Raw genomic sequence first — 51,759 nt, forward strand, 5'->3', positions numbered from 1 at the left:
GCCGGCAAGCCGGCCTTTGCCCTGAGCCGGCAAGCCGGCCTTTGCCCTGATGGCCGATCGCAAAACCGGCCGCTATGTCGGTTCGGCCTTCATCAACTCCAGCCAGGCTATCCGCGAGCGGCTGTGGAAGCGTGTCCAGGAGCATGCCGGGCCTGCGCCCCAGGGGATGAAGCGGCCGGCGACGCAGTGGGTTAAGCCTGGCATCATCGGGCGCGTGAAGCACTTGCGTGGCGAAGAGGATCTGCGACACGCTTCATTGCAGGATTTTCGTGAGGAATGAGCAAGCGAGGGAGCGATTTTCTCTATCTTTGGATCTCGGACCATCTATCCGACGATCCGATCACTGACCATGTGCTGCTGATCATCGAAATGGCTGTGGATGCGAAACGGGCGGCTGAAGCACAAGGCATTTCCGCCCAAGAGATCGACGAGGAAATCGGCACGATCTACAAATTCATCATGCAGGGGCTGCGCTGACCACCGGGTGCCTTTTGGTCGGGCGAAGACAAACCCGGGGCGGGGCACCTCTATACTTCAGTTTTGGCTAAAATACGGAACGTCCAACGAATGTTACCGGAACCAAAGCGGAAACGTCAGACTTTCGCTGGCGGTACGCAAGACCTTAGTCTTGCTACCCACGGTTTAAGGGCTGAAGCTATTCGGAAGACATAGGGCCGCACTGCAAAGGATCAGTACCAGATCTCCACGGGTGGCTACCGCCTAGATGTGCTTGCAAAGCTTGTTCAAGCCGATGCGCATGCGTTGTCCGTCCGCGAAGGACCGGGCGTAAGCTTCTTCCTCAAACGTGCTGACCTGCGCTTTCCCGTTGATGACGACGCGTACGAACCACTCGCCCATATTCTCGACTACTTCGACGCCATCCGGTTCGGGATCTGTCTTTTTCGCGTCAGCCATGGCTTTCGTCCCAGAGGCGAAAGCACCTGATTTGGCTTCCAAGCGCCCGAGTGCCTTGAAAGGGCGAGCGACGCAGAGATTGTACGCTTCTAACAATTCTCTGGCGAGTCAAGACGAACGTGAGGCTTCCTAAAGCGGCTTGCCTGCGCGCATCATCGCCCGAGCGATGGCAAGCTGCGTTTCCGTCCTGGCGTTCTCCTTCTGGGTCATGTTGTCCGCCGCGATCAGCCGCCTAAGTGATCGCAGAGTTTCACCGCGCGACCAGCCGGCTTCCAGCATGCAATCGACGATGGCTTGAAACCCGGGCTCCATCGCCTCCTGGCAGTCGATGACTCGGTCTGGATAATCGTTCGCTTCTCTTGGTCGACTGATCATCTCACTCCCGCCAAATAGCTGTCGCCGTGTTCGCGATGTTCGAAACAGAGCCAGTGCGATGGTTGTCTCGGCTTGGCAAATCCGAACGGCGCGCGCTTCCCGCATCGTTCAAACTCGCAGACGTGATTTTCGATCCGCCCGCCTTGCCGCGGCGCCGCCGTCATTCCTTCGGCAAGCTTGATGGGTTCGTCGCTCATAGCGGATTGATCGGCCCGACTAGGGCAGGGTGGTCATTCGGTTGCTTGTTGACGACGGTCGAATTGACGTCGCGTCCGACACGGTTGAACTGCAACTGGCCGTCGATGTCGTGACTGAGGATGTCTTTCAGGTATTCCTTCGGCGTCGCCGGGTCGAGCCAGGCGTCGTAATAGGCCTGGTCGAGAATGACCGGCTGACGGTCGTGCAGGTTCTTCATCGGATCGCCGGCCGGCTCGGTGATGATGGTGCAACTCGTGATGTCGAGATTTGAGTTGTGGGCCCAAAGCCCGGCAAACGAAAAAGGAGCGTGGCCGGGGAGGTAGATGTGCCAAGGATCCTTCTTGCCGTCGGCCGGCGAGATCGTCCACTCAAAGAAGCCGTCAGCCGGGATCAAGCATCGTTTCGACTTGAAGGCATCCCGGAAGGCCGGCGCGGTGTCGATGCCTTCAATCCTGGCGTTGAACATGGCCGCCTTGGGCATTTCCTTTGCCCAGAACGGAACGAGCCACCATCGCCCCTCCCGCAGGCGGTGGTTCCCGTTCTCGCCGGCGGTGACGAAAGGAACATCCTGCGTCGGCGCGATGTTGTATCGCGGCTCGTCATTGCGGCCGATTTCCGCCGGCGCCGTGAGCCGGTAGAGTCGGTGGATTTCCGACCACGTCAGATATCGGGTGTAGCGGCCGCACATGACATTTCCTCGATCGACAGGCTTCCCGATCCTTCGGTGTGGTTATCCTGCCGACAGTGAACGAAATGAGAACAAAATAGTCAAGCGCCTCTTGACCGGACAGGAATATGTTCCTTATTCCTGATCTATCTGAGCAGGAAAAGGGCCATGGGAAAGCGCCAAAATGCGCCGATCGGCGAAGCTATGTCCGAATTGGAGTTGGCGGCGCAGGAAGCCATTGCTGCAGCCGGGGGCGACGCTGTGGTCGCTTTGCTGACCGCTCTAGCTAGGAACGCCGAACTTGAACGGGAACTCGCTTTGTCACGCGCGGCGGTCTCCAATGGCTTTTCTCGCGGCTGGCACAAGGCGCGCCCCTAGATGGTGGACACTGCCGAAGACAATTTCCGGATCGAGGTTTGGGATCGGGAGGAAAAGACGCATCTCGAAACCATCTGTCGAACGCCGGACGCGGTGGTGAGCCAAGCTGCCTGGCACGCCGCCATCCGGCGCCGGCCAGGCATGCTGCTGATCCACTACAACAGCCGCCACGTTATGGAGAAGATCGTTACCCCGGGCGAGGTGAAGGTTCCGCCGCAGACGATCATCGACGGCAGTATTCACGCCGGACTAGACGTCGCGCTGGGCGACTTGCGCAGCTGGCACACGCTGCGTGCGTGGTGCACGACTTGCTCGCATCATGCCGAGGTGAAGCCCGAAGGTCTGATCCGGCGCTACGGCAAGGAAGCTCTTTTCAGCACGGTTGAGCGCGCTCTTTTCTGCACGAGTTGCAAAAAGGGAGGACCGGTTCGGATGGAGATACATAGCATGCCGCGAAACTGAGGGTGATGGCCGAGCGCTTGCGACCCGAAGGCACCACCTCAGAAGACAAAATGCGTGCGCCTTGGTCCGGTTTTGACTGGTTGGCTCGGCAAAGGTTCCTGACCCGCTGGAATGTCCAGTATCGTTCTAGCTTTGCGCTTTGGAAACCATGGCTTTCAACTCATGGGAAACCCTGACTCACTTCGTGAGAGCGCGTGCCCCCGTTCCGCCGCAATGCGGCCTCACGGGACGATCGATAGGGATTTCAGACGTTTAAGGGAGACTTCACATGACCTTTCATAAAGCCATAGCCGCATTGCTGCTGACCGCCGCACTTGCCGGCTGCCAGTCGCAGACCGAAGGCCAGCAGCGGGCTACCACCGGCGCGCTCATCGGCGGCGCCGGTGGCGCACTCGTCGGCCAGGCGATCGGTGGCAACACCAAGAGCACGGTCATCGGCGCGGCCAGCGGCGCGCTGCTTGGCGCCGTCGTCGGTTCCGCCACTACGCCGCAGCGCCGCGGCGAAGAAATGTGCCGATACCAGGACCGCTACGGCCGCATCTACACGGCACCCTGCGACGACCGGTACTACAACGGCAATTATTGAGAGGCCGCTGGCTCCTTCTTTGCGAAGGCCCAGACCATTAGCGGGTATTCCTCGTCGTTGCTGAGGTCTCGCCAAAGACCGTAGGCGCGTACCGGGCCACCGATGTGAGCCCGGGCGCACGCCTTGTTGCCCCAGCCATGGACCTTCACGTTGGCTTCGGGGAAGCCGCCCTCGACCATCAGCTGCTTCAGGCCGGCGGGCGTCCACCTGTTGTAATCGTGCGGCCGGGCATGGACCCGGAACAGGAAGGGTGTCGCCACCATCGCCCAGCCGCCAGGCCGGGTCATGGCATGGATGTTCTGGGCCGCCGCCAGCGGCCGCCGCACGTGTTCCAGCACCTGGTCGGCGATGACGATCGAATATTGTTCTTCGGTGCGGTCCTTGCAGATGTCAAAGGCCGGGAAATCGACCGAGCGATAGTTGGGGCACATCGCCCGCCAATAGCGGTTCCAGCCCGGCGAGATCTCGATGACGTCAGAGGCCTTGCGGTTGCCGGCTTCCAGAAAGACGGTGAACGCCTCGATCTGGCGGATACGCAGCCAGTTTCGGGAATCATAGCCAAGCAGGCGTTTGGCCATCTGTTTGCCGCGGTTTTTCAGGGTGCCGGCAAGGCTTGTCGTCATCAGATCGACCTCCTCCAAAGCCCGCCGTGAAAACAGCCTAGCCTAGGCAAATGGGCAAAAGATGACAGGACAGCCTATCTCAGTACGAGCGCCAGGGTGTGATCGACCGCACACACAATCGGCACGAACAGCTTATTGAACCGTCATCTGTTTGCGCCATTCCCATGGCCGGTCGAACGCTCCAGCCCACAGGCCGCGCTTGGCGATCCTCGCGTCAGTCTCAGCCTTGGCATAGAAGCCAGCGCTGTATCTCGGCCAGTCGACCGCATAGCCCTTCCTGACCATCCATTCCCCGATATCGACGCCTCCTGCCGTGCAGACGGCCACCATGCGTCTGAACCGGTCGCGGTCGACCTCGATGCACGATATCGGGCGATGCGCCTCGAGGAAGTCGGCCAGGGCGAGAGACGCCCTTTGCCCGCAACGATATTTCTTGCCGGAGGCGTCAAGGCAGAGCTGCGCACTCTCAGGTGCGTCGATGCCGTTGAGGCGAATTCGCTGCCCGTGAATTTCGATTGTGTCTCCGTCAATGACGGAGGGAATGCCGACCAGCGGCGCAGCGGCCGCTGACAACGGAATCAAAGCTGCGGCAGTGGCGAGGAGGGCGGCGCGGGTGATCATGACCGTTTACAGTAGGCCGGGATTTCTTAATGTTTCGACGGGTCCGGTTTACAGCCGGAGAGGCCAGAAACCGCAGAACTGCGCGGTTGGCTTTGGGCCTTCTAAGCCGATGGTCACAGGTTCGAATCCTGTCGGGATCGCCAATAAATCGATGATTTTGCGAGGTTATTTCCTTCCTGTCAAAGGTATGTCGGTTCGCTTTCTGCCGCGCCGGCACGGTGCAGGCTCGCCGTAAGAAATGACCGGCGGGAACCTGACGCTTGCCAGCGCGTTTCGTCGCATGCTCAAGAAGATCGCCTTCGCCGCCGTGCTGTTCCAGGTTGCCGTTTTCTCGGCTCTGATAACGCAGACTGTTCTTTTCGCATCGACGGCGACCCAAGCCGCCGACGTACAGCGCAGCGAACCCGTTGCCGTCACCGACAAGGAATGCGCCGCCGCGAGGTGGCCGAACATTCCGGGTCGTTGTCTGGAGCGGGTTGAGGCGCGCAGCTCCACCGTGACCATGGTGCTGACGGCCGGACAATAGAGCAAAGCTGCGTGGGGCGACCCGGAATTATTTCGTGATCCGCCGAGGCTGGAACCTTAGCCCATATCAGGCGTTCGGGGCCTTGTATTCGCGGGGCCTCATAAAACGCAATGTGTGGGCCGGCGAACGGGCGGGGCAAAACAAGCGCGGGTTGGGGGAGGAGAAAACAAGGCCATGTCGAAACGTGAAATTGGAACGTCCCCTGCCTTGGGACGGCGTATCGCTCAACTCAGAGCCAGAATGCAGGATGCCGAAATTTCCGAGCATGAGATGAAGACCTTCCATAAGGTCGCTGCCATCATGGGGCCGGGCGACGGGTCGCTACAGCTGGATGCCGACGACCTGATCGCGGCATCCTTCGTTGTCGAAGCAAGTGGACCGGCGCCGAATCGTTGACGTTATAAATTCCCCGCATCGCGCGAAATTTAGTTAGCGGGCTTGCGTTCACCGCCGGAGCACGACTGTTCATTGGGCGAGCATGCTCCGGCTCCCTGATCTCGAATTGAAGGGAAAGTCTTATCAATTTGTTTGCGTTGGTGCGTCATAGTAGCGACGGCTAACGGAGTAGAATGGGATGAAGCTCGACCTGTCGCCGACCAGCTGGGGCAGGGTGATCGCTGTCACCGCCGCCGGCACGGCATTCTTCATCGCCGTGGCGTTTTTCGTCGATTCTTTCAATTTCCCCTATCTCTCGCCCGAGGCCGTCTGGCGCGCCCAAATGACGGACCTTATGCTGCCCCTGGTACTGGGCGGGTCGTTTCTGTTTTTTCTCATGTGGAAGATCCGCCAGCTGGCGATAGCTCAGCGCGACCTCAGCGTCATCGCCGCCACCGATAGCCTGACGGCGGTGCTGAATCGCGGCGCCTTCTCGATGCTGGTCGAGGCCTATCTCGAGGAGACCCGCAAGCAGGAACAGACCCGTTCCGGCGCGCTGCTGATCATCGACGCCGACCACTTCAAGTCTATCAACGACCGCCTCGGTCATGACTGTGGCGACCAGGCGCTCAAGTTGATCGCGCAGGCGATCAAGGGACAGTTGCGCGGCAGCGATATCGTCGGCCGCATCGGCGGCGAGGAGTTTGGCGTGTTTCTTCCCGGTGTCGACCCCTCGCAATCCTGGCTGGTTGCCGAAGGCATCCGCCGACGGATTCGTGAAATGGACTTTTCGCCCGGCGGCCGCGCCTGTCCGCTTTCCGTCAGCATCGGCGGCACCAGCTTCAGCGGGCCGACGACTTACGAGGCCATATTTTCCGCCGCTGACAGACGGCTCTATGCCGCCAAGTCGAATGGCCGCGATCAGGTGAGTTTCGACCCGGCGGAAGCCACCCTGGTGTCTCAGTCCAGCGTCGCCACGGTGCATTGACCGCAGCCTTGCTGCGCGTGAAGGCTGGGGTCGCCGCTTCCTTGACGCCGTCTTGCCGGTGTGCTTCCTCCGGCTAAGGTGATGTATTGGGCATCGCCAGAGACATTTCTGCTTTCTTGATCTCCTCGGTCTTCCGGGCCGCCGGCGCAGTCACGACCTGTTTCGGTGCCGGCAACGAGTGACGGGACGGCCCGGGCCAGGCAAGCGCGGCGATCATGATCCACTTGTTCAACGGCTTTCAGAACCCGTTTGGCGGCAGCGAGCGCGAAACCCTGGACCTATATCGGCTGTTGAGTGCCGACCAGCAGGTGCGTCTTTGGGCAACCTCTTCGCGCGTGTCCGGTGAACTGATGCGGCAATTTCCGATTCGTCGCGTCTCGCCGGCAAGGCGCGAGGTGCCGGACGGCGGCACCTATGTCTTCCTCGGTGCGCATTGGCGTAACAAGGTGTGGCCTTACCTGATCCGACGGCCACGCCGGCTGATCTATGTCTTCAACACCTTTCACCCGAAGATCATCGGGCTGACGACCGGCATGCCGCGCCTGCTGGGCTGGCCCGGCGCCGAATTGGTGCTGATCTCGGAATTCCAGAAGCGCATGCTGCAGGTCGAAGGCGTCGTGCATCCGTCGCCGATCGATATCGAGCGTTTTTCACCACGACCGGCAAGACCGGACGGTCCGTTCACGGTGGGACGGCTAAGCCGCGACACGGCCGACAAGCATCATGCCGACGATGTGGCGCTCTACGAGGCATTGCTGGCCGACGGCGTTGCGTTGCGGATCCAGGGCGGCATGCCGCTCAAGGGCAGGCTCGCGCCGCATCCGCAACTCGAACTCCTGCCGCAGGGCCAGTTTGCCGCCGAGCAGTTTTTGCCGACGCTCGACGTCTTCTACTATCGCACCGGCTCGCATGTGGAGACATTCGGCCGCGTGGTGTTCGAGGCGATGGCCTGCGGTTTACCCGTGGTATGCCATTCGCATGGCGGCTATGCCGACCATATCAACCATGGTGAAAACGGTTTTCTCTTCGAGACGACGCAGCAGGCGGCGCAAATCCTGGCCGAGCTCAAGGCCGATCCGGCGCTGCGGACTGACGTGGGCCACAAGGCGCGGCAGACCGTCCATCGACTGTTTTCGCCGCAGGCGTTGCAACAGCGGCTGGATTTCTATCGGCGTTAGCGGTACCGCCCGCGGCGACAGCTTGCCACTCCGTTTGTCATCAATCTCGACATCGCCAAAGTTGGCATGCAAAAGAATCACCGGGCGGACCGCATCGGCGCCACCAGATCGAGCGGGGCTTCTTACCAATGACATTGATGGGCGCGGCGGCACTGCTGATCCTGGTCCTGACCTATGCCGGCGTCGCCATCGGCCGCATCCCCGGCCTGCGTCTCGACCGGGCGGGCATCGCGCTGCTTGGCGGCGCCGCGATGATCGCCATTGGCGCGATCAGCATGGAGGACGCCTACCGCGCCATCAATTTCGACACGATCACGCTTCTGCTCGGCATGATGATCGTGGTGGCGCATCTGAAGGTCTCCGGCGCCTTTCGTGGCCTGGGCGCCATCGCCATCGAACACGCGCACGCGCCCTTCATGCTCCTGGTGATGGTGACGCTGCTGACCGGCGTGCTGTCGGCCTTCCTGGTCAACGACGCCATCTGCCTGGTCATGGCGCCGATCGTCGTGCACGTCACTCGCGTCATCAATCGCAACCCGATCCCCTATCTGATCGCCACCGCCACCGCGTCGAACTGCGGCAGCGTCGCCACCATCACCGGCAATCCGCAGAACATGGTTATCGGCGCGCTGTCGGGCATTTCCTATCCCGCTTTTTCGGCGGCGCTGGCGCCGGTCGCCCTGTTCGGCCTCATCGCGGTCATCGTCATCGTGCGCATTGTCTATCGCGCCGAATTCACCCGCACCGCCGAATTGGCGCCGCATATCTCGCGCGGCCGCATGCATCGCGGGCAGGTGCTGAAGGCCGTGATCGTCTGCATCGGGCTGGCCATCGCCTTCTTCGCCGGCGTCCCCGTTGCCAAGGCGGCATTGATCGGCGGCGCCATTCTCCTGCTCACCCGCGCCATCAAGCCCGACCGCATCTACCGTGAGATCGATGGCCCGCTGCTGTTCATGTTCGCCGGTCTGTTCGTGGTGGTCGCCGGCGCCGAAAGGACGTTGCTGACGCCGGATCTCATCGCCTCGGCCAAGAATCTCGGCCTCGACGATGTCTGGCGCCTGTCAGGCTTCACCGCGGTGCTCTCCAACATCATGAGCAATGTTCCGGCGGTGCTGGCGCTGCGACCGTTCATACCTGGGCTGGAAAACCCCGAGCGGGCATGGCTGGTGGTGGCGATGAGTTCAACGCTCGCCGGCAATTTCACGCTGCTCGGCTCGGTCGCCAACCTGATCGTCGCCGAGCAGTCCAAGGCTGCCGGCACCCCCTTGTCCTTCGGTGCCTTCTTCAAGGTCGGCCTGCCGCTGACGCTGGTCACGCTCGTCGCCGGCACGGCATGGCTGGCGCTGGGGTTCTAGCGGGAGTGGCAAAGCGGTGACGAATACGAATCAAGCCGAAAGCGGCGATCTGATCCGACGTGCGGTGGCCGCTTTCAATTCCGGCAATCACGGCCAGGCAATGCGGCTGTGCGAGTTAGGCCTGAAGCAACACCCGAACGATCCGGCGCTTTGCCATCTTCTGGCGGCGGTCCTGTTCGCCAGGGCGGATTTGTCGGGGGCTCGCACGCGCATCGAGACGAGTCTGGCTGCTCATGCGGATAATGTGCCCGCCTTGATTCTCGCATGCAGGATTGCCCGGGCCGACGGCCGGTTCGAAGCAGCGTTGCAACAGCTGGATCGCGCGGCAAAGCTGTCATCACAGGCGGAAATACTGATCGAGCGGGCACGCACCCTCGATCAGGCAGGCAATGCTTTGGCCGCGGGCGAATGGTGGACACTTGTCTTGCAACGGGATCCGAAATCCGAGGAGGCTACGGCGCGCCTCGGACGCCTTGCCTGGCAACGCGGTGCGTCTGTCGAGGCAGAGGGCTTCCTCGAACGCGCCGTCGCCGGCGGCGGGCATCCTTCTGCCTGGTTTGATCTCGGCTTGGTGCGTCAGGACATGCGCAAGTTCGGCGCCGCCGCCCAGGCCTATCGACGCGTGCTGGAAATGAGCCCCGATACCCCGGAGGCTGCCTTCAATCTGGGCGTCGTCTTGCAGGAAACTGGCGATCTCGATGGGGCGATGCTGGCGTATTCAACGGCCTATCGTCTGCGCCCATCCACGTTCGGCGTCATCGCCATGGCGCTTACATCGGCACCGAGTGGTCGGCTGTGGCTTGATGAGGAAGCACTGCGTCGCTCACTCGCCAGTGGAGCGCCCCCGCCGGGCGCGGAACCGCTTACGGTAGACACCAGGCGTTGACAGGACACTAGCGACCGTGCGCGCATAAGACGCCTGCCGTTCTTCGTCGAACACCTCGTATTCCAGCTGCGGCGCCGCCCGCGGAACCGCAAAGCACTGTGCGACCGGGGTTCCTTTCGCGAGCACACCGGAGAACCCAGGTTCCGTCCAGACCGCCGGGAAATTGATACCGCCATCGCTGAACCGGTCGGAATCCACCAAGCCGGTCACCAGCCTGAAAGGAAGATCCTCGCGATTGACTGGATGCGTCGCGAACAGCGACCAGCCGTCCTCGACCTCGATGGTCCAGAAGCTGTTGAATTTGAGGGCGGCTTGGCCGGGCGTAGCAAACGGGCTGCCAGCGAGCTGCCCCGGCGTGTGGAAGCTCAATGGAGCTCTGGGGTGGTTCTGCGTGACCGGTTCTGGAATTTGCCAGTCCCAAGAAAAGGTGCCCTTGTCGACGACGACGTCGCACGGCAGCAGGACCATGAAGCCATAGGTCATCGCATCGACAACGGGTGGGCATTGCTTGAGCGTGCGAATGTCTCGGCCGTGGATCGCCGAATAGGCGGTGGCGGGCATGGCGCGCAGCCATTCCGGCAGAGCGCCGCGCGCCGGGATCGGGCGCGGCAAATGCTCGATCAACATTGGATCACATCGAAAGATGATACGCATTACCGCCTCCCTGGCACGATACCATGCTTGCCGGCTGCGTTCCAAGCCACGGTTGGTCAGTCCTTGTTCTGCGATCTCGCCCGAACAAGCGTCGCCGCGGCGTGGCCGGCTGCCGCGATGTAATCGGGATTGCGGTGGACCAGCATGATCGAGAACGAGCCGTCTATCAAAAGCACGATCTCGCGTGCCACGGCCTGCGGCTCCTCGACGCCGTGGTCGGACAATGCGCCGGCCAGCCATGCCTCGAAATTCGACTTGTGGCGCGACCCCACCTTGACCGCCGGATGGCCGGGCATCGAAGCGAGTTCCGCGGCCGTGCGCAGAAAGCCGCATCCCTTCCATTTCGGGTGGCGCGCAACCCGCGCCAGATTGCTGAAGATCGCCTCGACCTTGCGGTCCGCGCCGCCTTCCGCGACATCGAACCAGCCGGCCATCTGCCGCAGATTGGGCTGGTCGCGCCCGTCGAGATAGGCGGCGATCAGGTCGTCCTTGCTCTTGAAGTGGTAGTAGAGCGTCCGCTTGGTGAGGCCTGCCTTTTCGGCGACGGCGTCGACGCTGACGCGACCGATTCCTTCGGCATAGAACAGTTTTGTGGCGGCATCGACGATGCGTTTGCGGGTCGGGATGATGGCTTCAGACATCAGGCATGTATACCGACTAGTGAATATACACGCAATCGAAAGCATGATCCCTTTCCGTGGTATCTGGAAAGGAAGAACAATGGCCGATCTTATCCTGAACGAGACCCGCGACGGGGTGAGCGTTCTCACCCTCAACCGCCCGGAAAAGCTCAACGCGCTGAATTATGCTCTGATCGATCGCCTGCTCGCGGTTCTCGACACGATAGAGACCGACAATGCGGTCCGCGCTGTCATCCTGACCGGGGCAGGGGAACGTGCCTTCTCCGCCGGCGGCGATATCAACGAATTCTCATCGAGTGTCGCCGCAGGCACGGATGTGGCGTTGCGCGACTTCGTCCTGCGCGGCCAGCGACTGACGGCAAGGCTCGAAGCCTTCCGCAAACCCATCATCGCCGCTGTCAACGGGATTGCCTTCGGCGGAGGCTGCGAGATCACCGAGGCTGTGCCGCTGGCCATCGCCAGCGACCGCGCCCTGTTCGCCAAGCCGGAGATCAACCTCGCAATGCCGCCGACCTTCGGCGGCACGCAGCGCCTGCCGCGGCTCGCCGGGCGCAAGCGCGCTCTGGAACTGCTTTTGACGGGCGCAACCTTTTCGGCTGAACGAGCGGCCGAACTCGGCCTCGTCAACAAGATTGTGCCGCATGCCGAGCTGATGCCGGCAGCGCACGATCTTGCCCGTCGCATCGTCACGCATTCGCCGGCAGCGCTCGCCGGCATTCTCACCGCGGTGGCCCGCGGCATCAACGTCAGCATCGCCGAAGGGCTGTTGATCGAGGCCGAGCAATTCGCCCGCATGGCCCCGACCGCCGATCTCAGGGAAGGCCTTGCCGCCTGGATCGAGCGGCGCAGGCCCAGCTACGACGGCTCCTGGACCCATATCACAAGGCCGGACGAGGCAAGGCGCGCCTCGCTGCGGCTCGACCAGGTTGCGGGGCAGGCCAAAGCGTCGAGATGAGGCGTCATGTCGAGGTGCAGCGTCGCTGCCTGACGGCCGTCACTTCGCCCTGACGATGAACCCCAACTGCCCCAGCATTTTCACCGCGCCGCTCGTGCCGCCCTCGAAGTCACCCGATGCCAGCCTCTTGCCGGTGGCGAATTCGTAGGCAGTGCCGAGGATCGCCTTAGGTGGATAGAGGCGGTTGTCTGCCACCAGCTCGTAGGTCGTGGTCGGGGCAAAGCCATGCTCGGCGAAGAAGCGCTCAGGCCCCAGCCGGTCATACTCTTCCATCGCCCGCATGACATGGGCGCGGGTCACGCTGTTCCAGGCAATCATGCCTCCTCCTCAGATCGATTTCACTTCGCCGCCATCCATGCGCAGCGTCGAGCCGGTCATCCAGCGCGCGGCGGGTGACACCAGGAAGGCCATCAGCTCGGCGATCTCTTCCGGCTCGCCGTAACGGGCAATGCCGGCTTCTCTCGGGAAGTTGGCCGTCGCCTCCTCGACGCTCACCTTGTGCAGCTGCGCCCAGTGTTCGAGATAGGAGCGCCGGCGGCCGGTCATCACCGGACCGGGCAACACACTGTTGACCTGCACGCCGTCGGCGATGCCGCGGTCGGAGAAGGCCTTGGCCAGCGCGACGATGGCCGCATTGATCGTGCCGACGGCGGCATAGGGCGCCTTGGGAAACAGTGCCGAATTGCCCGACATCAGCACCACGGCGCCCTTGGCGGCTTTCAGCGCCGGCCACGCCGCGACGGTAAGCCGGCGGGCGCCGTGCAGTTTCAGCGCCAGGCCGGCATCCCACTGCTCGTCGCACATGTCGAACAGGTCAATCTGCGGCACGGCACCGGCGATGTTGAGCAGCGCATCGATGCGGCCGAAGGCGGCGAGCGCCTGATCGACCACCGCCTTGGCGGCTTCGGGTCGGGCAAGATCGGCATCGATGACCAGCGTTTTCGCGCCCGCTACCCTCACGGCCTCGGCGGTTTCTTCGAGCTTTGAGCGGCTGCGCGCGACCAACACAAGGCCTGAGAAATCCCGCGCCAGCCGGATGGCGATGGCCTGGCCGATGCCCTGGCTGGCACCGGTGACGATGGCGACGGAATTCGACATGGCAAGTCTCCTCTTTTCAGGTCAATGCAGGAAATCGAGGATCGCTTTGGCGATCTCGCTGGCATGCGTTTCCAGTGCGAAATGGCCGGTGTCGAGCAAACGCACCACCGCGTCCGGCATGTCGCGCTTGAACGCTTCGGCGCCGGGCGGCAGGAAGAATGGATCGTTCTTGCCCCACACCGCCAGGAACGGTGGCTTGTGGGTGCGGAAATAGGCCTGGAAGGCGGGGTAAAGGGCGACATTGCTCTTGTAGTCGCCGAACAGGTCGAGCTGCACTTCCTCGGCGTCCGGCCGGCCGAAATAGAAGCTGTCGAGCGAATGACCGTCGGGCGAGATCAGATCCGCCGGCGCGCCATGCGTGTACTGCCAGGCGATCGCGTCCGGCTTGAAGGTAGGGCGCAACGCCTCGCGGTTGGCCGGCGACGGGTCGTGCCAATAGGCGCGGATGGGGTTCCAGCCATCGCTCAGGCCTTCCTCATAGGCGTTGCCGTTCTGCGAGATGATCGCGGCGATGCGCTCGGGGTGCTTCACCGCCAGCCGGAAGCCCGTCGGCGCGCCATAGTCGAACACGTAGAGCGCATAACGGTCGAAGCCGACCACTTCGGTGAAGCGGTCGATGATTTCGGCAATGTGGTCGAACGTATAGGCAAATGTTCTGCGCGCCGGCATGTCGGAGCGGCCGAATCCCGGCAGGTCGGGCGCTACGATATGGAAGCGGTCGGCAAGCAGCGGAATGAGGTCGCGGAACATGTGGCTCGAGCTCGGGAAGCCATGCAGCAGCAACAGTTTCGGTGCGCCTGGTGTGCCGGCTTCGCGATAGAAGATGTTGAAGCCGTCGACATCGGCATTGCGGTAGGCGGTCATGGTTCTCTCCATTGCTGTAACCGAAAAATCGGCATTGGGAAGGTTATCGCGATTGAGGGTGGGCAAGCCCCTTATGGGGCTCAGGTTCCCATCTCGCCGGCACGCGCTGGCTCCTTTTAGGTCGAGTTGATGAGTAACCTGATAAACACATATAGAACGGTTACGGGATATGAACGTAACTTGTCAATTGGCCTTGAAGGGGTTATCACTGATTTGTGTTCAGGGCGCTCGGCGGGACCGATGCGCGATTGGAGTTACGATGACCCCTGCTATCTTTGTCGGTGACGCGCTCGGCCTGGATTTCCTCAATTCGATCGCGACGCCGCTCGATACCCCTGTCGACTGGATCAAGGATGGCGAGGGGTTGCTGGATTGGGTCGAACAGGCGCGGCTGGCGCCGTCCGAAGCGCTTGGAGACATGCGCAAGCAAGCTCTCCCGGGCGAACTCGACAAGGTCGCCGACCAGGCACGCCGCCTAAGGGAATGGTTTCGCGGGTTCGTGCGCGAACATAAGGGGCGTCCGCTGGCCGCGCAGGATCTTGCGCAATTGGAGCCGCTCAACCGCCTGCTCGAGCGCGACGAGAGCTTTACCCGGATCGTCGTCCTAGCCGATAAGGACATGCCTGCGGGTAGCGAGGTTCCTTTTCAGCTTCAGATGGCCCGCAAATGGCGCTCGCCCGAGGCGCTTCTGCTGCCGATCGGCGAAGCGCTGGCGCGGTTCGTCTGCAGCGAGGATTTCTCACATGTGAAAGCCTGCGAGGGTCCGGCCTGCACGCTGCTGTTCGTCGACCACACCCGCGGCCATCGGCGCCGCTGGTGCAGCATGGCGCAGTGCGGCAACCGGGCAAAGCAGGCCGCGCATCGTCACCGCGTCAAGGCGCATCACGATTAGCAGCGACGGCTTCTGCAAAAATTGGACCGACGCCGTGAAGCTGGCGGCTCTGCGCCGCGAGCCCTCGATGGCATCACGGCGCCACGTTCACATGACCCTTCATGTTGGGGTGGAAGCGGCAGAAATAGTCGACCGTTCCCGCCGCCTTCAGTGTCAGGCTCGCCGATTTCTTCGGCGGGATCATCACCTCCCAGCCGCCCTTGACGGTGGCCGTATGGGCAAACACGTCCATGTTGACCCACTCGATCGTGTCGCCGACCTTCGCCTCGACGGTCGCCGGCGAAAAGACGAGCTTGTCGATGGTGACCTCTATGGTTGCGGCCGCCGCCGGCGCCGCCATAAGCGTCAGAGCGGCCACCCATGGCAGATGGATCAAGGCGCCCGCTTTCATTTCAGCATGCCGGCGACATGTTCGGCGTGCTGCTCATGCCCCTGGAAGACCTTGAGGCCGGTCTCGAGCAGGCTCTTCAATTCGGCATTGCTGGCCGAAGGGATGAGCAGTGTTTCGAGCGCGCCATTGACCTGCTTGTGATAGGCGACTTCATTCTCGATATAGGCCTTGTCGAAAGCCGCGCCCTTCAGCTTGGCGAGTTTGGCGCGTTCTTCTTCCGCCGCCTTGGTCAGCGCCTGGCTGGTGGCGTTGTCCTCGGGCTTCACCTTGAGCTTTTTGACCAGATCGAGCGCCTGCTTGTTCACCGCCTCATGGTCGCGCTCCATGTCCTTGGCGAAGGCGACGACCTCCTTGTTCTTCGATGTCTTGATCGCCTGCTTGGCCGCCTCGATGTCGAGGACGCCGGCTGTGTAGGCGATATGGGCGATCTGCGGGTCGGTCGGCTTGTCCGCGGCCTGCGCGAACGGAGCAGCGCTGACGAAAAGCAGGGCGGCAAGGGCGGCGGTATATCGGGTGAACATGGCATCCTCCTTCGCCCGGCCGCGAGGAAGCGCCGGGCTTACATTTCCAGTTGACGCCGATTGGATGCGCGGCCGGGAAAAACGTTCCCGCAAAATCGCGACGGGATCATTCCAAGCCCAGCTGCCCCATCACGGCCTTGGTCAACCGCTCGCAGCGGCGGCCGGCGAAGGGGAAGGCGTCGAGCAGGACCGGGCCGATCTCGTCGTCCAGCGCCTTGCGCAACAGGCTACGCGCCCGGTGCAGCCTTGTCTTGACGGTCTCCGGCCGCACGCCGAGCAGATCGGCGGTTTCCTCCATGCTCAGGCCCTCGATGACGCGGGCCACGAAGACCATGCGGTAGATGTCGGGAAGGCTGTCGGTTGCCCGTTCGACAAGTGCGAGAATCTGCCGCTGCGCCATCGTCCGCTCCGGGTCGTCGCTGGGGTTGAGGGGAAAGCGGATGATTTGCGCTTCCGGATTTTCGGGCATCGCCACGGTGCGGCGCCTCTTGCGCAGGCGGCCGAGCGCTTCGTTGATGACGATGCGCGACAGCCAGGTGGCGAGCGAGGAGTCGCCGCGAAATGTCGCCAGATTGGCGAAGGCGCGGACATAGGCCTCCTGGACGACGTCCTCGGCTTCGGCGTCGTTGCGCAGTATTCCGCGCGCGATGCGGTAGAGCCGCTGGTTGTATGTCTTGATGATCGTGCGGAAGGCGCCCGCGTCGCGCGCCAGGGCTCGCTGTACAAGCATCAAGTCGCCGGAAAGAGCCTCGGCCACCCCGGGCATTTTGACGGGTATTGCGAGCTTGCTCATCGCGACCGGATCTCCCCGAGCAGACGCTTGACTGCACGTTGGACGCGCCCGCCGAAAAAAGGTTCCCGAATTTCGGCAACCTGGCTCCGCTATTTTAAGCCGCCGCCAATCCTTTGTCTGCGGCCTGCACGCGCGCTGCCGCCGCCAGAAGGTCGGTCTGGGTGATCAGGCCGAGAATGCGCCGCTCACCGTCGACGATGACCACGGCGTGGCTGCGGCCGTCGGTCAATAAGGGAAGCAGGCTCATCGCCGGTGTCTCGGGCGAAGCCGTGCCGGCCTTCGACATCACGCCCTTCACCGTATCGGTCGCCTTCGTCAGCTCCCGCAGGCCGACGGCGCCAACCAGCCTTGCATCCGCGCCGACCACCGGCAAGGTGCGGATGTTGTGATCGAGCAGTTGCTGGCGCGCCTCGTCGGCGGTGGCCTGCTCGGGCACCGAAACCACGTCGCGCGACATGATGTCCTGGCAAAGCAGCGTCCGGTGTGAGCGCACCATGGCCTGCAGCTCGACTTGCCTCAGGAGCCGTTCGAGGTCGTTGCGGTCGATGTCGAAGGTTTCGTCGAGCGTGGTCAGCGCCGCGTCGATATCCTCGGGCTGGAAGCCGACGCGCTGCTGCGCCGGCGGATCGGCCGTTCCGTGGCTGTTGGCTGCGGGGGCGGCGACATGCGGGTAGTTGCGCCGCGCCAGCCTGTGGAAAAGCAGGCCGAGCGTGACCAGGATGATCGAATTCAGGGCCACCGGCACGAACGGAAACAGGAAGCCGGCGCTGACTACGGCCGGCCCGCCGAGCACCGCCGTCAGCGCCGCCGCGCCGCCCGGCGGATGCAGGCAGCGCGTGAACGACATGGCCGCGATGGCGAGCGCCACGGCGAGGCCCGAGGCCATGACCGGATCATGGATGAAATGCGCTACCGTCACGCCCACCAGCGCCGATATGGAATTGCCGCCGATGATCGACCAGGGCTGCGCCAACGGGCTCGCGGGCACGGCGAAGAGAAGGACGGCCGAGGCGCCCATCGGCGCCACCAGCAGGGCCACATGCGGGCCGCCGCCCATTGCCAGCCCGCTGATCACGCCGGTCAGCGCGATGCCGATCGTGGCGCCGATACAGGCCAGCAGCCGCTCGCGCAGCGTCGCGCCGGCAAGGATGGGGACAAAAAGACGAAAGGCCATGGCAGGGTTGTGACCAAATGGGATTGGACGAGGGTACCAGTGCAGCACGCAATGCGGCAGAACCCGCGGATTTGAAAGTCAAACAAATCCCGAAAGCAGCGGCCCGGGAGAATAGTATTGCGCGACGCGCAGCAATGGGATGCCGCGAGCGGCTCGCGCTTTGTCATCAGCGCCAAGGCCTTGCGGCTGTCTGCTGATTCTGCCCGGCAGTCAGTCCGTGCGCGCCGGTTAGGCCGTCGCTGCGGCCAGACCGCGCAAAATGTCGGCTTTCAGGTCGTCTACATCCTCGAGACCGATCTGCAGGCGGATCAACGGGCCTTCATAAGGGCCTTTTGCAACGACGCGGTCGCCAAGCCAGACCGGCACCGCAAGGCTCTCATAGCCGCCCCAGGAATAGCCGAGGCCGAATATCCTGAGCGCGTCGAGGAAAGCGTGCTGCTCCCTCTGGCCGCCGCCGGCGAGCACGATGGAAAAGATGCCGCTCGAACCGCAAAAGTCGCGCTTCCACAGATCGTGGTCCCGGTGGCTGGGAAGGGCAGGGTGGAGCACGCGCGCCACGCCCTTCTGGCCTTCGAGCCACGACGCGATGGCCAGCGCGCTGCGCTGGTGATGCTCAAGGCGCACGCCCATGGTGCGCAGACCGCGCAGCACCTGGTAGACATCGTCGGGTCCCGCGCAGCAGCCGAGCGTGCAGAAGCTCTCGTAGATCCGCTCCCAGTGGCTCTCATTGGCCGAGACCGTGCCCAGCAGCACGTCGGAATGGCCGGCCGGATACTTCGTCGCCGCGTGGATAGAGATGTCGACGCCGTGGTCGAGCGGCCGGAAATAGAGCGGCGTCGCCCAGGTGTTGTCCATCATCACGATAGCGCCGGCCGCGTGCGCCGCCTTGGCGATCGCCGGGATGTCCTGCACCTCGAACGTGTTGGAGGCTGGCGATTCCGTGAACACCACCTTGGTGTTGGGCTTGATCAAGGCGGCGATGCCAGCGCCGATACGAGGATCATAATACTCCACCTCGACGCCGAGCCGCTTCAGCATCGTGTCGGCGAAATTACGGGTCGGATGGTAGACGCTGTCGACAATCAGCAGGTGATCGCCGGCCGATACGAAGGCGAGCAGCGGAATGGTCACCGCCGCAAGGCCCGACGGCACCACGATCGTGCCGGCGGATCCCTCCAGCGCGTCGATGGCCTGGGCAAGGGCGTCCGTCGTCGGCGTGCCGCGCGTGCCGTAGGTGTATTTCTGGCTGCGGCCAGCCATTGCGGCGGCGTTGCGGAACAGCACGGTCGAGGCGTGCACGACAGGCGGATTGACGAAGCCGAAATAGTCGTGCGGGTTGTTGCCCGAATGGGCCAACCGCGTGTTGATGCCCATTTTGCCGGAACCCTGCTCGTTGCCGTCCTTAGCCATTCTTCGTCTTCGCCTTGTTTGACAAGGCGCTAGCCATAGTGCGGCGTCGTGGACCGCGCAACAGCCCAGCCTTCGCCAAGGATAGACTTCGAATATGCCAATTCTCCGGCTGAACGGCATTGTGGCGAGGCCCTGAAACGGGCCGGCCAAGGGGCGGCAATGATTGTCGGCGGAGCCGATCGTGCCCCGGTCAACCTATTGTAGGCGGCTATGAAACATATATAATAGATTTCTAATATTAATCGCCGGATTGCCTCGATCAGATGCTGCCGGACGGTTTTTGGCCGGTTACCTCCTGATCCCCCGGTCCGGGTATCGCGTTCACAGAGCGCGGCAAGGGGAGGAATGCCATGGCCAAAGTCAAATGGACAATGAAGGCGCGCGAATTCGTCAACTGCAATTGCGCCTATGGCTGCCCATGCCAGTTCAACGCCATGCCCACACACGGCTTCTGTCAGGCGGTTACCGGCATCGAAATCGAGAGCGGGCATCACGGAGCCACCAAACTTGATGGATTGCGGCTCGTCGGGATTTTCCGCTGGCCGGGCGCCATCCATCAGGGCGGCGGCGAAGCAGCGGTGGTTGTCGACGAGAGGGCGAGCGAGGCCCAACGTGAAGCGCTGCTTCGCATACTCGGCGGACAGGACACCGAACCAGGCGCGACTATATTCGAGGTCTTCTCGACCACGCTGGAGAAATTCCATGACCCGATCTTTGCCCCGATCGACTTCGAGGTCGACGTCGACGCGCGAACCGGACGCCTGCATGTCGAGGGCGTAGCCGACGGTCATGGCGAGCCGATCAAGAATCCGGTCACCGGCGCCGAGCATCGGGCACGCATCGACCTGCCGCACGGCTCCGAATACGCAATGGCCGAGATCGGGCGCGGCTGGACCAAGGCGACAGGCCCGATCAAGTTCGAGGTGGCCGATACGCACAGTCATTTTGCCAATCTGCATCTCACGCAGAGCGGCGTCGTCCATTGAGCTGATCCAATGGGCGACACGGCCTTAGAGGCGGTGCTGCGGCGCGACCGCACGGTCGTGATGACCGCGATCGTCGTGATTGCGGTGCTCGCCTGGGCCTATGTGCTGTGGCTCGCCATCGACATGGCCATGCCCACATCCCCGATGCCGGCTGGAGCGAGCGGCGATATGGCCGCAATGGACATGTCGAATATCGACATGGGTGGCATGGATATGGGCGCCGCCGTGGCGCCCGGTTTCCGGGCCTGGGCACCCGCCGATTTCGCCTTCATCTTCACCATGTGGGCGGTGATGATGGTCGGCATGATGACGCCTTCGGTCGCGCCGCTGCTGCTGCTCTATGCCGGCATCGGCCGCAAGGCGCAGGCGGATGGCCGCCCCATCGCTTCGACCGGATGGTTTTTTACCGGCTATCTCACCGTCTGGATCGTCTTCAGCATCGCCGCGACCGTCGCGCAATGGCTGCTCGGCCGCCTGGCCCTGCTCGACCCCTCGATGGCGACCGACAGCACGATCCTCGGCGGCCTCGTCCTGATCGCCGCCGGCCTCTATCAATGGACGCCGATCAAGGGCGTCTGCTTGCGCCAATGTCAGGGGCCGATCGGGTTCCTGATGAGCCATGGCGGGTTCCGTTCCGCGCCGGTCGGCGCGATTCGGCTAGGTGTCGACCACGGCCTCTATTGTCTGGGCTGCTGCTGGGTTCTGATGGCCCTGCTGTTCGTCGGCGGCGTCATGAACATCCTGTGGATTGCCGGTATCGCCATCCTCGTTCTCCTGGAAAAGATGGCTACGAGCGGGCCGTTGATCTCGCGCATTTCGGGCGCGCTGATGGTGGCCGCCGGCGTGTGGTTGATGTCTCGCGCACTTTGACGGCGCAGAAACGATGACAGTCTTCGGACTTGCCAATTCATCCGGTATCCAGATCAGGGACGCCAAGCTCGTGCCAGTTATGGATTTCGCCGCTGACCCGCATTTGCGATGAATGCGCTTTGCCGACTTTATTAGCGCCGTGACTAAATTGCGGCTGCGTTTGTCTGCAATTCGGGCATTTCAGGCAATCGATTTTCAAAGACGTTCGGATTCGGTCATTTCCCTTGACCTCACAGGAATTATCGCCTTCGATGCTGTTCGTGAATGGGAGGCGGCGCGTCGCTTACGATGCGGGATTCCGGGAATGGGCTGGAATGGGAGCTGCGTTCACACGGGAAAAAAGATCAGGTTTTGCCTGAAAACAGAAAAGGGTCTGTGGGTCATGAAACATATTGCTATCGGCATCCTTGGCGCCGCTACGCTCGGGTTTATGGGGTCGGCCGCGTCGGCGACGACGCTCGACACCGTCAAGGCGAAGGGCTTCATCCAATGCGGTGTCTCGACGGGTCTGGCCGGTTTCTCGGCGCCCGACGACAAGGGTGACTGGCAGGGCATCGACGCGGATTTCTGCCGCGCTGTCGCGGCCGCCGTCTTCGGTGACGGCACCAAGGTCAAGTTCACCCCTCTCAGCGCCAAGGAACGCTTCACCGCGCTGCAGTCCGGCGAGGTCGACATCCTGTCGCGCAACACCACCTGGACCATCAATCGCGACACGGCGCTTGGCCTGAATTTTATCGGCACGACCTACTATGACGGCCAGGGCTTCATGATCAACGCCAAGAAGCTGCCTGGCGTCAATTCGGCGCTCCAGCTCTCGGGCGCGGCCGTGTGCGTGCAGAGCGGCACCACCACCGAGCTCAACCTCGCCGACTACTTCAAGGCGAACAAGATGGAGTACAATCCGGTCGTCTTCGAGAAGCTCGAAGAGGTCAACGCCGCCTATGACGCCGGCCGCTGCGATGTCTACACCACGGACCAGTCGGGCCTTTACGGTATCCGCCTGACGCTGGGCTCGCCGGCCGATCACGTCGTGCTGCCCGAGATCATCTCCAAGGAGCCGCTCGGACCGGCGGTGCGCCAAGGCGACGACCAGTGGTACCACATCGTCAAGTGGACGTATTTCGCGCTGCTTGACGCCGAGGAACTCGGCATCACAAAGGCCAATGTCGATGAAATGAAGAACTCGGCCAGCCCGGAGATCAAGCGCGTTCTCGGCCAGGAAGCCGACACCAAGATCGGCACCGATCTCGGCGTCTCCAATGACTGGGTCGTCAATATCGTCAAGGCCGTCGGCAATTACGGCGAAATGTTCGATCGCAATGTCGGCTCGGGCAGCCCGCTCAAGATCGCGCGCGGCATCAATGCGCTGTGGACCAAGGGCGGCCTGCAATACGCTCCGCCGATCCGCTGACCGAAATGTGATCCGGAAGGCAGATATCTGCCTTCCGGTTTCTCTTTTCAGGGGACGGGCACATGGCATCGCAGGAAGTTCTTCGCGAGGAGTCCAGCAGGGCTTCCTTCATCAATGACCCGAAGATACGCAGTCTCTTCTTCCAGACGCTGGTCGTCATCGTCCTGTTCGGCTCCGTCTGGTGGATCGTGCAGAACGTCATCGACAATCTGCAGCGCCTGCACATCGCTTCCGGCTTCGGTTTTCTGAGGGGCAGAGCCGGGTTCGACATTTCGGATACGCCGATCGCCTATACGTCGGACTCGACTTATGGCCGCGCCATCGTCGTCGGCCTGATCAACACCATCATCGTCGCCGTGGCCGGCATCATCACCGCCACAATCATCGGCTTCGTCATCGGCATCGGCCGCCTGTCGCAGAACTGGCTGATCCAGAAGATCTGCACGGTCTATGTCGAGATCTTCCGCAACATCCCGCCGCTGCTGGTCATCTTCTTCTGGTATTCCGGCGTGCTTGCCGTGCTGCCGGCGCCGCGTGACAGCTATCATCTGCCCTTCGGCTCCTTCCTCAACCAGCGCGGCTTCTACTTTCCCCGCGCAGTCTGGGGCGAGGGCTCCTGGCTGATCTTCGTCGCCCTCCTTGTCGGCATCGCCATGGCCTGGTTCGTCGCCCGCACGGCGCGTCAGCGGCAGATGGCGACCGGCCAGCAATTTCCGGTGTTCTGGACCTCGGTGGCACTGATCGTCGGCCTGCCGGTGCTCGCCTATGTGCTGAGCGGCTTTCCGCTCAGCTTTGATCTTCCCAAACAATCGACCTTCAATCTGACCGGCGGCTTTCAGGTGAAGCCGGAGTTCCTGTCGCTCTATCTGGCGCTGTCCTGCTACACGGCCGCCTTCATCGCCGAAATCGTGCGCGCCGGCATCAGGGGCGTCAGCAAGGGCCAGACCGAGGCGGCCGCGGCACTTGGGCTGCGGTCCGGGTCGATCTTGCGGCTGGTTGTGGTGCCGCAGGCCATGCGTATCGTCATCCCGCCGCTGACCAGCCAGTATCTCAACCTGACCAAGAACTCCTCGCTGGCGATCGCCATCGGCTATCCCGACCTGACGGCGACCGCCGGCACGGTGTTGAACCAGACCGGACAGGCGGTCGAAGGCGTGCTGATCATGATGATCGCCTATCTCATACTCAGCCTGGTGACCTCCGCAGTCATGAACGTGGTCAACGCCAGAATGGCGCTGGTGGAGAGGTAGAGCCATGCAGGAACACGATATGTCCTGGGTGCGCACCGAAATGGCCTTGGCGCAGCCTGCACCGGCCAGCGTCAGCGGCCCCGGCGCCTGGGTGCGCAGGAACCTGATCGGTTCGGTTGGCGACACCATCCTCACGATCCTCGGCATCGTCATCGTCGCCTGGGTTCTGCCGCAAATCATCAACTGGGCGTTCATCAACGCCGTGTGGACAGGGCCGGACCGCACCGTCTGCGCGACCGTCGCGCAAGGCGGCATTCAGCCGGATGGCTGGAGCGGCGCCTGCTGGGCCTTCGTCAATGCCAAGTTCGGCCAGTTCATGTTCGGAACCTATCCGGTCGAGGAGCGCTGGCGGCCGATCCTGGTCGCCATCCTGTTCACCGCGCTGCTGGTGCCGATGCTGATCCCGCGTGTGCCGCGCAAGGGATTGAACGCCATCCTGCTGTTCCTGGTACTGCCGATCGTCTCGTTCTTCCTGCTGGTCGGCGGCGTATTCGGCCTGCCGCATGTCGAAACCTCGCGCTGGGGCGGGCTGCTGATCACACTGAGCCTTTCCTTCGTCGGCATCGCGGTGTCGCTGCCGCTGGGAACCGTGCTGGCGCTCGGCCGGCGCTCCAAGATGCCCATCGTCAAGATGTTGTGCGTGGTCTTCATCGAAGCCGTGCGCGGCATCCCGCTGATTACCGTTCTGTTCTTCGTCAGCGTCATGCTGCCGCTGTTCCTGCCGGCCGGCGTCACCTTCGACAAATATTTGCGGGCGCTGATTGGCGTGTCGCTGTTTGCCGCCGCCTACATGGCCGAAGTGGTGCGCGGCGGGCTGCAGGCTATTCCGAAAGGCCAGTATGAGGGGGCCGATTCGCTCGGCCTCGGTTACTGGCAGAAGATGGGACTGATCGTGCTGCCGCAGGCGCTGAAGCTTGTCATTCCCGGCATCGTCAACACCTTCATCGGCATGTTCAAGGACACCAGCCTGGTCCTCATCATCTCGATGTTCGACCTGCTCGGTATCGTGAAGCAGAATTTTTCCGACGCCAACTGGGCAACGGCTCAGACCGCCAAATCCGGTCTCGTCTTCGCCGCCTTTGTCTTTTGGCTGTTCTGCTTCGGCATGTCGCGCTATTCAATGTACACCGAACGCCGGCTCGACACCGGCCACAAACGCTAACAAAAGAATAAGGGGACCCGTCATGGCCACCGAAAACGCCGTCAGCGCGGAAGAGATCAAGGTCAACGCCGCCAAGATGCACATCTCGACCACCGATGTCGCCATCGACATCATCGCCATGCACAAATGGTATGGCGAGTTCCATGTGCTGAAGGACATCAACCTCAAAGTGATGCGCGGCGAACGCATCGTCATCTGCGGCCCGTCGGGCTCCGGCAAATCGACGATGATCCGCTGCATCAACCGGCTGGAAGAGCATCAGAAGGGCAAGATCATCGTCGATGGCAAGGAGTTGACCAACGATCTGAAAAAGATCGACGAGGTGCGCCGCGAGGTCGGCATGGTGTTCCAGCACTTCAACCTGTTCCCGCATCTGACCATCCTAGAGAACTGCACGCTTGCGCCGATCTGGGTGCGCAAGACACCGAAGAAACAGGCCGAGGAAATCGCCATGCATTTCCTCAAGCGCGTGAAAATCCCCGAGCAGGCCAACAAATATCCCGGCCAGCTATCTGGCGGCCAGCAGCAGCGCGTGGCCATCGCGCGTTCGCTGTGCATGAACCCTCGCATCATGCTGTTCGATGAGCCGACCTCGGCGCTCGACCCGGAAATGATCAAGGAAGTGCTGGAGACCATGGTTGGTCTGGCCGAGGAAGGCATGACCATGCTGTGCGTCACCCACGAAATGGGCTTTGCGCGAAAAGTCGCCAACCGGGTGATCTTCATGGATCAGGGCCAGATCGTCGAGCAGAACACGCCGGCCGAGTTCTTCGACCACCCACGCCACGAGCGCACGAAATTGTTCCTCAGCCAGATCCTGCACTGAGCGGGTCCAAACCGAGCGCAAGAGCCCGGCCGCAACGCGGCCGGGCTCTTTGCTTGTGGATCGGGTGATGCGATTGGCGGCGGGGGCGTCATCGATGAGAAAAGTCCTGCGTTTCCTCTCCATGGTGCTGGCCGCGATCGTGCTTGCGGCGACCCTCGGCACGCTGGTGCCGCGCCCGCTCTGGCCGGCGGCGTCGGCGGGCGAGGGCACGCGGCATATACTGGTGCTGGAGAACCCGATCCATACCGATATCGCCATTCCAGTGGACGACGCCGTACGCAAGCGCTTCCACTTCCTGGTGGACGCCGGGCTGCCGTCAGATGCGCCCGAGGTGCGCTACATCGTCTTCGGCTGGGGCGGCCGCGCCTTCTATCTGGAAACACCGACGTGGTCCGAGCTCAAGGCCGTTCCGGTGATGAAGGCGCTGACCCTCGACGCCTCGGTCATGCATGTCGATGTCGCCGGCGCTATCGTCGAACCGCATCCCGATGTCGCCGGCTTCGACATTGGTGATGATCAGTTCACGGCCTTGCTTGATTTTATCGCAGCCAGTTTTCAGCAGGGGCCTGGCGGCCCGATCGTCATCGAGAATGCGGCCTACTCCAGCTTCGACCGCTTCTACGAGGCGAACGGTCATTTCAACGCACTGGTCGGCTGCAACACTTGGACCGCCGCCGCGTTGCGCACCGCCGGCCTGCGGACCGGCTGGTGGAACCCGTTGCCGGTGTCGCTGGGATGGTCGTTGCGGCTGTATAATTAGCTAATCGGCTTTACGGTCCTGCTTCATCACATATTCGCGCAATGCCTTATTGATCGCGCTTTGATAACCGCGACCATCGGGCGCGCGCCCCTTGAACCATGCGACTAGATCAGAGTCGACGTCCTACCGCCTGACGACCCTCTGCTCCTCCCAGCCATAAAGCCAGTCGAGGTCGGCGGCGAGCTTCTCCGCCGGCCATGCCGCCAGCACCACATTGCGGGCCAGTGCCACCGGACCTCGGGCGTGCCAGGCAAGCCGGTTGAGCGCACCGCGCTTGAGGACCCTCTCCACGCGCGGCCGCCGCAGATTTTCCCAGATGGTGAGGCTCTGTCGCGGATCGGCGGGAAAGTCGGTGACCAGAGTGGCGAGCGTCGCTGCATCCTCGATCGCCATTGCCGCGCCCTGTGCAGCGAACGGCGTCATCGCATGCGCGGCATCGCCGATCAGCGCGATGCCGGCTGGCATTGTCCAGGGCTGCTTCTGCTCCACGGTATGCAGCGGCCAGGTCAGCCACGGGCCGGCCTGCTCCACCAGCTTCACGAGTCCTGGCGCGGTGCCGCGCATGGCGGCGGCGAGGATGCCGGGATCGGCACGGCCGGACCACCCCTCGGCGATGCGCTCGCCTTTGGTGAACGCGACGAGATTGAAGGCGTCGCCCTTGCTGACGGGATAGGCGACCATATGGAAACCCGGATGCAGGAAAGTCGTGACGCAATCGGCCGCGCCGATCGCGGCAAAGGCTTGCCCGGCGCCGCTGTCGGCCGCGACGGTGGTGCGCCAGGCCAGCTCTCCCGAAAAACGGCTTCTTGGCGATGCCATCCTTTTTGCATCGACAAGCCCGCGTACCGACGACCAGACGCCATCGGCGCCGACCAGCAAGGAGCCCTGTTCCTCTGCCGTCTTGCCGCCGATCTCGACGGTCGCCGTCACACCACGGCTGCCAGTCGCAATTTTTTCGACGCGCGCCCCGAGCGTGAGATGGATATCAGGCATCTCTGCCGCACACGCCATCAGCGCACTCTGCAGATCTGCCCGGTGCGCGACGAGATAGGGAGCGCCCCAGCGGCTTTCACCCGATTGTCCTAACGGCACACGCGCCAATTGGCGTAACGTCCTGGCATCCTTGAGCATCACGGCCTCCGGCCGCACCGCCGCCGGCAGCAGCCGGTCGAGCACGCCGAGGTCACGCAGGATGCGTGTCGCGTTGGGAGAAAGCTGGAGGCCGGCGCCTACGGCTTCCAGGCGCGGCGCTTGCTCGAACACCTGCACGGGATAGCCGCGTCTGGCAAAAGCAAGTGCCGCGGTCAGCCCGGCGACGCCCGCTCCGGCGATGACGATTTGCCGGGAGCGCTGGTCGTCCATCAGGTCCGTCGGGAAAGAATCAAGCGGCCTGGTCGATGTAGAGGCAGCCTGCCGGCAGCGTTTCCGTTGCCTTCAGCTTCGGCGAGTAGCGATAGAGCGTCGAGCAATAGGGGCAGACTTTTTCATTGTCGTCGCCCATGTCGAGAAACACATGCGGGTGGTCGAAAGGCGGATTGGCGCCCGTGCACATGAATTCCTTGACCCCGATGTCGATCGCCGGATGGCCGGCATCGTTCTGGAAATGGGGAATGGAACCGCCTGCCATCGTCGTCTCCTTAACGCAGTCTCGCATGCATCTGGATCATAACAGGTCTCTTTGCAAGATCGATGAAATGAAACTGTCGCAAAAGCCTGTCAGAGGATAAGTTGAGCCGGTTAAGCGTGTGACCGCGGATGCCAAGCGATTCCGCGACTGATAACGCTTTACGAAGGCATGTTAGAGCGTTCATCGCCATCTGGCGGCGCTCCAAGGGAACGGTTGTGGGCAGGGACAATGAACGAACTGAAGCCGGTGCAGAGCGAATTCGTCAATGTCGAGGTGGCCAGTTCAGAGGGCGGCAACCCGGATCGCTTCGTCAACCGTGAGTTTTCCTGGCTGCAATTCAATCGTCGCGTTCTCGAGGAATCGCTGAACACCCACCATCCGCTGCTGGAGCGCGTTCGCTTCCTGTCGATCTCGGCGGCCAATCTCGACGAATTCTTCATGGTGCGCGTTGCCGGCCTCGCCGGCCAGGTGCGCGAAGGAATCACGCTGAAAAGCCCCGACGGCCGCACCCCCGAACAGCAGCTCGAACAGCTGCTGCGCGAGGTCGAGCGGCTGCAGGAAGATCAGCAGAAGAGCCTTTCGGCTCTGACGGTGCTGCTCAACAAGGAAGGCATCGAGAGCATTACGCGCGATGCGCTGACCAAGGACGAGAAGGTCTGGCTGGAAGAGCATTTCCAGGACCAGGTGTTTCCGGTGCTGACCCCGCTGTCGATCGACCCGGCGCATCCGTTCCCGTTCATTCCCAACCTCGGCTTCTCGATGGCGCTGCAGCTGCGCCACCGCAAGAATGGCGAGGAGATGAGCGCGCTTCTGCGCCTGCCGGTGGCGCTGAAGCGCTTCATCCGGCTTCCCGATCGCAAGCACCATGTTCGCTTCATCCCGCTGGAGGAGGCGGTCGGTCTCTATATCGGTAAGCTGTTCCCCGGCTACGAGGTCAAGGGCTCCGGCACATTCCGTATCATCCGCGACAGCGATATTGAGGTCGAGGAAGAGTCGGAAGATCTGGTGCGCCTGTTCGAGACGGCGCTTAAGCGGCGGCGCCGTGGCTCGGTGATCCGCATCGAGTTCGACAGGCTGATGCCTGGGGAATTGCGCGATTTCGTGGCCGGCGAGCTCGGCGTCTCGTCGAGCCGCATCAGCGTCTTGACCGGTCCGCTGGCGCTCAGCCAGATCTCCGAGATCGTCGCTGTTCCCCGCGACGACCTGAAATTCACGCCCTACAATCCCCGCTTTCCCGAACGCATCCGCGAGCATGGCGGTGACTGTTTTGCCGCCATCCGCGAGAAGGACATCATCGTCCACCACCCCTACGAATCCTTCGACGTCGTCGTGCAGTTCCTGCGCCAGGCCATGGCCGATCCCGAAGTGGTGGCGATCAAGCAGACCCTTTACCGAACCTCCAACGACAGCCCGATCGTGCGCGCGCTGGTCGACGCGGCCGAAGCCGGCAAGTCGGTGACCGCGTTGGTCGAGCTAAAGGCGCGCTTCGACGAGGAAGCCAACATCCGCTGGGCGCGCGACCTCGAGCGCGCAGGCGTGCAGGTCGTGTTCGGATTCCTCGAATTGAAGACCCACGCGAAAATGTCGCTGGTGGTGCGGCGCGAGGACGGCAAGCTGCGCAACTACGTGCATCTGGGCACCGGCAACTACCATCCGGTCACCGCGCGTATCTACACCGACCTGTCCTTCTTCACCACCGATCCGACGATCGCCCGCGACGTTGCCCAGCTGTTCAATTTCATCACCGGCTATGCCGAGCCGACCGCCGAAATGCGGCTGGCTATCTCGCCATTCACGCTGCGCAACCGCATCCTGCACCACATTTCCGACGAAGTCGCCCATGCGCTGGAGGGAAAGCCGGCGCGCATCTGGATGAAGATGAACGCGCTGGTCGACCCGATCATCATCGACGCGCTCTATGATGCCAGCCGCGCCGGGGTTGAGATCGACCTCGTCGTGCGCGGCATATGCTGCCTGCGGCCGCAGGTGCCGGGCCTGTCGGAAAACATCAGGGTCAAGTCGATCGTCGGCCGCTTCCTCGAACACAGCCGCATCTATTGTTTTGGCAATGGCTATGGCCTGCCCTCAGACGAGGCGATCGTCTATATCTCCTCCGCCGACCTGATGCCGCGCAATCTCGACCGTCGCGTCGAGACCATGGTGCCGATCACCAATCCAACTGTGCATGAACAGGTTTTGGGCCAGATCATGCTGGGCAATATCATGGACAATCAGCAAAGTTTCGACGTATTGGCTGATGGAACCTCCCGGCGCGTGGTGCTTGAGGAGGGCGAGGAACCGTTCAACGCGCAGGAATATTTCATGACCAATCCGAGCCTGTCGGGACGGGGTGACGCGCTGAAGTCGCACGCGCCCAAGCGCATTGCGCAGTTCAAGCGCCGCAAGAAGAACGCTGCAGCGTCCACCTGATGCTGTCTGATTCCCAGGGCCGGCTGCAGGACCGCCGACCGCTATCCATCATCGACATCGGGTCGAATTCGATCCGCCTCGTCGTCTATGAGGGGCTGGCGCGCTCGCCGACCATGCTGTTCAACGAAAAGATGCTCGCCGGTCTTGGCCGTGGCATCGTTTCGACCGGAAAACTCGACCCCGAGGCGGTGACCCGCTCGATGGAAGAGTTCCGCCGCTTTCGCGCGCTGTCCGATCAGGCGGGCGCCGAGCATATGTATGTCTTGGCCACGGCAGCCGCGCGCGAGGCGATCAACGGTCCCGATTTCATCCATCGCGCCGAAGAGGTCCTCAAGACCGAGATCCGCGTGATCAGCGGCCGCCAGGAAGCCTACTATTCGGCGCTCGGCGTCATCTCCGGCTTCCACCCGGCCAATGGCATCGCCGGCGATCTGGGCGGCGGCAGTCTCGAACTGGTCGACGTCAATGGCGAGGCGATCGGCGACGGCATAACGCTGCCGCTCGGCGGCCTGCGCCTGCAGGACATGGCGAAGAACTCGCTTGCCCAGGCACAGAAGATCGCGCGCGACGAACTGGCGCGCGCGAAGCTGTTGAAAGGCGGGCAGGGCCGGCCCTTCTACGCCGTCGGCGGCACCTGGCGAAACCTCGCCCGCCTGCACATGGAGATGACCAACTACCCGCTTGGCGTCATGCACCACTACGAGATGTCGGCCGACAGCGCGACGAATTTTCTCAAGCAGGTGGCCAAGGCCGAGATCGAGAAGGTCAAGGGGATCGAGGGCGTCTCGAAGAACCGCCGCTCGCTGCTGCCCTATGGCGCCATCGTGCTGCAGGAGATCATGGCGGCGATGCAGCCGTCGAAGATCATCGTCTCGGCGCTCGGCGTGCGCGAAGGCTTCCTCTATTCGCTGCTCGACGAGGCCGAGCAGAAGGCCGATCCGTTGATCTCGGCGTCCGAGGAACTCGCCCGTTTGCGCTCGCGCTCGTTCACCCATGCGCATGAATTGGTCGACTGGACGGCCAAATCCTTCGCGGCCTTCGGCATCGACGAGACCGAGGACGAGGCGCGCTACCGCCACGCTGCCGCATTGCTGGCCGACATCGGCTGGCGCGCGCACCCGGAATATCGCGGCAGGCAATCGCTCAACATCATAGCGCACGCCTCTTTCTTCGGCGTCGACCATCCCGGCCGCGCCTTCCTGGCTTTGGCCAACGCCTATCGTCACGACGGCATCTTCAACGAATCCATCGCACCTGAAATCAAGGCGCTGGCTACGCCGCGCTATCTCGAGCGGGCTCGCGTGCTGGCGGCGATGATGCGGGTGGTCTACCTGCTGACGGCCTCGATGCCCGGCATCATGCCTAGGCTGAAATGGGAGCAGCGCGCCAACGGCGTGCTGGCGCTGGTGTTGCCGGCATCGCTCTCCGATCTCTATGGCGAGCGACCGGCCGGCCGCCTGGCGCAACTGGCGCGGATCAGCAACCGCAGGCTCGTGCTGGCGGTCGAGGGCGGACCGAGCGTGTCGGTCAAATAGGGCGCTCTTGCTGACTGAGGCTCAGGTTACGTCCGCACCGATAGCGAAACCGCGCCCGTCCGCCGACCAGCCGCCGGCGCCGGCCATGGCCAGCGCCAGGAAGCCGCCTGATATCGCAATGTCCTTCATCAGCATCTGCTGGTGCAGGAAGGCGAGCATCGCATCGCCGGCCCCTTGGCCGTGATGGCCGATGAAGCCGGCAACGACGCAGAAGGCCGCCAAAAGCAGCGCCACGATCCGTGTCTGAAACCCGATGAGGATCAGCAAGCCGGCGATCAGCTCGAACAGGCCCATGCCCCAGGCGGCGAGCGTCGGCAGCGGCAGGCCTAGGCCGGCGAAATAATCGGATGTGCCGGCAATGTTGGCGAGCGCCTGGAAGCCGGATGGTACGAACAGCACGGCAAACAGCAGTCGCGAAACCAGAAGCAAAGCATCGCGGGTCATGGCCACCTCCCTTGCCGGCGCCCTCTGGGCTCGAGCCGGCTGCCCGAAGTCTACGCCTGTGAGGCCTCCGCCGAAACCGGACCGGCTATTCCAGACAACGAAAAAGCGGCGCGGAAAATTCCGCGCCGCTTTGTCGAGGCTTGGGAGGGAAGGTTCAGCCGCGCTTGGCGTCGATCGAATAGGCGCCGGCGCCCGATGAGGCCAGCAGCAGGAAGCCGCCGGTGATGGCGAGGTTCTTGAGGAACTGGATCATCTGCATCTGGTCGGCCCAGCCGGTATGGGCGACCAGCCCGGTGGCGACGGTGAAGATCGCGAGCACCCAGGCAGCGACACGGGTCTGGAAACCGACGAGGATGGCGAGGCCGCCGAGCAGTTCAATCAGGCCAACGACCACAGCCGTTGCGGTCGGAGCGGGCAGGCCGAGGCCGCCAAAGTAGGCAGCGGTGCCGGAAATGGCGGTGAGCTTGCCGAAACCGGAAAGCAGGAAAATGACCGCGAGCAGGATGCGGCCAAGCAGGATGGTGACAGAGCTGTTGGACGCGGTGCCGGCGCCTGCGGCGGAAGTGTTGATGGACATGGTGTCTCTCCGAATGGGTTGAATGACCCTGAGATAGACGATGCCGACTGTTCACCAAAGCCGCTGATGCGGCGACACATTGTTCACAGGTTATCCGTTTCCGCGAACGGCGAAAAAGCGCGAAATTCGTATCGGGTGATGCGGGGGCGGGAGTAAATTCTCCCGCAGAAAAGCACCTTACCCCGGATGCGTCATGTCCTCCGGGCGCACCAGCCGGTCATAATCGGCCTCGCTGACCAGCCCCGTGGCCAGCGCTTCCTCCCGCAGCGTGGTGCCGTTCTTATGCGCCGTCTTGGCGATCTTGGCGGCGTTGTCGTAGCCGATGGTAGGCGCCAGCGCCGTCACCAGCATCAGCGAGCGGTTCAGTGATTCACGTATATTGTCCTCCCGCGCGACGATGCCGACGACGCAATTGTCGGTGAAGGAGACCGATGCATCGGCAAGCAACTGCACCGACTGCAGGAAGTTGTAGGCCATCAGCGGATTGTAGACATTGAGCTCGAAATGGCCCTGGCTGCCGGCGAAGGTCAGCGCCGCATTGTTGCCGAACACCTGTACGCAGACCTGCGTCATTGCCTCGCACTGGGTCGGATTGACCTTGCCCGGCATGATCGAGGAGCCGGGTTCGTTTTCCGGCAGCGACAATTCGCCGAGGCCCGAGCGCGGGCCTGAACCGAGGAAGCGGATGTCGTTGGCGATCTTGAAGAGTGCTGCAGCCGCCGCGTTGATGGCGCCGTGCGAGAACACCATGGAATCATGTGCCGCGAGCGCCTCGAACTTGTTCGGCGCGGTGACGAAAGCGATGCCCGTGATGGCGGCGATGCGATCGGCCACCTTTTCAGCAAAACCGACTGGCGCGTTAAGGCCGGTGCCGACGGCGGTGCCGCCTTGCGCCAGTTCCTGCAGGCCGGGCAGCGTCATTTCGATGCGCTTGATCGAGGAGGCGACCTGCGCCGCATAGCCGGAAAATTCCTGGCCCAGCGTCAGCGGCGTAGCATCCTGCGTATGGGTGCGGCCGATCTTGATGATGTGATTGAAGGCCCGGGCCTTGGCGTCCAGCGCCTTGTGCAGATGATGCAGCGCCGGGATGAGATGATGGACGACCTGCTCTGCGCAGGCGATATGCATGGCCGTCGGATAGGTGTCGTTCGACGACTGGCTCATATTGACGTGGTCGTTTGGGTGCACCGGCTTCTTCGAGCCCATCGCCCCGCCCAGCATCTCGATCGCCCGGTTGGAGATCACCTCATTGGCGTTCATGTTGGACTGCGTGCCCGAGCCGGTCTGCCAGACCACCAGCGGGAAATGATCATTGAGCTTGCCGTCGATCACTTCCTGGGCGGCGTCGACGATCGCCTTGCCGACGACCGGATCGAGCCGCTTCATCTCCATGTTCACTTCGGCCGCGGCGCGCTTGACCACTCCCAGCGCACGCACGATCGAAGCCGGCTGCTTTTCCCAGCCGATCTTGAAATTACCCAGGGAACGCTGCGCCTGGGCGCCCCAATAACGGTCGGCGGCAACCTCGATGGGGCCGAACGTATCGGTTTCGGTTCTGGTCTTTGCAGCGGTCACGGGTCTCTCCTTGTCGAAGTCGGCAACGGCGTATCGCGTTGCACAAATGGCTTCAAGCGGAGATTGCGCGCGAGACGGATGCAAATCGGTTGAAGGAACGCCTCCGCCTTCTCCCGTAAGGAAAGAGTGCGGAGGCGCGCGTCGGCTTGCCGAGGTGAATGTCCTGAACGACCAATCAGGCCAGCGCATGATGCCGAAAAGTGTGAAGCGGTTTTCGGATGGCATCCGCCTCTATCTCTTTGAGTTAGAGGCAGATTCAGATTTCAGGTCGATTCGACCTGAAATCATCCTGCTCTAGCGGCGGACCAACAACGTCGATGCCATTCTTTGCGCAGAGCTGCACCAGTGCCGCGATGAGTTCCGGCGTCGGTTCCATTTGCGGCGGCAACTCCGGCTGTTTGGCGGGGCGGCCCGCCTGACGCAGAAGCGTTTCGAAATCCGCACCGCGTGTGATGGTCAGGGTGTTCGCCCCTTCGCGCGACTCAACCCGGTAGGTGTGCGGCAGGCCTTTCGGTGCAATGACGGTTTCGCCGGCGTCCGCGATGCGTTCGCGGCCGTCGATCTGAAAGCGCAATCTTCCGTCCAGGATGTAAAACACTTCGTCTTCCCGACGATGCACATGCAGCGGCGGAGAGTCGCCGTAAGGCATGCGATGCTCGACGACGCAGATGCCGTCTTCTCCTGCGGTCGATGAGACGTGGATCGCGACAAGCGTGTTGTTGAACCAGAGGAGTTCCTTGCCTGTGATGGTCCCGGGGGTCATTGTCATGGCTGTCTGATCCTTCTGTTGCCTGTGCCGACTGGGCTGTGCCGACGACGACCTAACCAAAGACATGCCGGCAACGGAAATCGAATGATCGTATGGGGCGAATTGATCTGATGAATTTGAACGCGCTCGACCTCAATCTCGTCAAGGTGTTCGACGCACTCCTGCGGGAAAGAAGCGTCACGCGTGCCGGCGAGCAGATCGGCCTCAGCCAGCCAGCCGTCAGCGCTGCGCTCAATCGCTTGCGGTATATCCTCAACGACCAGTTGTTCGTGCGACGCGGCAATGAAATGATGCCGACGCCGCGCGCCGAGAGCCTTGCGGAGCCGTTGCGCGCGGCACTTCGCGAAATCGAACGTGTCTTCCAGTCGTCAAGAAACTTCGAACCGGCGGAACTCGACCGAACCTTCACGCTCATGGGGGCAGACTTCTTCTCCATGCTGCTGATGCCGTTTCTGGCGGCACGCATCGCTGTGATAGCGCCTCGCGTGTCGTTCCGCTTTCTGGACAGTGCTCGCGGCGACGTTTCGCGGCTGCTTCAGGACGATGAAATCGACGCAGCGCTCGAGCGTCCGCTGGAGGTCTCCGACTGGGTCTCAAGCACGCCCCTGTTCCATTCACCATTCGCTGTCATCGCCGCGGACGACAACGCTGCGATCAGGCAGGCGGGGATCGCGGAAGGCGAGCCTCTGCCGATCGAGCTTTTCTGCGAGTTGCCGCACGTCCTTCGCTCTATCGATGGCTCGATGTCGGGCTCCACCGACGAGGCGCTTCGCAAGATCGGGCGAACGCGTCGTGTAAGCCTGGCACTGCCGCACTTTCAGGCTGTCGCATTGGCAGTGGCAAACGGAAACTACCTCGCCGCGGTTCCTAGGCAGTTCGCGGTTTGGGCCGCGAAGACTTTGCCCCTCGTCATCTTTGAACCGCCACTTCCCATTGCTGTTCCTGAAGTCAGGATGTACTGGCACGCGCGCCACGACGACGAGCCGCCTCATCGCTGGGTTCGCAACCAGATCCTGGAGGCGATAGAGGCTCTTGGATTTCTGGAAAGCGTCGCCACTGAAATTGTCGGCGCCTAGCGGCCGGGTAGCTCACCCCGCCGTGTACCCGCCGTCGATCGCGAAAATGCCACCGCTCGTCCAGGCAGCCTCGTCGCTGGCGAGATAAACCGCCATGCCGGCGAGGTCGTCCGGGCGGCCGATGCGGCCCAGCGGATTAGCTGCGTTCTCCGGCTGCCGATGCTCGGATGGGACAAGTACGGCCAGCTGGCAGCCAGGGCAGGTCTACGCGCCGACGGTCGCAGGCTGGTGCATGGCCAGGCGCGCGGCGACGAAATCCTTGACCTGGCGGATCGCCTGTTCGCGCGAGACGCTGCCTGGTTCCAGGCCGAGCCGCAGCCAAAGCCCGTCGATCAGCGCGGTGACGCCAAGCGCGATTTCGTCGGCTTCGCCGGGCAAGGCAAGGCCGTGCAGGCCGGACAACAAGTTCGAACGCATACGCGCGTGCAGCACCTTCTGGATACGCGCCAGCTTCTCGTCGCGCGGCACCTCGGCGCACAGCGAAAGCCAGGCATGGCAAAGAGGCGGCAGGAACAGATGTTCCTCGAAATTGCCGTCGATCACCGCATCGAGCCGCTCCATCGGCGTGCGCGCCTGGCGAAGCCGGGCGACCACGGCGTCGCGTAGCACGGCGTTGGCCTCCCGCATCGCATGCTCGAACAATTCCTGCTTGTTGCGGAAATAGTGCAGCACGATGCCCTTGGAGGCGCCGGCATGGGCGGCCACCTTTTCCAGGGTAGCACCCGCAATGCCTTCGCGCTCCAGCACCGCGAAGGCGGCCTGCCGCAACTCCTTGCGGCGTATGTCGCTGAGACGCTTGAGTTTCACGGCTTCCATCCAGGCATTGCGAATCCACGTTGACATTTTCGTCCGTGCAGATCAAGAATTGACCGGCGGGACAATAAAAAGACCAATTGGTCAAAATCACTGATGACGAGGAGAATCTAAATGGTCCGCATGCTTGCAAATGGCGTCTGTATTGCAGCCCTGACGCTGGGTGTTCATGCGGCTCAGGCAGCCGAGGCCGAGCAGTGCAGGGCGGTCCGCATGGCCGAACCGGGCTGGAACGATCTTGCCTTCACCACCGGCGTCGCCAACGTCCTGCTCGATGCGCTCGGCTACCAGCCGCAAAGCTCGGTGCTCGGCATCAACGTCATCTACGAAGGCATGAAGAACAACGATCTGGACCTGTTCCTCGGCTACTGGGATCCGGCCATGGTCACCTATTACGAGCCCTACAAGAAGGATGGCTCGGTCGAGAATGTCCGCGTCAATCTCGAGGGCGCAAAATACACCTTCGCCGTTCCGACCTATGTCTGGGATGCCGGTGTCAAGGACTTCGCCGACCTGCACAAATTCGCCGACAAGTTCGGCAAGAAGATGTACGGCATCGAGCCCGGTTCCAACCAGTTGATGATGGACGCCATCGCCGATCCATCGCTCGGTCTCGATGGCTGGCACGTGGTCGAGTCGAGCGAGGCCGGAATGCTTTCCGAGGTCGGCTATGAGATCAAGGAAAAGCAGTTCATCGTCTTCCAGGGCTGGGCCCCGCATCCGATGAACACCATGTATGATTTCAAATATCTGACCGGCGGCGACAAGTTCTTCGGCCCGAATTTCGGCGCCGCGACGGTGACGACGCAGGTGCGCAAGGGCTATCTGCAGCAATGCCCCAATGTCGCGCAGTTCCTCAAAAACCTCGCCTTCGACATCGATTTCGAGAATGTCGGCATGGGTTACCTCATCAATGACGGCATGAAGCCGGAGGACGGGGCGCTGAAGGCGATCACGGCGAACAAGGGCCGCCTCGACGCCTGGCTCGCCGGCGTCACCACCTTCGACGGCAAGCCCGGCCTTGCCGCGGTCAAGGAGAAGCTCGGCCTGTGACATCGGTCACGCTGGAAGCGGCCCCGGATGCCTGGGCGGAGCAGGACGCCTGGGCCGATCGCAAGCAATTCATCAATCCAGCCGGCCTGGAGATCGCCTATGTCGAGATCTCGGGCGCCGAGCCGGCGCTGGTTCTGGTGCACGGCTTCACCGACACCAGCCGCAGCTTTTCGCTCCTGGCGCCGCATCTGGCCGGCCGCCGGCTGATCATGCTCGATCTACGCGGCCATGGCGCGTCGTCGCCGGGCAAGGGCTTCGGCATCGCCGACTTCGCCGATGACATTGCGGCCCTGATCCGGCATTTGCAACTCGATCAGTCTGTTGTCGTCGGCCATTCGTTGGGCGCCATGGTGGCCATCGCTTTGGCTGCGCGGTACAAGGAACTCATCGGCGGACTGGTGGTCATGGCCGGCACGTTGAAGCCCGATTTCGCATCGGATCATCCCCTGGTCGCGGGTGTGCAGGCCCTGCGCGACCCGATATCGCCGACCGACCCGTTCTATGACTGGTGGCATGCCTGCCGGCCCGGCGTGCCCCAGGCGTTTCTCGCCGGCCTGGCGAAAGACGCATCGGCCATGCCCGCGGCGCGCTGGCGCGCCATCCTGGAGGAGATTTGCCGCGCCGACCTGACCAGTGCGGCGCAGGGAGTGCGAACCCCAACGCTGATAATCGCCGGCGGGTGCGACCCGCTGTTCGGTGAGGCGCACCAGCAGGCGCTGTCGCGTTGCTTGGCGGGGGCACGCCTCTTGCGTGCCGAGGCATGTGGCCACAACCCGCATTGGGAGGACCCGGCCTTTGTCGCTCGGGCCATCATCGAGGCATTCGAAGCCTAGAGCAGTTCACCGTTTCGCGGAAACGGCGGACTGCTCTAAATCTTCGTTTTGACGCAATTCCGGACGGAAAACCGTTCACACTTTTCCTGGAATTGCTCTAACGCCCGACCAGGGATCGCGACGTGGGCGACAGCCGCAAGGTCTCGATTGGTTTGGCCAGATCAAGATGAGCGGTTTGCCAGAAGGCCTGCCATGCCGGCGCGGCGGCGAGGGCGGCTTCCTGGCTTGCATGCGCCTCGGTGCCGTCGAACCGGGCGATGGAAAGGAAGACGTTTTCGCTGGCCCGCACCGGCAGCCGCGGAAAACTGTTTTGAGCATGTTCCGTGACAAAGGCGGCGAGCAGGCGTACGCCGTGCGCCTTCATCATGGGTGCCGCCTCCACCGCGAAGCGACTGGCGAATTCGGTCTCTGCTTCCGATCGCAAATGATGAATCCGGATGACAACAATACCGCCCAAACGGTTCTCATTGCTGGAGTTTTCCTGCTCGGCAGAAGCCGGCCGCTGAAGCCTTGACAGGTCGAAGCCTGCGCCCGGCCATGCCGGCTTCAGCAACAGCACATCGTCGGAATCGATCATCGTCGCATTGGCCGCGTCGCGGTGCGCTGTCCAGACCCGGCCGTCGTAGAAGGCGGCCAGCGCCTCCTTGCGGACATCCATGCTGTCGAAGCCGCGCAGCCAGACGAACATGTCCGGACGGTCCAGATCGCTGAACTGGCCGATGACAGTCATTCCAGTCGCCTCCTGGCTCTCGATGAATTCCCGGTCAAAGAGGGCAATCAGCGTTTCGCGCTGCCCTGGGTTCAAGGTGTACTGCCTCAACTCGACGACGGGTGAGGCAAGCATTGCGGCCTGCGGAGCGGCGTTCCGGGGCAGGTTCATCGGCAGTCTCCAAAAACAGGGTGATCATCCTGTTTATAAACAAACCGGTTGTCCTGTTTTGTCAACTTGCTATTGTCGCGCAATGTCAGCAGAGATGACCAATCGACCAGGCCCAAGGCCAAGAAACCGCGTCAACGACCCCGAAGGTATGCGCCGGAAAGTGCTCGATGTGGCCGAGGCCGCGCTTCAGGCGCGCGGCTATCACGCGTCCAGCCTCGGCGACCTGATGGCGGCGGCTAAGGTCAGCGGCGGCGCGCTGCATCATCACTTCCCGACCAAGAAGGCGCTGGCGATGGCGGTGATCGAAGAGCGCGTGGCGGCAGCGGTCGAGGCGACATGGATCGCGCCGGTAAAGACGGCAGCTTCGGCGCGCGAAGGGGTGCGGGCCGTGTTCGAGGCTGTCGCGGCGGAACTCGAGCAGCAGGGTTTCGTGCGCGGCTGCCCGCTCAACAATCTGGCGCATGAACTGTCGCTCGCCGATCCGGATTTCCGCGCTGCCCTTGCCGGCATCTTCGCGGCCTGGCGCCAGGCGATCGCCGACAAGATCAAAGCCGACCAGCAGGAGGGCAGGGAGCAAGGCATCGATCCCCAGCATTTTGCGGCACTTGCCGTCGCCAGCTATTCCGGCGCCATGTCAATGGCCAAGACGGCGCAGGACGCAGGCCCATTGCGCGACTGTCTGGCGGCACTCGGCCAAGCCTGAGCCGCAGCTACGCGCGCTTGACGATGGCGTTCGAGGGCGGGCCAACCGACCCGCGCTCGAAGATCGATGTTGGCAGAATGAGCCTTTCCGCAGGGCGCGGATCTCCCTTCAACCGCCGGATGAGTAATTCCGCGACACTCTTGCCAAGCGCGTAGACGGGCTGGTCGATGACGGTAATGGGTGGCGTTGTCACGCTCGTCCAGTCCGCATCATGGAAGGTGATCAGCGAAATGTCCTCGGGAACCCGCAAGCCGCGTTGGCGGATCACCTTGAATATCTCCAGCGCTATGACGCTGTCGGATGCAAGGATTGCCGTCGGCCGATCTGCGCCGGACAGCACCGCGTCGGCCACCCTGCGCGTTTCGGCGGGGCTTGTTGCACCAAGCCGAACATAGCGTTCTGGCCGATCGATCCCGGCATCCCGGCACACTGTGAGGAACCCGTCGATGCGCTCGCGAACCGACGAGGTGTAGATCTGTCCGAGATCGCGGTACTCATGCCCTTCGGCGTCGACGGCGGTCACATAGGCGATGTTGCGGTGTCCGGCATCCACAAGAATGCGGGTCGCCCGCATGGCGATGCCGCGATCGTCGACCGTGACTGTATCGACGTCCAGATCGGGCAGCGCCCTGTCAAGCAGGGCAAGCGGCCGGCCTGAACGATGGATGTCGCGCAGGTGCGAGATGTCACGCGATTCCGATGGCGTGACGATCAGCCCGTCGACGCGCTTGCCGATCAACAGCCGCACGGCTGCCTTCTCAACGTCGATTCTCTCGCCGGAATTGGCCAGAATGACGTTGAACCCGGCTGCCCTTGCCGCATCGCTGATGCCGCGCACCGCGAGGCTGAAGAACGGGTTCTCGATGTCGCCGACAACCACCCCGATGATGCCGGACCGGCCGGTCGTCATGCTGCGAGCCAACTCGTTCGGACGGTAGTCCAGCGCCTTGGCCGCGGCCATGACGTCCGCGCGGATCGTATCGCTGACGACGCCGTATCCGCCGAGCACGCGCGCGGCTGTCGCTTTCGATACGTTTGCCGCCCGGGCGACATCGCTGACCGTTATCGACGGGGTCTTGGGCGCGGTTCTTTTCATCGGATGAACGACTACAAGAGTTGTTGACGGAAGGTCAATCTGGCGATAACGATTATCAAAGAGACCGGTCTCAATCAATAAGAGACCGGTCTCTTTGAAGAAAATTGCGAGCCGGTAGGCGTAACGGGACATCCTGCACATGCAGCGGTCGCGGTGGCGGGCGATGTCAAGCGCGGGCTCGACATAAATACCAACAAGAACAGACCTTCAGAGTGGAGAGAAGACATGAGCAGGACAGGAATTCTTAAGTCGTTGATGTCACCGATCCGGATCGGTGTGGTGGCTCTTTTGGCCATGGGCATCGGCGCCGGATTGGCTTCGGGAGCCGCCGCGGATGACAATCCCTATGGTCTTATTGATGCGAAAGTCATTTCCGTTGGGACGATGGGCGATGCCAAACCCTACGCTTTCACCCAGGCGGATGGCACGTTCACCGGCTTCGACATCGAATTGTTCCGCAACGTCGCCAGCCGCCTTGGATTCAAGCCGGACCAGGTGATCTTCACCGGTCAGGAATTCTCGGCGCTGATGCCTTCGGTTGCGAACGGACGCTTCGACGTCGCGGTCGCGGCGATCGGCACGACGGAAGCGCGCAAGAAGACCGTCGATTTTTCAGACGGGTATCTTGCGGGCTATCTTTCTGTGCTTACCTCGGACAAGGCGATCACGTCGGCCGACGGGCTCAAGGGCAAGCGCCTCGGCGTCGTGCAGGGGACGCTCCAGGAAATCTACGCGGCGAAGAACTTTGTCGGAACCGATCTTGTCAAATTCCCCGACAACAACTCCGCCGTTTCAGCACTCAACAATGGAACCGTCGACGCGCATTTCCTCGATTATGAGGCCGCCAAGCAGTATGGCGAGCGCTATCCCGGCCTGAAGATCGCAATCAACATCCCGTCCTTCGATGCCCCGGCCGGCTTCGTGGTGCGCAAGGGCAATGACAAGTTCCGTGGCGCCTTGAACACCGCCCTTCACGCGGCCATGCAGGACGGAACCTGGAAGACGCTCTACGAGAAGTGGTTCCCCGGTTCGCCGATGCCTGACCAGTATCTCCCCAAGAAGTAACCGCACCCGGCCGCCGGCACAAAAGTCGGCGGCCGGACCTTACGCCGCCGTGCTTGATGGCGGACGATGCGGACAGCGCAAACGAAAGGCGGGCGAATGGACTGGCTTGAAAACTTGCGGCGCAGTTTCCTCGACTGGCAGGCCATGGCGGACGTGCTGCCCAGCATGATCACCATCGGATTGAAGAACACCTTGATCCTTGCGGCCGCGTCCACGGTGCTGGGTGTCATTCTTGGCATGATCCTGGCAGTCATGGGCATCTCGCAATCGCGTTGGCTGCGCATTCCCGCCCGGGTCTACACGGATATTTTCCGTGGCCTTCCGGCGATCGTCACGATTCTGCTGATAGGCCAGGGCTTTGCCCGCATCGGCCGTGAAATCTTTGGCCCTTCGCCCTATCCGCTTGGCATTCTCGCCCTCAGCCTGATCGCCGGCGCCTATATCGGCGAAATCTTCCGCTCGGGCATCCAGAGCGTCGAGCGCGGGCAGATGGAGGCCTGCCGGGCGCTCAGCATGAGCTACGGCCAAGGCATGCGCCTGATCGTGATACCGCAAGGCATCCGCCGCGTCTTGCCGGCCCTGGTCAACCAGTTCATCGGCAACGTCAAGGATTCGAGCCTTGTCTACTTTCTCGGTCTGCTCGCGTCGGAGCGCGAGATTTTCCGCGTCGGTCAGGACCAGGCGGTGGTCACCGGAAACCTCTCTCCATTGCTTCTGGCCGGTGTTTTCTATCTCGTCATCACCGTGCCGCTGACCCATGTGGTCAATTACATCGACAATTCGCTGCGCGTCGGAAAGCAAAAGGCCGGCCTCGTCACCAGCGGCCTCGCCGAAGTGAGCGAACTGGAGAGCGCCATCAGCCGCCCGCGCTCCGAGGCCGGCCCTGAAGGCAACGCTGCGCTTCCCCGCTTCAAGGGCGGCAGTCTCACCATCACCGGTCTCGACATGGCCTATGGCAATCTCGATGTCCTCAAGGGGGTCAGCCTGAAGGTCAAACCGGGGACGGTCACCTGTGTCATCGGCCCCTCAGGGTCGGGCAAGTCGACCCTGCTGCGCTGCCTCAATCGCCTGGTCGAACCCAAAGGCGGGGACGTGCTGCTTGACGGCGCGAGCATACTGGCAATGAAGCCTGAAAAACTGCGCCGGCGTGTCGGCATGGTTTTCCAGCATTTCAATCTGTTTCCCGATCACACGGCCTTGGAAAACGTCATGCTGTCGCTGACCAAGATCAAGGGCATTCCGGTGCAGGAGGCCGAGCGCATCGCCGAGGCGCGCCTGGCTGATGTTGGCCTTGCCGCCCGCAAACACCATCGTCCCGGCGGTCTTTCCGGCGGACAGCAGCAGCGTGTGGCAATCGCCCGTGCGCTGGCAATGGACCCGGAGGTCATCCTGTTTGACGAGGTGACGAGCGCTCTCGATCCCGAACTGGTGAAGGGCGTTCTCAACCTGATGGCGGACCTCGGCCGGCGCGGCATGACAATGGTCGTGGTGACGCATGAAATGGGCTTTGCCCGCAAAGTCGCTGATCAGGTCGCCTTCATGGATGAAGGCCGCGTCATCGAGGTCGGCACGCCTGCCGCGATCTTTGACACGCCGAAAAGTACGCGTCTGAAGCACTTCCTTGCCGAAGTGCTTTGATCGCGCATGAGCCCCGAGACGGCTCCAATCCAACCTCACCAGTGAAAGAATATCCCATGGCTACACCACGTTCGGTCTCAAAGGTCGTTGTTGTCGGGGGCGGCATTTTCGGCGTCTCCTCGGCCGTTCATCTTGCAAGGCTCGGCATCCAAACCGTCCTGGTCAATGATGGACCGCTCGCCAAGGGAGCCTCCGGCCGTTCGCTCGCCTGGCTCAATTCCGCGCGCAAGCGATCGGCTGAATATCATCGCCTGCGCATGATCGGTATCGACCGCTACCGGACGCTGTCGGCGAGATACCCGGATGCCGCCTGGCTGCGTTTCGACGGTGGCCTGACATGGGACGCGGATGACGCCTCGAACGAGATCGACGATGTCTTCGCCCACGAAAAAGACCTCGGCTATGACGCGCAACATCTGTCCGCGGACGCCATAGCCTCGGTCACGCCAGGTGTCGCAGCAAGCGCCGTCACACCTCAAGGCGCGATCTTCAATCCCGGCGAGGGCTGGGTCGACCTGCCGTCGCTGATCGAGATATTGATTGCGGAGTTCGTGGAGCGTGGCGGGCAACTGGTCACCGATGCCGGAAGCGCAGCGGTCACGGTCGTCGACGGTCGTGCCACCGGCGTCACTACGACAAGCGGCGTCAGCCTTGCTGCCGACTCGGTACTCCTGGCGACCGGCGGCGATGTGCCGCGAATGGTTGCGGACTCCCGCCAGTATATCGCCGATGGGACGCCGATCGCGCTGCTCGTCAGGACCAAGCCGGTCGACTTGCCCCTTCGGGCCGTGCTCAACACGCCGCGCGTCGCCATCCGGCCGACGCCGGACGGAGCCCTCGCGCTCGATTCCGCCTGGTCTGAAGAAGAGGTGGTGGTCAATTTGGACGGCACCTATAGCGTAAAGACTTCGACCATCCAGGGGCTTCTCAACGAAGCCTCGAAGGTTATCGAGGGACATCCGAAGTTGGAATTGCAAAGCTACGGTGTCGGACCCAAGCCGATCCCCGGAGACGGCGAGCCGGTCTTTGGCCAGTTGAAGGATATCCAGGGATATTATGTTGCCTTCAGCCACAGCGGCGCAACGCTTGGCCTGATCGCGGGCGAGCTGCTTGCCGGCGAGATCGCCAGCGGCATTGAGCATCCGCTGCTTGCGAACTTCCGTCCAAGCCGCTTTTGATCAGACCAGTCCAAAGGCTTCTTTCGCGCCATGGACCCTCTACTCGGCCAGCGGCTTGATCGTCTCGTAGCCGTTGACCGATTCCGCGCTGGTGCCTTCATCATAGCGCCGGGCAAGGGACGCCTGCAGATCGGGCGCATAGAGCGCGGTGAACGTATCGAGCGTCTCGCCGGCTCCGTTCTTGAAGGTCTCCTTGACAGCCAGAACGTTGTATTTGCAGCCGCCCAGGCCGAAGGTTTCCTTGCCCTTGACGACCAGGGTCAGCGTCTTGGTGGCCTTCGGCTGCTTGTCCGGCGACAGCTCGACGAACTCGATCGTGCTCTTGGTTCCCGCCTTCAGCGGAAACAGTTTTCGCAGGTCGGAAAAAACGGGATCATTGCCAGCCGGCCGGTGTCGCTGTCGCGAAAAACCTCGATCAGGCCAGCGAACAGGAACTGCTTTTGCGGTGACTGCGACTCATAGGTGTTGGCGACGGAGATCATCCCGCCGGCGACGGGCCGAAACTCGCTTTGAATGCCTGGCCGCGCCAGGGTGAACCCGTTTTTCGCGGACTTCGCATCGACGCATGGACCGGCAAATGCAACACCTGCCGGCAGCAGAACCGCCAATGCCATGCCGAAAAGCGCGCTCTTCATGACGCTCCCCAGTCTCTTGCAAATACAAGTGCAGGTAGAAGTTGGCAGACGTTCATGGCGATGTCGATGGTCAAGGCAGTGCCGGTATTGCCGAAACTGGACGGACGGACGTCGCTTGTGCTGAAATTCCACCGATGATGAATCACCAGGGGCCACAATTGCTGTCACGTCGCAGCTTTCTGATGCAGGCCGCGGGTCTTGCCGCGGCCGGCGCGCTTTCACGCCCGGCGTTCGGCCAGACCGGGCAGCGCATCCAGCCCATCGACGCCACCTTCCTGTTCATCGCCGATGTCCATGCCTGCCGCATGGCAAGCGGCCTCAGCCCCAACTGCCAGCAGGAGGGCAAGACCGACGTCGCGCTGCTGCGCAATGTCGCGGCGCTGAACGCCATCAACGACAAGCACTGGCCGGCCGAGATCAACGGCGTCGCCACCGGCTTGCGTTCGGCCGGCAACCGGATCGGCATGCCGCTCGGTCTTGTCGTCGGCGGCGACATCACCGACGATGGCGGTGGCCAGATCACCCAGCCGAGCGAGGGCACGCAACTGCTTCAGTTCAGCCAGCGCTATAGCCAAGGCGTTGGCCCGGATCGCGTCCACATGCCGGTCTATGTCGGGCTCGGCAACCATGATCTCGACCAGAACGGTCCGCCGCACCATGTCGACTGGTACCGGCGTGAATTGCGCGACTATGTCGAGGTCAACCACCGCCCCGGCGTGTTCTTCAAGCCACCGGTGCCGGCCACCAGCTACGATGTCGACACTGACTGCTATTCATGGGACTGGGGCGGCCTGCACCTCGTCCAGACGCATCGTTTCACCGGCGACACCGGTCACGGCGCCGACTCGAGCCTGCCTTGGCTCAAGCAGGATCTGGCGACCTATGCGGCGGATGGCCGCCCCGTCATCCTGTTCCAGCACTACGGCTGGGACACGTTTTCGACGGAGCGATGGGATCCCGCCAAGCGCACCTACGACGAAAAGGGCGCCGGTGCGCCGCACTGGTGGGGCGAGGCCGACAGGCAGGCGCTGCTGGCGGTGCTGAAGGGCTACAATGTCGTCGGCATTTTCCACGGCCACCAGCATGACACACCGCTGATCTACCGCCGTGACGGGCTCGACCTGTTCAAGCCGAAGGCCGCTTATATGGGAGGGTTCGCCGTGGCCCGGGTGACCAGCGATGGCATGGACGTGGCGCTGGGCGAGGCGACCGACGACCAAGGCGGGGTCAACTTCACCAACGCCTTCAGCAAGGGCTGGAGCACGTGAAAAAGGCGGCCCTTGGCGGCCGCCTTTCCGAAAGGCCACGACATGTCTCGATGCGGGATCAGAACGCCTTCTTGACCTTGTCCTTCACGTCGCCATAGGCCTTCTGCACCTTGCCGGCGACCTTGTCGGCCATGCCCTCGGCTTGGGTCCGCCTGTTGCCGGTCGCCTTGCCGGCAGCCTGTTTGACCGACCCCTTGACCTGCTTGGCCAGACCGGCGACCTGATCCTTGTTCACCATGTTCCGCATCTCCCGGGAGTTTGAATTCGGGGCAATTCGTCCGCCGGGAACAAACGGACCGGTGTCGGTTAAGTTCCAGGTGTGGTCGTGGAACAAGATGGCTGCGCGGACCCGCTTCCGGTGGCAAGGCTGGCAGGATAGGTTGCGCGGACGCACCGCGCGCATGGGGAGAAAAATGGCGGAATTCACGCTCTACATAGGCAACAAATGCTTCTCCTCGTGGTCGCTGCGGCCATGGGTGGCGATGAGGCATTTGGAGATCCCGTTCGAGGAAGGTTTTGTGCGGCTGCGCACGCCCGAGACCTTTGCCAATCTGGCGAAAGTGTCGCCGACCGGTCAGGTGCCCGTCCTGAATCACAAGCCGTTGCAGGGAGGAGGCAGGATCATCTGGGAAACCCTTGCCATCCTTGAATATCTCGCTGACTTGTTTCCCGAGAAAAAGCTCTGGCCGACCGATATCGGCGCCCGTGCCCTGGCGCGCGCGGCGGCAACCGAGATGCATTCCGGTTTTCGCGAGGTGCGCTATGGCTGGCCGATGAATTTGCGGCGGCCGAAGGGGCACAAGCCGCTCGACGCCGAAGGGGAGGTGCAGCGGGCACGCATCGAGGCGCTGTGGCGTGAGTGCCGCGAGAAATACGGCAAGGGCGGTCCATTCCTGTTTGGCCACTTCACCGCGGCCGATGCCATGTACGCGCCGGTCGTCACCCGCTTCGACACCTATGGCGGCGAACTCGCGCCCGACACCAAGGCCTATGTCGACGCCGTGCTGGCAATGCCGGCGATGCGGCACTGGTATGCAGAGGCGGCGGAGGAGCCATGGCCGGAGCCGGGGCCGGACGAATAGACCGAACAAAGGTCGGCAATAAGATTTCGCTCTGGAGGAGGATCGATGGCCAGCAACGAAGCACCACGTGAAGCCGCGACGACAAGGATCTTCCATTGCCGGCTGATCCCACCGCGGCCAGACTTCGCCTTCACCATGACGGACGAGGAGAGGGAGCTGATGAGCCGGCATGCCGACTATTTGCGCGCCAAGCTGTGCGAGGGCACCATGATCTTGGCTGGCCCGGTCGCCGATCCGGCCGGCCCTTGGGGCCTGCTGATCCTGCGTGCCGGCAGCGAGGCCGAGGCAAAGGCGGTGACCGATGGCGATCCAGTGGCAAGGTCAGGCCGCGGCTTCCGCTACGAGATTCTGCCGATGATCAGCACGATTATGTAGGCAACACCGCGAGCTAACGGCCCGGCTCCGGCCATAGCGCCTCGAGCATCTCAGGCACAAATAAGAACGCCCCTCGCACCGGTTATTGTGCGGGAGGCGTCCTTTTGTCAGCATCCCTGAGCTTGCTCTCTGAAATTGCTGACCCAAAGAAATGCGCTGGCGTGGGATTGGTTCCAGGGTTGTGTGGTTTTTTGCGGGAGGCTGGTCTTTCTGCCGTTCATCAGTTGAGGCTCTATTCGCGTGACAACCTGAAATTGAATCTGGGCTTTTGGAAAACCAGAAATTGACTCGGCGGCAAAAGCAGTCTAGAAGAACTATGTCGATATTTGTTTGACTGACTTTTGTTATCCGCGCACGCATGCGCGCCTTTGACGAACTTCCCCATCAAAAATCGAGACAAAAATCGCTGTGCAGTCGCACCGCGATTACCGAATATTTGCCATGGAAAGGGTTCGTTTATGAGCACCGGCACAGTTAAATGGTTCAACGCCACCAAAGGTTTTGGTTTTATTCAGCCTGACGACGGCTCGGCCGACGTTTTCGTCCACATCTCGGCCGTAGAGCGCGCCGGCATGCGCGACATCGTCGAGGGCCAGAAGCTCGGTTACGAGATGGTCCGCGACAACAAGTCGGGCAAGATGTCCGCCGACCAGTTGAAGGCGGCCTGAAGAACGAATTCAGCCCTCCCGGTGACCACGGATGTACTGGCACTGGTGAAGGGCGAATTCTGGCGCGTGGTCTTGGAAACCTGAGTTTCCAAGACACATCATGCGCATGAGGGGTTTGCCTTGTGCATCCAAAAAGGGTGCGCGGCGCTCCAGGGAAGGTCAGGCGGTGCCTGGCCTTTTTCATTTTACGCTTGCTGCCACCGAAAATGCGCTGCGCATCGGGCCGAACGTGCTAAGGGACGCCTTAGCAATTTTGAACCCGATGCCGTGTTGCTTTGTGCGTGGTCCCGACCGAAGACCCGGTCTCGCCCTATCGGCACCAGGCTCCTGACAGGAGAAAGATTTTGACCGCCCATTCGAAGACCGCCGCCGATCCGGCGGTGTCGCTGTTCAGCAAGACGCAAACCCAGTCGATGTCGCTCAATCGCATCCTATCCGAGCGGGATGCCGTCAGCGAGGCGCGGGAAGCCAAGACCGCCCGCTTGCGCGAGCTGCGCCTGGAAAAGGAAGCGGAAGAGATGGCGGCAGCCGCTGCACTCGCGGCGCAGCCGAAACGAGCCGGAAAACGCTGATGGCCACCAAGCGCGTACCGCCAACGCCGATCGCGGCCGATGCGACCATCGCCGACATGGTCGAAACCCTGGACAAGCCGGTCGAATATGTTCGCCGTGTGCTGGAGAAGCTCGAACGCTGCAAGCGTGCCCATGGCGATGCCCAGGTGCGCGTCGGCGTGCGCGGCCGCGCCGAGGCCCCGAACTACCTGATCGAATACGTTCGCGAGGACAAGAAGACCCTGGAGCGGGTCACCTATCAGGATGCCGCCTATAGCGGCAGCACGCATCGCGAACTGGCGCCGCATCACATCGCGGAAGCCAGGAACTGGTCGCCCGAGGAAATGAACATCACGGCGGTTTCGGCGCTGATCGGCCGCTTGCGCAATCCGCGCGCCCCATCATCGCGTTTCGCCGACGAGGACTGACATGGCCATCAAATTCTCCGCCAAGGACCAGCCGGTAGCACCGGCTCCCGCAACAAAGCCGGCCAAGCCGGCGGCCGCGAAAGCCAGCGAAGCCGCCGACCCCGCGACCGATCTGTTCAAGTCACCGGTCGAATCGCCGGCGCGCAAGACAGGCAAGAAGAAATAGCGCCTTGCCGCGGGACGCCGATCGCAATCCTGCCGCGCCGGGCCTGCTCGCCCTCGTCGCTGCCGCAAGCCTTTCCTCACAACGCGACGCCGCACCGCTCTTCGACTGCCAGAGCTGCGGCGCGTGCTGTTCCTATTCGGCCGAGTGGCCGCGCTTCTCCACCGAGGACGATGCGCAGCTCGACCGCATCCCTGAAAAATATGTAGCCCTCGACCTGTCCGGCATGCGCTGTGAGGGCGTGCGCTGTTCGGCCCTGACCGGCGAAGTCGGCAAGTCGACCGCTTGCGGCATCTATGAAACGCGGCCGGATGTGTGCCGTGCCTGCATGCCTGGCGACGAGGAGTGCCTGATGGCAAGGGCCGCGCACGGGCTGGCGGTGGGGTAGTTCCATCCCCCGCTTTGCGGCGCAAGGAAACGCCAATCACCGCCGCTTGCCTCACCTTGCGCCACCCGATAGCTTCCATGTCGGGCAGGCCATGGAGAAACCATCGTGAGCATCGAGT

Annotated in this window: 66 protein-coding genes and 1 pseudogene (1 of these 67 only partly in view); 38 read left to right on the forward strand and 29 right to left on the reverse strand. The window is 62.5% G+C overall.

Going from position 1 to position 51,759, the window contains the following annotated elements:
• The first annotated feature begins 49 nt into the window (after positions 1-49).
• Positions 50-280 (forward strand): hypothetical protein, encoded by a 231-nt coding sequence (locus tag AB4Z43_RS12895; protein ID WP_441937778.1) that lies wholly within the window; start codon positions 50-52, stop codon positions 278-280.
• Entirely contained in the window at positions 277-477 is a 201-nt protein-coding gene (locus tag AB4Z43_RS12900) for a DUF768 domain-containing protein (protein ID WP_038645947.1), read from the forward strand. The genes AB4Z43_RS12895 and AB4Z43_RS12900 overlap by 4 nt, the downstream gene beginning before the upstream one ends.
• Positions 478-720: 243 nt before the next feature.
• Here AB4Z43_RS12900 and AB4Z43_RS12905 read toward each other — a convergent pair whose 3' ends face one another.
• From AB4Z43_RS12905 to AB4Z43_RS12920, 4 genes are all read right to left on the reverse strand, one after another.
• Positions 721-915 (reverse strand): hypothetical protein, encoded by a 195-nt coding sequence (locus AB4Z43_RS12905; RefSeq protein WP_441937780.1) that lies wholly within the window; start codon positions 913-915, stop codon positions 721-723.
• Between the two features lie 129 nt (positions 916-1,044).
• Positions 1,045-1,290, reverse strand: coding sequence for a hypothetical protein (locus AB4Z43_RS12910; RefSeq protein ID WP_019863603.1), 246 nt, complete (start codon positions 1,288-1,290; stop codon positions 1,045-1,047).
• The gene (locus tag AB4Z43_RS12915) at positions 1,287-1,487 is read right to left on the reverse strand and encodes a hypothetical protein (protein WP_441937782.1); all 201 of its coding nucleotides are present in this window, start codon (positions 1,485-1,487) and stop codon (positions 1,287-1,289) included. The genes AB4Z43_RS12910 and AB4Z43_RS12915 overlap by 4 nt, the downstream gene beginning before the upstream one ends.
• Entirely contained in the window at positions 1,484-2,176 is a 693-nt protein-coding gene (locus AB4Z43_RS12920; protein WP_441937784.1) for an SOS response-associated peptidase, read from the reverse strand. Before AB4Z43_RS12920 ends, AB4Z43_RS12915 begins: the two co-directional genes overlap by 4 nt.
• Before the next feature lie 147 nt (positions 2,177-2,323).
• Here AB4Z43_RS12920 and AB4Z43_RS12925 point away from each other — a divergent pair, with 147 nt between their 5' ends.
• The 3 genes from AB4Z43_RS12925 to AB4Z43_RS12935 all read left to right on the forward strand — a co-directional run bounded on the left by AB4Z43_RS12925 (position 2,324) and on the right by AB4Z43_RS12935 (position 3,581).
• Complete coding sequence (locus AB4Z43_RS12925; RefSeq protein WP_441937786.1) at positions 2,324-2,533, forward strand: hypothetical protein; 210 nt, start codon at positions 2,324-2,326, stop codon at positions 2,531-2,533.
• The gene (locus tag AB4Z43_RS12930; protein WP_441937788.1) at positions 2,534-2,995 is read left to right on the forward strand and encodes a hypothetical protein; all 462 of its coding nucleotides are present in this window, start codon (positions 2,534-2,536) and stop codon (positions 2,993-2,995) included.
• A 268-nt stretch (positions 2,996-3,263) separates the two neighbouring features.
• A complete protein-coding gene (locus tag AB4Z43_RS12935) occupies positions 3,264-3,581 on the forward strand; it encodes a YMGG-like glycine zipper-containing protein (RefSeq protein ID WP_019863671.1) in 318 nt (105 codons plus the stop codon).
• On the opposite strand, the gene AB4Z43_RS12940 is transcribed toward AB4Z43_RS12935, so the two are convergent.
• Both AB4Z43_RS12940 and AB4Z43_RS12945 read right to left on the reverse strand, forming a co-directional pair.
• Positions 3,575-4,204: a class I SAM-dependent methyltransferase gene (locus AB4Z43_RS12940; RefSeq protein WP_010915377.1), complete on the reverse strand. Its 630-nt coding sequence runs from the start codon at positions 4,202-4,204 to the stop codon at positions 3,575-3,577. The genes AB4Z43_RS12935 and AB4Z43_RS12940 overlap by 7 nt on opposite strands.
• Before the next feature lie 132 nt (positions 4,205-4,336).
• The gene (locus tag AB4Z43_RS12945) at positions 4,337-4,825 is read right to left on the reverse strand and encodes a thermonuclease family protein (RefSeq protein WP_441937791.1); all 489 of its coding nucleotides are present in this window, start codon (positions 4,823-4,825) and stop codon (positions 4,337-4,339) included.
• A gap of 238 nt (positions 4,826-5,063) precedes the next feature.
• Here AB4Z43_RS12945 and AB4Z43_RS12950 point away from each other — a divergent pair, with 238 nt between their 5' ends.
• From AB4Z43_RS12950 to AB4Z43_RS12975, 6 genes are all read left to right on the forward strand, one after another.
• The gene (locus tag AB4Z43_RS12950) at positions 5,064-5,351 is read left to right on the forward strand and encodes a hypothetical protein (protein ID WP_038645963.1); all 288 of its coding nucleotides are present in this window, start codon (positions 5,064-5,066) and stop codon (positions 5,349-5,351) included.
• 174 nt (positions 5,352-5,525) lie between these two features.
• Positions 5,526-5,747 carry a hypothetical protein gene (locus tag AB4Z43_RS12955; RefSeq protein ID WP_027046691.1) on the forward strand — a complete coding sequence of 74 codons (222 nt, stop codon included), beginning with the start codon at positions 5,526-5,528 and terminating at the stop codon, positions 5,745-5,747.
• Between the two features lie 178 nt (positions 5,748-5,925).
• On the forward strand, positions 5,926-6,714 hold the full coding sequence (locus tag AB4Z43_RS12960) for a GGDEF domain-containing protein (protein ID WP_019857376.1): 789 nt from the start codon (positions 5,926-5,928) through the stop codon (positions 6,712-6,714).
• 215 nt (positions 6,715-6,929) lie between these two features.
• On the forward strand, positions 6,930-7,892 hold the full coding sequence (locus tag AB4Z43_RS12965) for a glycosyltransferase family 4 protein (RefSeq protein WP_441937793.1): 963 nt from the start codon (positions 6,930-6,932) through the stop codon (positions 7,890-7,892).
• A 128-nt stretch (positions 7,893-8,020) separates the two neighbouring features.
• Positions 8,021-9,247 carry an anion transporter gene (locus AB4Z43_RS12970; RefSeq protein ID WP_020628826.1) on the forward strand — a complete coding sequence of 409 codons (1,227 nt, stop codon included), beginning with the start codon at positions 8,021-8,023 and terminating at the stop codon, positions 9,245-9,247.
• Between the two features lie 16 nt (positions 9,248-9,263).
• Positions 9,264-10,133 (forward strand): tetratricopeptide repeat protein, encoded by an 870-nt coding sequence (locus AB4Z43_RS12975; RefSeq protein WP_064984892.1) that lies wholly within the window; start codon positions 9,264-9,266, stop codon positions 10,131-10,133.
• Here AB4Z43_RS12975 and AB4Z43_RS12980 read toward each other — a convergent pair.
• Together AB4Z43_RS12980 and AB4Z43_RS12985 are read right to left on the reverse strand one after the other, a co-directional pair.
• Positions 10,071-10,787, reverse strand: a complete 717-nt coding sequence (locus tag AB4Z43_RS12980; RefSeq protein ID WP_027046692.1) for a hypothetical protein — start codon at positions 10,785-10,787, stop codon at positions 10,071-10,073. The two genes, AB4Z43_RS12975 and AB4Z43_RS12980, sit on opposite strands and share 63 nt — an antisense overlap.
• Before the next feature lie 56 nt (positions 10,788-10,843).
• Positions 10,844-11,428 carry a TetR/AcrR family transcriptional regulator gene (locus AB4Z43_RS12985; RefSeq protein ID WP_019857382.1) on the reverse strand — a complete coding sequence of 195 codons (585 nt, stop codon included), beginning with the start codon at positions 11,426-11,428 and terminating at the stop codon, positions 10,844-10,846.
• Positions 11,429-11,507: 79 nt separating this feature from the next.
• Between AB4Z43_RS12985 and AB4Z43_RS12990 the strand changes: the two genes are divergently transcribed.
• Positions 11,508-12,383 (forward strand): crotonase/enoyl-CoA hydratase family protein, encoded by an 876-nt coding sequence (locus tag AB4Z43_RS12990; protein ID WP_441937796.1) that lies wholly within the window; start codon positions 11,508-11,510, stop codon positions 12,381-12,383.
• 39 nt (positions 12,384-12,422) lie between these two features.
• On the opposite strand, the gene AB4Z43_RS12995 is transcribed toward AB4Z43_RS12990, so the two are convergent.
• The 3 genes from AB4Z43_RS12995 to AB4Z43_RS13005 are packed head-to-tail and all read right to left on the reverse strand — an operon-like array spanning position 12,423 to position 14,345.
• On the reverse strand, positions 12,423-12,701 hold the full coding sequence (locus AB4Z43_RS12995) for a hypothetical protein (RefSeq protein WP_441937798.1): 279 nt from the start codon (positions 12,699-12,701) through the stop codon (positions 12,423-12,425).
• 9 nt (positions 12,702-12,710) lie between these two features.
• The gene (locus AB4Z43_RS13000) at positions 12,711-13,481 is read right to left on the reverse strand and encodes an SDR family oxidoreductase (RefSeq protein ID WP_202360269.1); all 771 of its coding nucleotides are present in this window, start codon (positions 13,479-13,481) and stop codon (positions 12,711-12,713) included.
• Positions 13,482-13,502: 21 nt separating this feature from the next.
• Positions 13,503-14,345 carry an alpha/beta fold hydrolase gene (locus tag AB4Z43_RS13005; RefSeq protein ID WP_019857386.1) on the reverse strand — a complete coding sequence of 281 codons (843 nt, stop codon included), beginning with the start codon at positions 14,343-14,345 and terminating at the stop codon, positions 13,503-13,505.
• Between the two features lie 259 nt (positions 14,346-14,604).
• Here AB4Z43_RS13005 and AB4Z43_RS13010 point away from each other — a divergent pair, with 259 nt between their 5' ends.
• On the forward strand, positions 14,605-15,237 hold the full coding sequence (locus AB4Z43_RS13010) for a CGNR zinc finger domain-containing protein (protein ID WP_441937801.1): 633 nt from the start codon (positions 14,605-14,607) through the stop codon (positions 15,235-15,237).
• Between the two features lie 73 nt (positions 15,238-15,310).
• On the opposite strand, the gene AB4Z43_RS13015 is transcribed toward AB4Z43_RS13010, so the two are convergent.
• From AB4Z43_RS13015 to AB4Z43_RS13035, 5 genes are all read right to left on the reverse strand, one after another.
• Complete coding sequence (locus AB4Z43_RS13015) at positions 15,311-15,628, reverse strand: cupredoxin domain-containing protein (protein WP_019857388.1); 318 nt, start codon at positions 15,626-15,628, stop codon at positions 15,311-15,313.
• Positions 15,625-16,149, reverse strand: a complete 525-nt coding sequence (locus AB4Z43_RS13020; RefSeq protein WP_441937803.1) for a DUF4142 domain-containing protein — start codon at positions 16,147-16,149, stop codon at positions 15,625-15,627. Before AB4Z43_RS13020 ends, AB4Z43_RS13015 begins: the two co-directional genes overlap by 4 nt.
• A 106-nt stretch (positions 16,150-16,255) precedes the next feature.
• Positions 16,256-16,942, reverse strand: coding sequence for an RNA polymerase sigma factor (locus tag AB4Z43_RS13025; protein ID WP_171903278.1), 687 nt, complete (start codon positions 16,940-16,942; stop codon positions 16,256-16,258).
• Positions 16,943-17,036: 94 nt separating this feature from the next.
• Positions 17,037-18,116, reverse strand: a complete 1,080-nt coding sequence (locus AB4Z43_RS13030) for an HPP family protein (RefSeq protein WP_019857391.1) — start codon at positions 18,114-18,116, stop codon at positions 17,037-17,039.
• Positions 18,117-18,344: 228 nt separating this feature from the next.
• The gene (locus tag AB4Z43_RS13035) at positions 18,345-19,526 is read right to left on the reverse strand and encodes a cystathionine beta-lyase (RefSeq protein ID WP_441937806.1); all 1,182 of its coding nucleotides are present in this window, start codon (positions 19,524-19,526) and stop codon (positions 18,345-18,347) included.
• A gap of 350 nt (positions 19,527-19,876) precedes the next feature.
• On the opposite strand from AB4Z43_RS13035, the gene AB4Z43_RS13040 reads away from it, so the two are divergent.
• The 7 genes from AB4Z43_RS13040 to AB4Z43_RS13070 all read left to right on the forward strand — a co-directional run bounded on the left by AB4Z43_RS13040 (position 19,877) and on the right by AB4Z43_RS13070 (position 26,791).
• Positions 19,877-20,512, forward strand: a complete 636-nt coding sequence (locus AB4Z43_RS13040; RefSeq protein WP_019857393.1) for a DUF1326 domain-containing protein — start codon at positions 19,877-19,879, stop codon at positions 20,510-20,512.
• Between the two features lie 9 nt (positions 20,513-20,521).
• Positions 20,522-21,382, forward strand: coding sequence for a DUF2182 domain-containing protein (locus AB4Z43_RS13045; RefSeq protein WP_441937808.1), 861 nt, complete (start codon positions 20,522-20,524; stop codon positions 21,380-21,382).
• A 382-nt stretch (positions 21,383-21,764) separates the two neighbouring features.
• Positions 21,765-22,793 carry an amino acid ABC transporter substrate-binding protein gene (locus AB4Z43_RS13050; RefSeq protein WP_019857395.1) on the forward strand — a complete coding sequence of 343 codons (1,029 nt, stop codon included), beginning with the start codon at positions 21,765-21,767 and terminating at the stop codon, positions 22,791-22,793.
• 62 nt (positions 22,794-22,855) lie between these two features.
• Complete coding sequence (locus tag AB4Z43_RS13055; RefSeq protein ID WP_038645989.1) at positions 22,856-24,043, forward strand: amino acid ABC transporter permease; 1,188 nt, start codon at positions 22,856-22,858, stop codon at positions 24,041-24,043.
• 4 nt (positions 24,044-24,047) lie between these two features.
• The gene (locus tag AB4Z43_RS13060) at positions 24,048-25,205 is read left to right on the forward strand and encodes an amino acid ABC transporter permease (protein WP_019857397.1); all 1,158 of its coding nucleotides are present in this window, start codon (positions 24,048-24,050) and stop codon (positions 25,203-25,205) included.
• 76 nt (positions 25,206-25,281) lie between these two features.
• Positions 25,282-26,031, forward strand: a complete 750-nt coding sequence (locus AB4Z43_RS13065) for an amino acid ABC transporter ATP-binding protein (protein ID WP_031240865.1) — start codon at positions 25,282-25,284, stop codon at positions 26,029-26,031.
• A gap of 94 nt (positions 26,032-26,125) precedes the next feature.
• Positions 26,126-26,791, forward strand: coding sequence for a TIGR02117 family protein (locus AB4Z43_RS13070; RefSeq protein ID WP_069091851.1), 666 nt, complete (start codon positions 26,126-26,128; stop codon positions 26,789-26,791).
• Here AB4Z43_RS13070 and AB4Z43_RS13075 read toward each other — a convergent pair.
• The 3 genes and pseudogenes from AB4Z43_RS13075 to AB4Z43_RS13085 all read right to left on the reverse strand — a co-directional run.
• A pseudogene (locus AB4Z43_RS13075) lies at positions 26,792-26,899 on the reverse strand (hypothetical protein); the annotation flags it as partial.
• A 15-nt stretch (positions 26,900-26,914) separates the two neighbouring features.
• Positions 26,915-28,153: an FAD-dependent monooxygenase gene (locus AB4Z43_RS13080; protein ID WP_441937812.1), complete on the reverse strand. Its 1,239-nt coding sequence runs from the start codon at positions 28,151-28,153 to the stop codon at positions 26,915-26,917.
• Between the two features lie 19 nt (positions 28,154-28,172).
• Positions 28,173-28,418: a zinc-finger domain-containing protein gene (locus AB4Z43_RS13085; RefSeq protein WP_015318409.1), complete on the reverse strand. Its 246-nt coding sequence runs from the start codon at positions 28,416-28,418 to the stop codon at positions 28,173-28,175.
• 228 nt (positions 28,419-28,646) lie between these two features.
• Between AB4Z43_RS13085 and AB4Z43_RS13090 the strand changes: the two genes are divergently transcribed.
• Positions 28,647-30,848 (forward strand): RNA degradosome polyphosphate kinase, encoded by a 2,202-nt coding sequence (locus AB4Z43_RS13090; protein WP_027046695.1) that lies wholly within the window; start codon positions 28,647-28,649, stop codon positions 30,846-30,848.
• Complete coding sequence (gene ppx / locus AB4Z43_RS13095; protein WP_064984881.1) at positions 30,848-32,383, forward strand: exopolyphosphatase; 1,536 nt, start codon at positions 30,848-30,850, stop codon at positions 32,381-32,383. Before AB4Z43_RS13090 ends, ppx begins: the two co-directional genes overlap by 1 nt.
• A gap of 21 nt (positions 32,384-32,404) precedes the next feature.
• On the opposite strand, the gene AB4Z43_RS13100 is transcribed toward ppx, so the two are convergent.
• From AB4Z43_RS13100 to AB4Z43_RS13115, 4 genes are all read right to left on the reverse strand, one after another.
• Positions 32,405-32,827, reverse strand: a complete 423-nt coding sequence (locus tag AB4Z43_RS13100; RefSeq protein WP_441937814.1) for a DoxX family protein — start codon at positions 32,825-32,827, stop codon at positions 32,405-32,407.
• Between the two features lie 154 nt (positions 32,828-32,981).
• Positions 32,982-33,404, reverse strand: coding sequence for a DoxX family protein (locus AB4Z43_RS13105; RefSeq protein ID WP_019857403.1), 423 nt, complete (start codon positions 33,402-33,404; stop codon positions 32,982-32,984).
• Between the two features lie 177 nt (positions 33,405-33,581).
• Positions 33,582-34,979 carry a class II fumarate hydratase gene (fumC, locus tag AB4Z43_RS13110; protein WP_441937816.1) on the reverse strand — a complete coding sequence of 466 codons (1,398 nt, stop codon included), beginning with the start codon at positions 34,977-34,979 and terminating at the stop codon, positions 33,582-33,584.
• Between the two features lie 256 nt (positions 34,980-35,235).
• A complete protein-coding gene (locus tag AB4Z43_RS13115; protein WP_069091854.1) occupies positions 35,236-35,748 on the reverse strand; it encodes a cupin domain-containing protein in 513 nt (170 codons plus the stop codon).
• A gap of 110 nt (positions 35,749-35,858) precedes the next feature.
• Between AB4Z43_RS13115 and AB4Z43_RS13120 the strand changes: the two genes are divergently transcribed.
• Positions 35,859-36,824, forward strand: coding sequence for a LysR family transcriptional regulator (locus AB4Z43_RS13120; protein ID WP_441937818.1), 966 nt, complete (start codon positions 35,859-35,861; stop codon positions 36,822-36,824).
• Between the two features lie 12 nt (positions 36,825-36,836).
• Here the strand turns inward: AB4Z43_RS13120 and AB4Z43_RS13125 are convergent, their stop codons facing one another.
• Positions 36,837-36,920, reverse strand: a complete 84-nt coding sequence (locus AB4Z43_RS13125) for a hypothetical protein (RefSeq protein WP_245307261.1) — start codon at positions 36,918-36,920, stop codon at positions 36,837-36,839.
• A gap of 108 nt (positions 36,921-37,028) precedes the next feature.
• On the reverse strand, positions 37,029-37,667 hold the full coding sequence (gene betI, locus AB4Z43_RS13130; protein WP_020628828.1) for a choline-binding transcriptional repressor BetI: 639 nt from the start codon (positions 37,665-37,667) through the stop codon (positions 37,029-37,031).
• Positions 37,668-37,751: 84 nt separating this feature from the next.
• Here betI and choX point away from each other — a divergent pair, with 84 nt between their 5' ends.
• Positions 37,752-38,690 (forward strand): choline ABC transporter substrate-binding protein, encoded by a 939-nt coding sequence (choX, locus tag AB4Z43_RS13135; RefSeq protein ID WP_019857408.1) that lies wholly within the window; start codon positions 37,752-37,754, stop codon positions 38,688-38,690.
• The gene (locus AB4Z43_RS13140) at positions 38,687-39,523 is read left to right on the forward strand and encodes an alpha/beta fold hydrolase (protein WP_441937820.1); all 837 of its coding nucleotides are present in this window, start codon (positions 38,687-38,689) and stop codon (positions 39,521-39,523) included. Before choX ends, AB4Z43_RS13140 begins: the two co-directional genes overlap by 4 nt.
• Before the next feature lie 97 nt (positions 39,524-39,620).
• On the opposite strand, the gene AB4Z43_RS13145 is transcribed toward AB4Z43_RS13140, so the two are convergent.
• The gene (locus AB4Z43_RS13145; RefSeq protein ID WP_019857410.1) at positions 39,621-40,403 is read right to left on the reverse strand and encodes an NIPSNAP family protein; all 783 of its coding nucleotides are present in this window, start codon (positions 40,401-40,403) and stop codon (positions 39,621-39,623) included.
• A gap of 94 nt (positions 40,404-40,497) precedes the next feature.
• Here AB4Z43_RS13145 and AB4Z43_RS13150 point away from each other — a divergent pair, with 94 nt between their 5' ends.
• Entirely contained in the window at positions 40,498-41,106 is a 609-nt protein-coding gene (locus AB4Z43_RS13150) for a TetR/AcrR family transcriptional regulator (protein WP_441937822.1), read from the forward strand.
• Positions 41,107-41,113: 7 nt separating this feature from the next.
• Here AB4Z43_RS13150 and AB4Z43_RS13155 read toward each other — a convergent pair whose 3' ends face one another.
• Positions 41,114-42,202 carry a LacI family DNA-binding transcriptional regulator gene (locus AB4Z43_RS13155; protein ID WP_064984876.1) on the reverse strand — a complete coding sequence of 363 codons (1,089 nt, stop codon included), beginning with the start codon at positions 42,200-42,202 and terminating at the stop codon, positions 41,114-41,116.
• Between the two features lie 225 nt (positions 42,203-42,427).
• Between AB4Z43_RS13155 and AB4Z43_RS13160 the strand changes: the two genes are divergently transcribed.
• From AB4Z43_RS13160 to AB4Z43_RS13170, 3 genes are all read left to right on the forward strand, one after another.
• Entirely contained in the window at positions 42,428-43,267 is an 840-nt protein-coding gene (locus AB4Z43_RS13160; RefSeq protein ID WP_027046697.1) for an ABC transporter substrate-binding protein, read from the forward strand.
• Positions 43,268-43,363: 96 nt separating this feature from the next.
• The gene (locus tag AB4Z43_RS13165) at positions 43,364-44,905 is read left to right on the forward strand and encodes an amino acid ABC transporter permease/ATP-binding protein (protein ID WP_027046698.1); all 1,542 of its coding nucleotides are present in this window, start codon (positions 43,364-43,366) and stop codon (positions 44,903-44,905) included.
• A gap of 56 nt (positions 44,906-44,961) precedes the next feature.
• Positions 44,962-46,083 carry an NAD(P)/FAD-dependent oxidoreductase gene (locus tag AB4Z43_RS13170; protein WP_441937825.1) on the forward strand — a complete coding sequence of 374 codons (1,122 nt, stop codon included), beginning with the start codon at positions 44,962-44,964 and terminating at the stop codon, positions 46,081-46,083.
• 335 nt (positions 46,084-46,418) lie between these two features.
• Here the strand turns inward: AB4Z43_RS13170 and AB4Z43_RS13175 are convergent, their stop codons facing one another.
• Positions 46,419-46,697, reverse strand: coding sequence for a hypothetical protein (locus tag AB4Z43_RS13175; RefSeq protein WP_441937827.1), 279 nt, complete (start codon positions 46,695-46,697; stop codon positions 46,419-46,421).
• 155 nt (positions 46,698-46,852) lie between these two features.
• Here AB4Z43_RS13175 and AB4Z43_RS13180 point away from each other — a divergent pair, with 155 nt between their 5' ends.
• A complete protein-coding gene (locus AB4Z43_RS13180) occupies positions 46,853-47,986 on the forward strand; it encodes a metallophosphoesterase (protein ID WP_441937829.1) in 1,134 nt (377 codons plus the stop codon).
• 58 nt (positions 47,987-48,044) lie between these two features.
• Here the strand turns inward: AB4Z43_RS13180 and AB4Z43_RS13185 are convergent, their stop codons facing one another.
• A complete protein-coding gene (locus tag AB4Z43_RS13185) occupies positions 48,045-48,233 on the reverse strand; it encodes a CsbD family protein (protein ID WP_019857418.1) in 189 nt (62 codons plus the stop codon).
• A gap of 166 nt (positions 48,234-48,399) precedes the next feature.
• On the opposite strand from AB4Z43_RS13185, the gene AB4Z43_RS13190 reads away from it, so the two are divergent.
• The 8 genes from AB4Z43_RS13190 to AB4Z43_RS13225 all read left to right on the forward strand — a co-directional run.
• Positions 48,400-49,068 (forward strand): glutathione S-transferase family protein, encoded by a 669-nt coding sequence (locus tag AB4Z43_RS13190; RefSeq protein WP_441937831.1) that lies wholly within the window; start codon positions 48,400-48,402, stop codon positions 49,066-49,068.
• A 45-nt stretch (positions 49,069-49,113) separates the two neighbouring features.
• Entirely contained in the window at positions 49,114-49,443 is a 330-nt protein-coding gene (locus AB4Z43_RS13195) for a YciI family protein (RefSeq protein ID WP_019857420.1), read from the forward strand.
• A gap of 458 nt (positions 49,444-49,901) precedes the next feature.
• Positions 49,902-50,111 (forward strand): cold-shock protein, encoded by a 210-nt coding sequence (locus AB4Z43_RS13200; protein WP_010915421.1) that lies wholly within the window; start codon positions 49,902-49,904, stop codon positions 50,109-50,111.
• Positions 50,112-50,455: 344 nt separating this feature from the next.
• Positions 50,456-50,683 (forward strand): hypothetical protein, encoded by a 228-nt coding sequence (locus tag AB4Z43_RS13205; RefSeq protein ID WP_027046702.1) that lies wholly within the window; start codon positions 50,456-50,458, stop codon positions 50,681-50,683.
• Positions 50,683-51,090, forward strand: coding sequence for a hypothetical protein (locus AB4Z43_RS13210; protein WP_010915422.1), 408 nt, complete (start codon positions 50,683-50,685; stop codon positions 51,088-51,090). Before AB4Z43_RS13205 ends, AB4Z43_RS13210 begins: the two co-directional genes overlap by 1 nt.
• Before the next feature lies 1 nt (position 51,091).
• Positions 51,092-51,256, forward strand: a complete 165-nt coding sequence (locus tag AB4Z43_RS13215) for a hypothetical protein (protein ID WP_083246704.1) — start codon at positions 51,092-51,094, stop codon at positions 51,254-51,256.
• A gap of 4 nt (positions 51,257-51,260) precedes the next feature.
• Positions 51,261-51,641, forward strand: a complete 381-nt coding sequence (locus tag AB4Z43_RS13220) for a YkgJ family cysteine cluster protein (RefSeq protein ID WP_019857423.1) — start codon at positions 51,261-51,263, stop codon at positions 51,639-51,641.
• Positions 51,642-51,746: 105 nt separating this feature from the next.
• Positions 51,747-51,759: the 5' end (the start) of a LysE family translocator gene (locus AB4Z43_RS13225; RefSeq protein ID WP_019857424.1), read on the forward strand. It continues 599 nt past the right edge of the window; only the first 13 of its 612 coding nucleotides appear in the window; the start codon lies at positions 51,747-51,749; its stop codon lies off the right edge, out of view.

Source organism: Mesorhizobium sp. 2RAF45, from assembly GCF_052115225.1.
GTDB classification, from domain to species: Bacteria; Pseudomonadota; Alphaproteobacteria; order Rhizobiales; family Rhizobiaceae; genus Mesorhizobium; species Mesorhizobium jarvisii.

Bases quoted from the DNA above. Each gene is read 5' to 3' on its own strand.
- AB4Z43_RS13100 (WP_441937814.1), bottom strand. From the start codon at position 32,827: ATGACCCGCGATGCTTTGCTTCTGGTTTCGCGACTGCTGTTTGCCGTG.
- AB4Z43_RS13040 (WP_019857393.1), top strand. From the start codon at position 19,877: ATGGCCAAAGTCAAATGGACAATGAAGGCGCGCGAATTCGTCAACTGC.
- AB4Z43_RS12935 (WP_019863671.1), top strand. From the start codon at position 3,264: ATGACCTTTCATAAAGCCATAGCCGCATTGCTGCTGACCGCCGCACTT.
- AB4Z43_RS13155 (WP_064984876.1), bottom strand. From the start codon at position 42,202: ATGAAAAGAACCGCGCCCAAGACCCCGTCGATAACGGTCAGCGATGTC.
- AB4Z43_RS13210 (WP_010915422.1), top strand. From the start codon at position 50,683: ATGGCCACCAAGCGCGTACCGCCAACGCCGATCGCGGCCGATGCGACC.
- AB4Z43_RS12940 (WP_010915377.1), bottom strand. From the start codon at position 4,204: ATGACGACAAGCCTTGCCGGCACCCTGAAAAACCGCGGCAAACAGATG.
- AB4Z43_RS13025 (WP_171903278.1), bottom strand. From the start codon at position 16,942: ATGAGCAAGCTCGCAATACCCGTCAAAATGCCCGGGGTGGCCGAGGCT.
- AB4Z43_RS13090 (WP_027046695.1), top strand. From the start codon at position 28,647: ATGAACGAACTGAAGCCGGTGCAGAGCGAATTCGTCAATGTCGAGGTG.
- AB4Z43_RS12970 (WP_020628826.1), top strand. From the start codon at position 8,021: ATGACATTGATGGGCGCGGCGGCACTGCTGATCCTGGTCCTGACCTAT.
- AB4Z43_RS13175 (WP_441937827.1), bottom strand. From the start codon at position 46,697: ATGGCATTGGCGGTTCTGCTGCCGGCAGGTGTTGCATTTGCCGGTCCA.
- AB4Z43_RS13055 (WP_038645989.1), top strand. From the start codon at position 22,856: ATGGCATCGCAGGAAGTTCTTCGCGAGGAGTCCAGCAGGGCTTCCTTC.
- AB4Z43_RS13115 (WP_069091854.1), bottom strand. From the start codon at position 35,748: ATGACAATGACCCCCGGGACCATCACAGGCAAGGAACTCCTCTGGTTC.
- AB4Z43_RS13195 (WP_019857420.1), top strand. From the start codon at position 49,114: ATGGCCAGCAACGAAGCACCACGTGAAGCCGCGACGACAAGGATCTTC.
- AB4Z43_RS12980 (WP_027046692.1), bottom strand. From the start codon at position 10,787: ATGCGTATCATCTTTCGATGTGATCCAATGTTGATCGAGCATTTGCCG.
- AB4Z43_RS13035 (WP_441937806.1), bottom strand. From the start codon at position 19,526: ATGGCTAAGGACGGCAACGAGCAGGGTTCCGGCAAAATGGGCATCAAC.
- AB4Z43_RS12895 (WP_441937778.1), top strand. From the start codon at position 50: ATGGCCGATCGCAAAACCGGCCGCTATGTCGGTTCGGCCTTCATCAAC.
- AB4Z43_RS13125 (WP_245307261.1), bottom strand. From the start codon at position 36,920: ATGGCGGTTTATCTCGCCAGCGACGAGGCTGCCTGGACGAGCGGTGGC.
- AB4Z43_RS12990 (WP_441937796.1), top strand. From the start codon at position 11,508: ATGGCCGATCTTATCCTGAACGAGACCCGCGACGGGGTGAGCGTTCTC.
- AB4Z43_RS13215 (WP_083246704.1), top strand. From the start codon at position 51,092: ATGGCCATCAAATTCTCCGCCAAGGACCAGCCGGTAGCACCGGCTCCC.
- AB4Z43_RS12925 (WP_441937786.1), top strand. From the start codon at position 2,324: ATGGGAAAGCGCCAAAATGCGCCGATCGGCGAAGCTATGTCCGAATTG.
- AB4Z43_RS13045 (WP_441937808.1), top strand. From the start codon at position 20,522: ATGGGCGACACGGCCTTAGAGGCGGTGCTGCGGCGCGACCGCACGGTC.
- AB4Z43_RS12920 (WP_441937784.1), bottom strand. From the start codon at position 2,176: ATGTGCGGCCGCTACACCCGATATCTGACGTGGTCGGAAATCCACCGA.
- AB4Z43_RS13165 (WP_027046698.1), top strand. From the start codon at position 43,364: ATGGACTGGCTTGAAAACTTGCGGCGCAGTTTCCTCGACTGGCAGGCC.
- AB4Z43_RS13145 (WP_019857410.1), bottom strand. From the start codon at position 40,403: ATGAACCTGCCCCGGAACGCCGCTCCGCAGGCCGCAATGCTTGCCTCA.
- AB4Z43_RS13000 (WP_202360269.1), bottom strand. From the start codon at position 13,481: ATGTCGAATTCCGTCGCCATCGTCACCGGTGCCAGCCAGGGCATCGGC.
- AB4Z43_RS12910 (WP_019863603.1), bottom strand. From the start codon at position 1,290: ATGATCAGTCGACCAAGAGAAGCGAACGATTATCCAGACCGAGTCATC.
- AB4Z43_RS13200 (WP_010915421.1), top strand. From the start codon at position 49,902: ATGAGCACCGGCACAGTTAAATGGTTCAACGCCACCAAAGGTTTTGGT.
- AB4Z43_RS12900 (WP_038645947.1), top strand. From the start codon at position 277: ATGAGCAAGCGAGGGAGCGATTTTCTCTATCTTTGGATCTCGGACCAT.
- AB4Z43_RS13030 (WP_019857391.1), bottom strand. From the start codon at position 18,116: ATGGCCTTTCGTCTTTTTGTCCCCATCCTTGCCGGCGCGACGCTGCGC.
- AB4Z43_RS13105 (WP_019857403.1), bottom strand. From the start codon at position 33,404: ATGTCCATCAACACTTCCGCCGCAGGCGCCGGCACCGCGTCCAACAGC.
- AB4Z43_RS13150 (WP_441937822.1), top strand. From the start codon at position 40,498: ATGACCAATCGACCAGGCCCAAGGCCAAGAAACCGCGTCAACGACCCC.
- AB4Z43_RS12915 (WP_441937782.1), bottom strand. From the start codon at position 1,487: ATGAGCGACGAACCCATCAAGCTTGCCGAAGGAATGACGGCGGCGCCG.
- AB4Z43_RS13060 (WP_019857397.1), top strand. From the start codon at position 24,048: ATGCAGGAACACGATATGTCCTGGGTGCGCACCGAAATGGCCTTGGCG.
- AB4Z43_RS13010 (WP_441937801.1), top strand. From the start codon at position 14,605: ATGACCCCTGCTATCTTTGTCGGTGACGCGCTCGGCCTGGATTTCCTC.
- betI (WP_020628828.1), bottom strand. From the start codon at position 37,667: ATGTCAACGTGGATTCGCAATGCCTGGATGGAAGCCGTGAAACTCAAG.
- AB4Z43_RS12960 (WP_019857376.1), top strand. From the start codon at position 5,926: ATGAAGCTCGACCTGTCGCCGACCAGCTGGGGCAGGGTGATCGCTGTC.
- AB4Z43_RS12985 (WP_019857382.1), bottom strand. From the start codon at position 11,428: ATGTCTGAAGCCATCATCCCGACCCGCAAACGCATCGTCGATGCCGCC.
- AB4Z43_RS13170 (WP_441937825.1), top strand. From the start codon at position 44,962: ATGGCTACACCACGTTCGGTCTCAAAGGTCGTTGTTGTCGGGGGCGGC.
- AB4Z43_RS12955 (WP_027046691.1), top strand. From the start codon at position 5,526: ATGTCGAAACGTGAAATTGGAACGTCCCCTGCCTTGGGACGGCGTATC.
- AB4Z43_RS13015 (WP_019857388.1), bottom strand. From the start codon at position 15,628: ATGAAAGCGGGCGCCTTGATCCATCTGCCATGGGTGGCCGCTCTGACG.
- AB4Z43_RS13070 (WP_069091851.1), top strand. From the start codon at position 26,126: ATGAGAAAAGTCCTGCGTTTCCTCTCCATGGTGCTGGCCGCGATCGTG.
- AB4Z43_RS13080 (WP_441937812.1), bottom strand. From the start codon at position 28,153: ATGGACGACCAGCGCTCCCGGCAAATCGTCATCGCCGGAGCGGGCGTC.
- AB4Z43_RS12905 (WP_441937780.1), bottom strand. From the start codon at position 915: ATGGCTGACGCGAAAAAGACAGATCCCGAACCGGATGGCGTCGAAGTA.
- AB4Z43_RS12950 (WP_038645963.1), top strand. From the start codon at position 5,064: ATGACCGGCGGGAACCTGACGCTTGCCAGCGCGTTTCGTCGCATGCTC.
- AB4Z43_RS12930 (WP_441937788.1), top strand. From the start codon at position 2,534: ATGGTGGACACTGCCGAAGACAATTTCCGGATCGAGGTTTGGGATCGG.
- AB4Z43_RS12965 (WP_441937793.1), top strand. From the start codon at position 6,930: ATGATCCACTTGTTCAACGGCTTTCAGAACCCGTTTGGCGGCAGCGAG.
- AB4Z43_RS13185 (WP_019857418.1), bottom strand. From the start codon at position 48,233: ATGCGGAACATGGTGAACAAGGATCAGGTCGCCGGTCTGGCCAAGCAG.
- AB4Z43_RS13160 (WP_027046697.1), top strand. From the start codon at position 42,428: ATGAGCAGGACAGGAATTCTTAAGTCGTTGATGTCACCGATCCGGATC.
- AB4Z43_RS12995 (WP_441937798.1), bottom strand. From the start codon at position 12,701: ATGATTGCCTGGAACAGCGTGACCCGCGCCCATGTCATGCGGGCGATG.
- AB4Z43_RS13085 (WP_015318409.1), bottom strand. From the start codon at position 28,418: ATGGCAGGCGGTTCCATTCCCCATTTCCAGAACGATGCCGGCCATCCG.
- ppx (WP_064984881.1), top strand. From the start codon at position 30,848: ATGCTGTCTGATTCCCAGGGCCGGCTGCAGGACCGCCGACCGCTATCC.
- AB4Z43_RS13005 (WP_019857386.1), bottom strand. From the start codon at position 14,345: ATGACCGCCTACCGCAATGCCGATGTCGACGGCTTCAACATCTTCTAT.
- choX (WP_019857408.1), top strand. From the start codon at position 37,752: ATGGTCCGCATGCTTGCAAATGGCGTCTGTATTGCAGCCCTGACGCTG.
- AB4Z43_RS13020 (WP_441937803.1), bottom strand. From the start codon at position 16,149: ATGTTCACCCGATATACCGCCGCCCTTGCCGCCCTGCTTTTCGTCAGC.
- AB4Z43_RS13065 (WP_031240865.1), top strand. From the start codon at position 25,282: ATGCACATCTCGACCACCGATGTCGCCATCGACATCATCGCCATGCAC.
- AB4Z43_RS12945 (WP_441937791.1), bottom strand. From the start codon at position 4,825: ATGATCACCCGCGCCGCCCTCCTCGCCACTGCCGCAGCTTTGATTCCG.
- AB4Z43_RS13190 (WP_441937831.1), top strand. From the start codon at position 48,400: ATGGCGGAATTCACGCTCTACATAGGCAACAAATGCTTCTCCTCGTGG.
- AB4Z43_RS13050 (WP_019857395.1), top strand. From the start codon at position 21,765: ATGAAACATATTGCTATCGGCATCCTTGGCGCCGCTACGCTCGGGTTT.
- AB4Z43_RS13180 (WP_441937829.1), top strand. From the start codon at position 46,853: ATGATGAATCACCAGGGGCCACAATTGCTGTCACGTCGCAGCTTTCTG.
- AB4Z43_RS13120 (WP_441937818.1), top strand. From the start codon at position 35,859: ATGAATTTGAACGCGCTCGACCTCAATCTCGTCAAGGTGTTCGACGCA.